This window comes from Limnobacter sp. SAORIC-690 (genome assembly GCF_002954425.1).
Classification (GTDB): Bacteria; Pseudomonadota; Gammaproteobacteria; order Burkholderiales; family Burkholderiaceae_B; genus Limnobacter; species Limnobacter profundi.
Map to the genome: position 1 here is coordinate 3,330,789 of NZ_MQVZ01000001.1, position 57,671 is coordinate 3,388,459.

Below are 57,671 nucleotides of genomic sequence, written 5' to 3' on the forward strand. Positions count from 1 at the left end.
CGCCCAGTACAAAGTTAAAACCATTGTTGTGGGCCAACATGGGATAGGACAAACCTTCCTGGTGAATGTCCAGCGTACCGGCCGCCACTTCATGCAGCGACGGTTTCCAGATGTGGTACATCTTGGCATCGACCAGGGTAACGCGGTCAGGGCCCAGCTTGCGCCCCAGTTTGCAGGCCAGCTCCAGGCCACCTGCACCGCCGCCGACAATCACGATTGATGAAAGGTCCAAATCTTTTCCCCCTGATATAAAACTGATTGATCACATTAGAAGCCCAAGAGGGCTTTTGAGCAAATCTCATTCCTGCCCAGTGGTAAACCCCAATTTGACAGCAAATTTTTTCAATGAAAAAATGAACGTTCATTCAGCATTCTAGTCTACTTACTGTTCCCGCATTGTTAATTTCGAGGTAGTACCATGATTAATAAAAGAAAAATGGCGCTGGGCACCAGCGCCTTGTTGACTGTTGGCACGTTGACCCTGGCCGGTTGCGGCAGTCAAGAAGGCGGTGCAAATGCCGCGGCTGCCCCCGCTTTGCCCAAAGTTCGCGTGTTTGAGGTGGCTACAAAGCCAGTGTCGCTTTACACCGAATTGCCTGGCCGAACCAGCCCTTACCTCATCGCCGAGGTGCGGCCCCAAGTGAATGGCATTATCAAGGCACGCCAGTTTCAGGAGGGTGGCGATGTGAAGGCAGGCACCTCCCTGTATCAAATTGATGCCTCCACTTACCAGGCCGAATATGCCAGTGCCAAAGCCATGCTCGAAAAGGCGGAAGCCAACCTCACCAGTGCAAAAATTCGAAATGATCGCTTCCAGGAACTGGCCAAGCTCAATGCCGTAAGCCAGCAAGAACGCGATGATGCTTATGCCGCCTTGAAACAGGCTGAAGCGGATGTGGCCTCGGGCAAAGCCGCAGTTCAATCGGCACAAATCAACCTGAACTACACGAAAGTGACTGCACCCATCAGCGGTCGAATTGGCCGCTCCAGCATTACACCGGGCGCATTGGTACAGCAGGGGCAAGCCAGCCCGCTGACCACCATTCAACAATTGGATCCCATTTATGTGGACCTGACACAATCGACCAGCGAACTGCTTCAACTCAAGCGCGACCTGGAAAGTGGTGTATTGAAAAGCGCTGGCAAGGACGCGGCAAAAGTCACACTGAAACTTGAAGATGGTTCCAGCTACGCGCAGGAAGGCAAGCTGCAGTTCAGCGATGTAACCGTGGACCAAAACACCGGCACAGTGACACTGCGCGCCGTATTCCCCAACCCGAAACAACAGTTGTTGCCCGGCATGTATGTTCGAGCCTCACTTGAAGAAGGTGTGCGCGAAGACGGTATTCTGGTGCCGCAAAAGGGAATTATGCGCGATGCAACCGGTGCGCCTTCTGCCTTCGTAATAGGCCAGGACAACAAAGTTGAAAAGCGCAGCGTAGAGACAGCCAGGGCCATTGGCGACCAATGGTTGATTGCAGAAGGCCTTCAGGCAGGTGATCGCCTGATTGTCGAAGGTATCCAGAAAGTTCGTCCCGGTCAGGAAGTGGAAATCCTTTCCGACTCTGAGAACAAATAAACAACGCCTGGCAGGAGTAGTACCATGTCTCGATTTTTTATTGATCGCCCCATTTTTGCGTGGGTGATCGCGATAGTTATCATGCTGGCCGGCGCGTTGGCCATTTTCAACTTGCCTGTGGCGCAGTACCCGGCCATTGCACCGCCCGCCGTCACCATTCAAGCCACCTACCCAGGTGCCTCTGCTGAAACCCTGCAAGACTCGGTCACCCAGGTGATTGAGCAACGAATGACTGGCCTGGATGGATTCCGCTACATGAAATCCACCAGTGACTCCACCGGTCGACTGCGAATCGAGCTGACTTTTGAGCCTGGCACCAACCCAGACATTGCACAGGTGCAAGTTCAAAACAAATTGAGCCTGGCTGTGCCCTTGCTGCCCGATGCGGTACAACGCCAGGGTATTCAGGTGACTAAAAGCTCAGCTGGTTACCTGCTGGTGATCGCCTTCACAGCAGTGGATGGTGCATACAGTTCTACCGAACTGGCCGACTTCATCACCACCAATGTGCAAGACACCATGAGCCGCGTGAACGGCGTGGGTGAGGTACAGGTGTTTGGTAGCCCCTATGCCATGCGCATCTGGTTGAACCCCGACAAGATGAATCAGTTCAAGGTGACGCCCGGCGATATTCGCAATGCCGTGCTGGCCCAGAACGCGCAGGTGTCTGCGGGTGAATTGGGCGGTGCACCGGCTGTGAAGGGTCAAACACTGACTGCAACCATCACTGCACAAACCTTGCTTGAAACACCCGAAGACTTCGAGCAAATCATTTTACGAACCACTGGAGATGGCGCCACTGTGCGCCTGAAAGACGTGGCACGTATTGATTACGGCAGTGAGAACTACAATATTTTGCCCCGCTGGAACGGACGCAATGCATCGGGTATTGGTATTCGTTTGGCCTCCGGTGCCAACGCACTGGATACCGCCGAGGGCGTGATCGCCGAGATGGAGCGCATCACTCCCTTGATTCCCGAAGGCATGGAATGGGATGTGGCTTACGACACAACTCCATTTGTAAAAATTTCCATTGAAGGCGTGGTCAAAACCCTGATCGAGGCGATTATTCTCGTGTTCCTCGTGATGTACCTGTTCCTGCAAAATTTCCGAGCAACGCTGATTCCAACCATTGCAGTGCCCGTGGTGTTGCTGGGTACGTTTGCGGTGCTTTCTGCATTTGGTTTTTCAATCAACACACTGACCATGTTTGCCATGGTACTGGCCATTGGCCTGCTGGTGGACGACGCCATTGTGGTGGTTGAGAACGTGGAACGTGTTATGGCCGAGGAAGGTTTGTCGCCTTTGGAAGCCACACGAAAATCGATGGACCAAATTACCGGTGCCTTGGTGGGTATTGGTTTGGTGCTGTCGGCGGTATTTGTGCCCATGGCATTTTTCCCGGGCTCGGCAGGTGTTATTTACAAGCAGTTTTCAATCACCATTGTGTCAGCCATGGCCTTGTCGGTGATTGTTGCACTGGTGCTGACACCGGCCTTGTGCGCCACCATGCTCAAGCCCATTGAGAAAGGCCACAGCCACGAGAAAAAAGGATTCTTCGGCTGGTTCAACCGCAAGTTTGATTCAAGCAATGCACGCTACCAGGGTGCGGTGGGGCGCATGCTGCACAAGTCGGGGCGATACCTGATTATTTACGGTGGCCTGTTGGCTGTTACCGCCTTCATGTTCACCCGCTTGCCCACTTCATTCCTGCCCGATGAAGACCAAGGCGTCTTCTTCACGCAGGTGCAACTACCAGCGGGTGCCACGCAAGAACAAACCTTGCAGGTACTGGCCAAGATGGAAGACTACTTCCTCAATGAGGAAGGTGACAATGTGAAGTCCCTGTTCACCGTGGCAGGTTTCAGTTTCTCGGGCACCGGACAAAACTCAGGCATTGGCTTTGTGAGGCTGCGCGACTGGAGTGAACGCCCCGGCAAAGAAAACTCAGCGGCTGGCATTGTTCAACGTGCCTCGGCTGAATTCGCAAGCTGGCCAGAAGCACAGGCCTTTGCATTTGCACCCCCAGCCATTCGGGAATTGGGCAATGCCTCCGGCTTTAACCTGTTCATTCAAGACCGCACCGGTTTGGGCCGTGATGCGCTGATTCAGGCCCGTAACAGCATGATTGGCGAAGCCGCGAAAAATCCCATATTAACGGGTGTTCGCCCCAATGCGACTGCCGACACTCCGCAATATCAGCTTGATATTGACAATGCAAAAGCGGGGGCTCTGGGTGTGAGTGTTGCAGAAATCAGCGACACGCTCACCTCGGCCTGGGGTGGCAGTTTCATCAATGACTTTCTGGACCGAGGTCGTGTGAAGCGCGTGTACATGCAGGCCGATGCGCCATTCCGCATGTTGCCCGAAGACCTGAACCGGTTCTATGTGCGCAACAGCGACGGCGAAATGGTGCCCTTCTCCAACTTCTCGTCAGCAGAGTGGTCCATGGCCTCTCCACGCCTTGAGCGTTACAACGGCCTTCCCGCTGTTGAAATTCAGGGGCAGGCGGCACCCGGCATGAGTTCAGGCGACGCCATGGACGCCATGGAGGCGATTGCAGAAAACTTGCCTGAGGGCATGGGCATTGAGTGGACGGGTTTGTCGTACGAAGAACGGCAGTCGGGTTCGCAGGCACCACTGCTCTATGCGCTTTCCTTGCTGATCGTGTTTTTGTGTCTGGCAGCGCTATATGAAAGCTGGTCCATTCCTTTCGCAGTCATGCTGATTGTGCCTCTGGGTGTGGTGGGTGCCCTGCTTGCGGCCAGCGGCCGTGGCTTGGCCAACGACGTGTACTTCCAGGTGGCATTGCTGACCACTGTGGGTTTGTCAGCTAAAAACGCAATCCTGATTGTTGAATTTGCCAAGGAGCAATTCGACCAGGGCCGCGATTTGCTGGAAGCCACACTGGATGCGGTACGCATGCGTTTGCGCCCCATCATCATGACCTCGCTGGCCTTTGGTTTGGGCGTTGTGCCCTTGGCTATTTCGACTGGCGCAGGCTCGGGCAGCCAGAACGCGATTGGTACCGGCGTACTGGGCGGCACCATTTCTGCAACCGTGCTGGGCATTTTCTTTGTTCCCATGTTCTTTGTGGTGGTCACCCGCTTGTTTGGCAAAAAACGGGCCGAGAAAAATGCCACCGCGCAAGGAGAATGATATGAATAAAATTCAATTCTGGACATGCACTCCGCTGGTGTTTGCACTGGCCCTGGCCGGTTGCGGCACGCTGGCTCCCACCTATGAACAGCCTGCTGCGCCAGTGGCCAGCAACTGGCCAAAAGGTGAGGCCTACCAGGCCGACAGCCCTACAGCGCAGGCCGCGATTGACCTGGCCTGGCGAGATCTGTTTGTGGACCAGCGCCTGGAGCAACTGCTTGAACTGGCCTTGAAAGAAAATCGGGATCTAAGAATTGCAGCGCTGAATATTGAGCGAGCACGCGCGCTTTACCAAGTGCAACGCAGCGATTTATTCCCCACGATTTCTGCAGATGGTGAAGGCAATCGGCAACGCTTGCCCGCTGACTTAAGCGGAGGTCGCTCTGGCGGTGTCACCCCGAAACAGTACAGCGCAACAGTGGGTTTTGCTGCCTATGAACTCGATCTTTTTGGCCGGGTGCGCAGCCTCAATGAAGAGGCTTTGCAGCGTTTTCTGGCCACAGAAGAAGCACGCAAAAGCACGCAAATCAGTTTGATCGCAGAGGTGGCCTCCAGTTACCTCACCCTGGCCTCTGATCAAGCCTTGCTTGAACTGGCGCAAGACACCCTGAAGAACCAGCGTGACGCCTACAATTTGATCAAGCGCAGTTTTGATTTGGGTGTGGCCTCTCAACTGGATTTGCGCCAGGCTCAAACCAGCGTCGAAGTGTCCCGCGCCGATGTGGCCCGGTTTACACGTGCTGTGGCCCAAGACCGCAACGCGCTCGAGCTGCTGGTGGGCAAAAACATTCCCAAGGAATTGCTGCCCGACAGTAACCTGGAGGGTGCCGCCGCCATGGTTGAACTTCGCGCTGACATTCCTTCCGAGGTATTGCAACGTCGCCCCGATGTGGAGTCGGCCGAACGTCTGCTTCAAGCCAGCAATGCACGCATTGGCGCAGCCCGTGCCGCGTTTTTTCCCAGCATTACCCTGACCGCTGATGCAGGCACTGCCAGCTCCTCGCTGGATGGCCTGTTTGAATCAGGCTCACGCACCTGGAGCTTCATACCCAGAATCAACTTGCCGATATTTGATGCTGGCCGCAACAGTGCCAACCTCGAGGTCGCAAAAACAGATCAGCAAATTGCCTTGGCTGAATATGAAAAAACAGTACAGGGCGCATTCCGTGAAGTGGCTGATGCCTTGGCTGCACGGGGCACACTGGATGCTGAACTGGATGCACAAAATGCCTTGGTGGAGGCCACCTCGGAAAGCTACAAACTGAGCGAGGCCCGGTTTAAACGCGGCATTGACAGCTATTTGAATGTGCTCGATTCGCAACGAGCGCTTTACTCTGCCCAACAAGACCTGATCGCAGTTCGACTGGCGCGCACTGCCAACCTGGTGACCTTGTACAAGGCGCTTGGCGGTGGCTGGACAGAGAGTGACGCCAACCTGGCAAGTGGCTACACATCGGGAGGAAGCAACAATGATCAACGAGGCTAAAACCATGACCAGTAAGGCGGAACTTCGCCGCCAGCAAATTCTGGATGCAGCAGCCGAGTGTTTCAGGAAAAGCGGTTTTCACGGTGCCAGCATGTCCGAGATTGCGAAATCTTTTGGCATGAGTGCCGGGCACATCTACAACTACTTCGAAAGCAAGGAAGCGATTATTGAAGCCATGGTCAAGCGTGACCTGGACCAGGCGCTTGAGCGAATCGCAAAAATTCAAGGTGAGAAAGACATTCTGAAAGCCATGCTGGGCACGGTGGATGAAGGTGTGCAACGGCGCATTGACCGAAGCGAACTGGATACGGAAATTTTGGCAGAGGCCGCACGAAACCCGAAAATTGCCGCCACGGTTCAAGGCACCGACGCGGTAATTCGAGAGAAGGTCACGCATCTGATCAAAGGTATTCAGCCCTTGAAAGACTCGCCACCCTGCGAGCTCAATCTGGCTGCGAAATCCACCATTCTGATGGCTCTGTTCGACGGACTTCAAATTCGCGCCATACGCGACCCGGACATGAAGGCTGACGACATTGCCCGCGTCTTGAAAAGTGTGATTCAGCAGATGCTTCAAAGCTGAGATTGGCGCGGCAGGCCTGGGGTATACTCGGGCTCTACTTCACTGCCGCGCCCCACATGCCACGAGCTGTCCTCCCCTACAGCCTTCCTTTGCTGCTGATCATTTTGATCGGCTTTGCTGCACTGTCGCTTACCTTGGGCGCTTATCCCCTGAGCCTTCTCGATAGCCTGCATGCCTTGCTGGGTACCGGCGAACCGATGGCAGTGCAAGTGGTTCAAGACATTCGACTACCCCGCACGCTGGGTGCCATTTTAGTGGGCGCTGCCTTGGCGGCAGCTGGCGCGGCTTATCAGCTTCTGTTTCGAAACCCGCTGGTGTCGCCCGATATTTTGGGTGTGTCCTCGGGCGCTGGGCTGGGTGCCGTTCTTGGTTTGTTTCTGGGCCTGCCCAGCCTGGGTGTGCAAAGCCTGGCATTTGCAGGTGGCATAGCCGCAGTGGCATTGGTGATTGCACTGGGCAAAGCGATTCAACATGCTGACCGAACCCTGGTGCTGGTGTTGACCGGCGTAGTGCTGGGTGCACTGGCTGGGGCAATCACTTCTTTATTGAAAATTCTCGCCGACCCTTACGATCAATTGCCAGCCATTACCTTCTGGTTGCTGGGCAGTTTAAGCGGCATGCACATGGCACAAGTTTGGGTGGTGGCGCCAGTGGTGCTGGTGGCCTGCTCGGTGCTGTATTTGCTGCGCTGGCGTCTGAATGTGCTGAGCCTGCCCGAAGCTGAGGCGAGCGCTTTGGGAGTGCAAGTCAAACCCCTTCGAATTGCCGTGATTGCGCTTGCCACCATCATGACCAGCGCGGTGGTTGCCGTGGCTGGCGTCATCGGCTGGATCGGTTTGTTGATTCCCCACGCAGCACGCCTGCTGGTGGGTCCAAGCCTTGCTCGTCTGTTGCCCATGTCCATCGTCATGGGTGCGTTGTTTTTGTTGTTGGTGGACATGGCCTCGCGCAGCGCAGGCGATCTTGAAATACCGTTGGGCATTCTCACTGCCTGGTGGGTGCACCTTTCTTTTTAGGACTGCTACTACGGCGTGCGGGAGCCAGTTCATGAGCCTGAAAACCGAAAACCTGTCAGTGGGCCACGGGGGCTGTGCAGTGGTCGAGCACGTTAACCTGGAGTTGAAACAAGGCGAAATACTTTGCCTGCTCGGCCCCAACGGCAGCGGCAAAAGCACACTGATCAAAACGCTGTTGAACCTGATTCCCCCTTGCGCAGGGCGGGTGCTGATCAACAACGCTCCCCTGCAAAACCTGGCGTCACCGGCATTGGCGAAGCACTTGGCTTATGTGCCCCAAAGCCATGCCAACAATCTCGGGTTTTCCGTGTGGGATACCGTGTTGATGGGCCGAACCACGCATTGGGGTTTGTTCGGTGGCCCCACACAGGCCGACCATCAAGCGGTGCACAATGCTCTGGGACAATTGGGCATCAGTGAATTGAAACTACGAGATTTCAATCTGCTCTCAGGCGGGCAACAACAACTGGTGCTGATAGCGCGTGCCCTGTGTCAGGGTGCGCAAACTCTGATTCTCGATGAACCCACCGCCAATCTCGACTTTGCCAATGCGGCCAAGGTAATGCACACGCTGGCATCGCTTGCAGCCGCCGGAAAAAGTGTGGTGCTGAGCACGCACAACCCGCAAGATGCTTTGGGAGTCAATGCCACCGCTTGCTTGCTGAAAGGGCGTGCCGTGCTTGCGCTTGGCCCCGCCCATCAGGTAATCACCTCCGAGACCTTGAGCGCACTGTACGGCGTTCCAGTTACAGTCAGTAAAACAGAGTCGGGCCATATTGCGGTGGTTCCCGACAATCACTGATCTGATTATTCAGCAGCCAGCCCTTCAAGTATCGGGCAGTCGGGCCGAGAATCACCTTTGCAACAGTGAACCAGGCGTTCCAGTTCGGCCTTCATTGCATTCAATTCGCGAATTTTCGCTTCCAGTGCATTCAGGTGTGATTGAGCAAGCTTTTTGACCTCCCGGCTTGGGCGCGTTTTGTCTTGCCACAGGCCAAGCAATTCCTCAATTTGTTTGATCGAAAAACCAAGGTCACGTGAGTGCCGGATAAAACGCAGCAAGTGCAAATCCCGGCTGTTGTACAAACGATAACCAGCCTCGGTGCGGTTGGCCTCGGGCAACAAACCCACCATTTCATAGTGCCGAATCATTTTCGCGGTGATTCCCGATTCCATGGCGGCTTCGCCAATCGTGAACCAATCTTTGCGTGTCCATTCTGCGTACATGTTCACAACTCCACTGTTTCAGGTTTCAATAGTTTGGGTTTCCAGCGAGTCAGCAACAGGGCGTTACTGACCACACTGACTGAACTCAAAGCCATGGCTGCGCCTGCGACCACCGGGTTAAGCAGTCCCATCGCGGCCAAGGGTATTCCCACTGCGTTGTACACAAAAGCCCAGAAAAGATTTTGTTTGATCTTGTTGTAAGTGCGTCTGGAAATATCAATGGTTTGAGCCACCAGGGCGGGGTCGGGTCGCATCAGTGTGATGTCGGCTGCATGCATGGCCACCTCCGTGCCACTGGACATTGCAAAACTGACATCCGCAGCTGCCAGCGCAGGCGCATCGTTGATTCCATCGCCCACCATGGCCACCACCTGGCCCTGCTGGCGATAATGGGCCACAGCCTCGCTCTTGTTGTGCGGCAATTGTTCAGCCTGCACATCTGAAATACCCAGCGCCTGGGCAACGCGTTGGGCACTCGCCCTGGAGTCGCCTGTCAACAACACAGATTTCACCCGCAAATTGGTCAAATTTTGCACAGCTGCAAAAGCGCCTGCTTTCAGGGCATCACCAAAACCCAAGGCCCCCAGCAAGGACACTTCACCTTGCTGGTCTTCAGCAACCCAGGCATGGGTGGGTGCGTTGTCTGGCAAAGCTTGGTTCACCGTGCTCAACGCCGATTCCGGCACACCCAGTTCACGCATCCATCGCGCAGTACCTACATACACACGTGTGCCATTCACCATGCCACTTACACCACGCCCAGGCTGGTCCTGCAATTGGCTTACCCCAGGCCATTGAACGCCCTGCCCTTGCGCATAAGCCAGCACAGCTGCGGCCAGCGGGTGAGCGCTGCCCGCTTCAACAGCTGCTGCCTTGGCAAGAAAACTGTGCAGGCTATTGCTGTCAAACGGCACGGCTGCACCCACAGATGGCTTGCCCTCAGTCAAGGTGCCGGTTTTATCAAACACAACCGTGTTGATGCGATGGGCAAGCTCCAGCGCCTGTGCATCTTTAATCAGAATTCCATGGCGCGCCGCCACGCCCGTGCCTGCCATAATTGCAGTAGGTGTGGCCAAACCAAGGGCGCAAGGGCATGCAATCACCAACACAGCCACCGCATTCACAATGGCCAACTCCAGGTTGCCACCGTCAGCCAAAAACACCCAATACACCAAAGTCAGCGCTGCAATCACCAACACCACGGGTACAAACACGGCGCTCACCTTGTCCACCAGCTTTTGAATGTCAGGTTTGGCGGCTTGCGCGTCTTCGACGAGGCGAATAATTTTGGCCAGCGTGGTTTCAGCACCCACAGCGCTCACTTCAATCAACAAGCGCCCATCCAGGTTCACAGCACCGCCGGTTACCAGGCTTCCGGGAGATTTCTCAACCGCCTGGCTTTCCCCGGTAATCAGGGCCTCATCCACATGGCCTTCGCCTTCCAGTACACGGCCATCCAGCGGAATTCGCTCACCGGGCTTCACCACCACCTGCATGCCCACCGCCACACTGGCAATCGGCAGCACTTTTTCTTGCCCGTTCTGAATCACTTTGGCGGTGTCGGGCCGCAAGGCTTGCAACGCAGCAATGGCTGCAGTGGTTTGCCGCTTGGCGCGTGTTTCCAGCCACTTGCCCAACATCACCAAGGTGATCACAGCGGCAGACGCCTCGAAATACAAATGCGGGTTGCCCTCGCCCAACATGTAAGCCGACAAACCAAATGCCGCAGAAGTACCAATGGCCACCAGAAGGTCCATATTGCCCGTGCGGTTTTGAATTGCTTTCAATGCTCCCCGATAAAAACGGGCCCCCAACCAAAATTGCACCGGGCTGGCCAAAAGCAGTTGTACCCAGCCAGGCAACATGTAGTGCTTGCCAAACAGCATTCCGGCCATGGGCAACACCAAGGGCAAAGTGAGCAATGCCCCCCACAACACCATTTGCCCTTCTGTATCCACTTTTTGGGCGATTGCAGCGGGTTGCTGGCCGCTCTGAACTGTCGGTAAATCGGTTTTGACGGGCTCCGCGTCATAGCCTGCCTTTTGAACCGCCGCAATCGCGTTTTGCAACAGATCGGGTTTGGCCAGTTGCACGCGGGCCTTCTCGGTGGCCAGGTTCACCGTTGCGCTAATGACGCCGGGTGTAGCCAACAATGCTTTTTCGACAGCGCTGGAGCATGAGGCGCAGCTCATGCCTCCCACAGCAATGTCAATGGTATTGGACGGATTGGAATTCATGCTTGCTCTCCATGGTGTGATGGAAGCATTTTCAACCTTAACACCATGTCAAGGTCAATGCCTTGACCTTACCATGATTGGAAGCTTCAGGATACCCATGTGTTCAATTCAATGGGAGAGTCTTCATGACACCGCCATGGCGATTGCCCGGGAAAGTACATGCATTAGAATTGCGTTTAACCCCAACTGGAGTGCAAAACATGATTACCTTGAGTGTAGAAAAAGTGAAATGCGGCGGATGTGCCGCCAATGTGAAACAGGCCGTATTGGCCAAAGACCCGCAGGCACAGGTGCAGGTCGATGTCGCCAACAAACAGGTAGAAATTGATTCTCGTCTGGACGGACACACCTTGGCCACGATTGTCAGCCAGGCCGGTTACCCCGCCACCCTGCAAGCCTGATTCAAAAGATCAAGCAGCTTCGCAGTATGCCTGGCCCCAGTAGTTGTACGTGAACGCCTTGGGGCCCGGCACATACATGGTTTCAATGTCATCCACCAAAAACCCGCCTTCCCTGAGCAAAGCGGGAATGTCCCGGTTCAAGTGACAACCCCCCGCCAGTTTTCCCCACACGGGTTGCAAACGATTCTGCGTGGTGCGCACTTTTTCATCCGGTGCCGCGCCATGCTCGCAAAACAGCAACTTACCGCCCGGCTTTAACACTCTGCGCATTTCCTTCAAGGCTTGCACGGGCTCTGGAATGGTACACAGGGTGTAGGTCATGACGATGGTGTCGATACTTGCATCGGGCAATGGAATTTTCTCGGCGGGCAACCCCATAAGCTCTACGCTCAGGCCGGTTTGATCGATGCGTTTTTTCGCCAGGCGATGCATTTGCATGGCAGGGTCCAGGCCAATGATTTTTTGAACTTTGCCAGCGTCATAGTGGCGCATGTTCAACCCGGTACCGATACCAATTTCAAGCACCAGCCCCGTGGCTTTGGGTACCACTTTCTGGCGTTGCCTGTTGATGGCTTTCATGCCGCAGGCGAAATCAAGCAAAGTAGGCAATACGTGTCGGTCGTATAATTTGGCTAACAATCCCAATTTTTTGTCCTTTTGTATTCAGGAAACGTCGCCACCATGCAAAACAACCCAGATCAGTTCTCATCCAAGATCGGCTTTGTGCTGGCCGCAGCCGGTTCAGCCGTGGGCATTGGTAATTTGGTGGGCTTTCCTGTGGCCGCAGCCAAAAATGGTGGCGGTGCATTCTTGTTACTGTACATTTTTTTCGTCATTGCCATTTGCCTGCCGCTGATTCTCGCCGAGCTTAGTTTGGGCCGCGCCACCAACCAAAACCCTTTGGGAGCATTCAGGCAGGTTTCCAGAAACAACAAAGCCTGGGTGCTGGCTGGTGCTTTGTCGTTGATCACACCTTTCATGATTGCCGTGTTTTACAGCGTACTCACAGTGTGGTTGCTGGGCTATTTCCTGCTGGTACTGATGGGCAAACTGGACCAATTGGCCACCCCTGTCTATTTTGGCGGCTTCATCACCAGCCCATGGATATTTGCCTGCCTTGCGGCGGTCATTGGCATGGTCATTGTTGTGCTCAAAGGTGGGGTGCGCGATGGTATTGAAAAAGCGTCGCGTGTGCTCATGCCCATGCTATTCATCATGCTGATTGGCCTGGCGGTATTTGTACTCACCTTGCCCAACGCCACTGCCGGTTTGAAGTTTTATTTCACACCGCAACTGGACCGCATTACCTGGAGTGTGGTCAACGGTGCCTTGTCACAAGCATTCTTTTCGCTGTCGCTGGGCATGGGCATTTTGATTACTTATGGTTCGTATTTGCGCAAACAAGACAACCTGGTGCAGTCGGCCAAAATGCTGGCCTGCACCGACACTGGCGTGGCGCTGGTGGCGGGCCTCATGACCCTGCCCGCAATTTTCGCCATTTACCCCAACACCAACCCCAGCGAACTGAGCGATTCTTCGGTGGGCTTAATCTTCTCGTTTTTCCCGAATATTTTCATGGCCATGGTGCCGAAATTCGGTTATGCCATGTCCAGCCTGATTGCAGCCACATTCTTCCTGTTGGCGTTTGTAGCCGCCATTACCTCGCTAGTGTCGATTATTGAGGTGCCAGTGGCGGCCCTGAAAGCCGAGGGCAAGAAAACCCGCAATGCAGCACTTGGGATTGTTATTGCCGCTGTGTCGATAGGTGCCATGTTCAGCGCCTTGTCTTTTGGGCAAGTGAAATGGCTCAGCGATTTCGCTTTTTATTCCGGTGCCAACAAATCGCTTTTTGACGTGTTGGTTGACGTGTTTTACGACACCATTTTGCCTTTCAACGGTTTGCTGATTTGCCTGCTGGTGGTGTGGCAATGGAAACGCCACAACATGACTGCTGAAATGCTGACCAGCAATAAAAATGCTGCCAGCGGTTGGCTTGAGCGCTACACCCACTTTGCGATTGCGTTCTGGATCCCGTTGATTCTGGCCACTGTGTTTGTTGTCACGGTAATCAACAAGTTTTTCAGTTGATCGTCACCACCGGCGATCCACTGAATTACTGACACGCTTAATGCCACTTTTGTGCTGTAATAAGGAAAATCAAAAAATATTCCGGAGACAGCATGAAAACAAACCTGGTCTTGGCTGCCCTTTTCATGGGCACGTCTGCCTTGATGGCAGCCTGTTCAAAAACCCCCACCTCAGTCGATCCCAACAGTGCGGCAAGCCCTTTCACACAGGCTTTTCACGCTGAAGTGGCCAAAAACACCGACCTTGCAGACCCAGCCAACAACGCCGATGCGCGCAAAGGTTTAATCGCAAAGCCCACAGGCAAAGTACTCAACGATGCCGGCGAAGTCATTTGGGATTACGACGAATTCAATTTCATTGAAGGCAATGCCCCCAGCACGGTGAACCCCAGCCTGTGGCGGCAAGCCAGCCTGAACAATCAAATTGGCCTGTACAAGGTGGCTGACCGCATTTATCAGTTGCGCGGCTTTGACCTGTCGAACATGACCTTGATTGAAGGCGATACCGGCTGGATTGTGGTGGACGTGCTGACCAGCGAGGAAACAGCGCGCGCCGCCATGGCTTTTGCACGCAAACACCTGGGCGACAAGCCAGTAACCGCCATTGTATTTACCCACAGCCACGTGGACCATTTTGGGGGTGCACTGGGTGTGCTCAGTGCCGAAGAAGTGGCTGCACGCAACATACCTGTTGTGGCCCCGATTGGCTTTATGGAGGAAGCCACCAGTGAAAACCTGCTGGTGGGCATGGCCATGGCACGAAGGTCAATCTACATGTACGGCAAACGCCTGCCCCGCAGCCCGGAAGGTTTGATTGACAACGGCTTGGGCAAAGCCGTGGCCTACGGCAAGGTGGGCATACTACAGCCTACGCTGGTGGTGAAAGAAGCCAAAGAAACCCACGTGCTCGACGGCCTTGAATTCATGTTCCACAACGTGCCAGGCAGTGAAGCGCCCTCCGAATTCGTGTTTTACCTGCCTACACTGAAAGCCTTTGGCAGTGCAGAACTGTTTGGCCACACCTTGCACAACCTGTACACCCCGCGTGGCGCCAAAGTGCGCGATGCCCTGAAGTGGGCCAGTTACATGGATGAAGCCATTGCCTACGCAGGCGATGCCGAAGTGATGTTTCACCAGCACAACTGGCCGGTGTGGGGAGCCGACAATGTGCGCAGCTTCATGGAAAAACAACGCGATGTGTACCGATTCATTCATGACCAGACTGTGCGGCACATGAATGCGGGCTACACCTCCATGGAAATTGCAGAGAAGGTTCAAATGCCACCGGCCTTGAACAACTTTCTGAGTGGGCGCGGCTACTACGGCACCGTGTCACACAATGTGAAAGCGGTGTACCAGTTTTACATGGGCTGGTTTGATGCAAACCCCGCCAACCTGAACCCCTTGCCCCCGGTTGAAGCGGCAAAGCGGTATGTGGATGTGGCAGGCGGAATGGATGCTTTGCTGAACAAAGCAGAAGACGCTGTGAACAAAGGTGAATACCGCTGGGCTGCTGAATTGCTGAAACATGCAGTGTATGCCGACCCTGAGAACGCACGCGCCAAGGCCTTGCTGGCAACAAGTTTCGACCAGATGGGCTACATGGCAGAATCTGCGCCGTGGCGTAACTTTTACCTGACCGGTGCACTGGAGTTGCGCCAAGGTGGCTACGCCGAAGGGTTTCAACGCACAGCCTTTCTCGACATGCTGAAACACACCCCCACCGAGCGCTTTCTGGAAGCCATGGCCGCTGCGCTGAACAGCGACAAAGCGGAAGGGGAAGACATTCAAATCAACCTGGTGTTTTCCGACACGCAGGAAAGCTATGTGCTTCGAATCAACAACAGCGTATTGCATCACCGTGCCGGCAAGCCGGAAGACAATTCAGTAGCAACGCTTACACTCAGCAAACCCTTCTTTTTGAACATGATGACCGGTGAGGCGGGTGCGACTGATTTGCTGTTTTCCGATCAAACCAAGATTGATGGCAGCACAATCAAGCTGGGGCAATTTTTTGGAATGCTGGAGAAAGCAACGGGTAACTTCAACATTGTGACGCCTTAACCAACCCATGGCATGTCAGTAATATTCGGGTTTCCACGATTGGCCGGGAAACCCGAACAACCCTATAGTGTGTAAATGATCAACCGCACATTTATTGGTAATTCACATGGCCGCAACACATTCAACCCTTCAGCCCTTCCACCTTGCATTCCCGGTCACCGACATTGAGGTAGCCCGCAAATTTTATGGCGAGGTGATTGGCTGTGAAGAAGGCCGCAGCGCCCCACACTGGGTGGACTTCAACTTTTATGGTCACCAACTTGTGGCGCATTTGGCACCGGAAGAAGTGGGCTGCAAAGCCAACAGCAGTGTGGACGGCCATGCCGTGCCTGCCAAACATTTCGGCGTGATTTTAACCATGGATCAGTGGAATGAACTGGCCGACCGGCTGAAAGCTGCGGGCACCAAGTTCGTGATCGAACCCTACATTCGATTCAAAGGCCAGGTGGGCGAACAAGCCACCATGTTCTTCATGGACCCATGCGGCAACGCGCTTGAATTCAAGGCATTCGCCAACATGGATCAAATATTCGCCAAATAAATCAGCTTTTTGCGTTTTTCCAGACGGTGTAGGGCTCGTCATTCTTGGTGCGCACCACGCTGTCAACTTCGTCCATGTACACCTCGCGGTCTTTGGAGTTGAACGCCTCAGTGAGGCTGACCATGCCCAGTGAAAATCCCGTACCCACGGTGACGTAACCAAAAGCCCAGTCCTGCACGACACCTTTCTTGTCCACCAGGAAATAAGTGGCCATGCGCTTCTTGCTGTCAAATCCAATTCCTTCACGGGAGTTGTCAAGAATGGCGTTGTTGTCCATGCGATCAGTGAAATGCTTTTTTACTACCATGCCATTGGGCAGTTTTTCCTCGCCAATAAACTTTCCATAAGTTGCATCATTTTGAATTGGCGCGTAGGGCTGGCCAACATGCTTGGCCAGCATGCGCGAAGCAATGCCATGGCCCACGGCATCGCCCATGCTGTTTAAGGCACCGCATCCACCCACACTCATGCTCACTGCCAAAATTCCGGCCACCGCCAATGATGTACAAAACCCCCGAAGTATTGTCGCCATCGCTTGTTCTCCCCCAATGTCTTTGAACTTGTTGAAGCAATTTAAACCCTTCGCCTTACGGGATATATCCTATAAACAGAGTAGTCAATTTGATTACAACATTCAGCAGATTGGCGTAGAGCAATAACATGCCTAGCATGGTGTCCAATCAATAACACCATGCGAGGGGACTATGGGGATTCGTCAATTCGGTTTGATGGCTGCCGTTCTTTGTACGGGCTGCGCTTCGATTACTCAAGGCACCAGTCAAACGCTTATTTTTAAAATGGAGCCCCAGCAAACCGTGTGTACCTTGAGCAGGGACGGCGAAGGCGAGCTTGGCGTGGTAACCGGAAAAGAAAACAGCATCACGGTGGGCAAAGACAGGGACGACATCATTGTGGCCTGCAAGGCGCCCGGCTATGAAGACAAAACAATTCGCCTGGTCAGCAGTGCCAGCACAGCAGGGGTGGCCGGTGGTGCATTGATTGATTTGGGCATCACCGACATGATCACTGGCGCCATGTGGCAATACCAAAACGAGATCCGCGTGGCTTTGAACAAGCCAGGCCAGGCGCCCGCCAACACTGACTTTGCCAAACCTCTCTAAAACGATTGCTCCATTTCACGGCGAAACTTCACCGCCGTGGAATTGGCATCAAACGCCACATCACTCCAGCTCACGGCTTGCCCGGCCTTCACGGGTTTGAGCAATTTCACACCATGTGCCAAGCCCAAAGGCAATCCACCCAAGGCCAGCGATTCCTGTGCAGGCATCAGCTTGCCGTACACGGTGTAACCACCCTCACCGTCCAGCAATTCACCCGCCTTTAAATCACGCTTGGCAGTGGCCACCACATCGCCATGCCAGCAAATGGGTGCGCCCGTGGCTTCGCCGCGAATACCGATGGACGCCACCGAAATTCCCAATTCCAGACCAATCAGGTGAAAGGGTTTGTACATGCTGGAGTACTGTCCACTGGGGTCAGTGATCAAGCCGTATTCCTTGAAGCAGCGGGCCACGTATTCACTGTCGGCAGCGAAGGTCACATACACGCCCCAACGCAGATCGCGAAACACGGGGCGTGTGTCACGCTCAACACTGGAAATTACCTCCACCTGCCCGCGTTGGTCCAGAATGCCGCCGTGTTCACGTGGCTTCAAGATTCGCGCCAAATCATCCACACCCACTGCCGGAAACTTCAGGCCACTGGGGGCTGCAAGGCCTGTGGCATTGGCCACGGCTGCCATTTCAATCGCGCTTTTGGTGCCATCCAGAAAGCTGTTGAACATTTGCGCGTTCATGCCGCCTTTGGCTGCGTCTTCCGCCGTTAAACCATAGTGGTTCCACACGGTGTCAGGCGTGCTTTCATGGTAGGTGGGTAAGTACTTGGTGCCTTTGCCCGCGGCCACGACAGAAAAACCAGCGGCCCGCGCCCAATCCACCATTTCAAAAATCAGTGCAGGCTGGTCGCCATAAGCCAGTGAGTACACAATGCCAGCTTCATCGGCCTTGCGTTTCAGCAAGGGGCCTGCCAGTGCATCGGCTTCCACATTCACCATCACAATGTGTTTTTTAAATTCACAACAGGCCAGCACATGGGCAATGCCCACAGCCGGGTTACCCGTGGAGTCGATGATGATGTCGACAAAGGGCGATTCAATCAGCTTCATGCCGTCGTCAATAATCGCAGTGTTGCCCTGTTTGGCGGCTTGTTCCAAGGAGTTGGCTGCATAGCTTTCTTCTTTCCAGCCCACATTTTGAAGTGCAGCTTTCGCCCGTGCCGGGGACAAGTCAGCAATGCCCACCATGTGAATGCCGGGTGTACGCGGTACCTGAGAAAGGTACATGGAGCCAAACTTGCCCGCGCCAATCATGCCGACACGCAGGGGTTTGCCCTCAGTAGCACGCTGCTGAAGCTTGGAGAATAAATTCATGAAAGCCTTTTAGGTGGATGCAGTATTTGCCCACAGAATAACCCGTGCACACAGGCACGGAAAACCCGCAGTATCCCTAGGACAGGCAATTACCTCTCGCGCTGAATTGCATCCCGCAAGGCCTGCACACTGGGCACACCCGAGAAAAACTGTTTGCCTACCGCCAGCGACGGCACCGCTTGAATGCCAAGCTGTTTTGTATATTGCAAATCAGCATCGTGCTGCGCGTTGGCTAGAGGCGAGTTGACAAACTCATCGAGTCCCGCCGGGTTCAATCCCAGATTTGCAAGAATGTTTTTCAGTACCTGATCCTCACCAATGTTCAGGTTTTGCTGAAAAACGCCTTCATCACGGCGGTCGTGTATTCGTTGCCCTTTCCCTGTTGCTTTGCATATTGCAGCCCCAAGAATGCTTTGCGTGTGTAGGGTTGCGGGGAAACCGTGGGCAGTTGAATGGGCGCACCCAGGCGTTCGGCCATGGGGTACACCGACGCCTTCCACACGCGTGGCAGGTATTCATCCTCGGGCTTCAAGGTGGGTGTTGGGTAGGGTCGAAGCTCGAACGGCATCCACTCAATTTCGACTTCTAAACCCTCAATGGCTTTTTCGATGATCGCTTCACCAAGCAGGCAGAACGGGCACACGAAATCGGTCCAGACCTGAATTTTGATGGGTGTAGTCGACATGGGGGTACTCCTGGTTTGAATGCTGAAAACTGCTGGCGTTAGTTTGCCATTTTGCAAGTTTGAACTCTGCTCATCGGATTGCAAGCAATACCTGTTTCTCAGTCAATATTACCTTAGAGTAGTGATGGCACATTAACGTTACAACGTTATAATGTTATAGCGCGTTAAAAGGAGTGTAACCGTGAGCAACCTGTCAAAAAGGTCGACAGTTTATTTTGACCCAACCATACACCAAGCCCTTCGAGTCAAGGCAGCCAGCTCTCAACAATCGTTGTCGGAGCTGGTTGACGAGGCAGTGCGTCTTTTCATGAAAGAAGATCAAGAAGATCTTCAGACTTACTCAAATCGTTTGTCTGAGCCTGAAATCAGCTATGAAGCCTTGCTTAACGACTTAAAGAAGCATGGCAAAATTTAAAATCGTCTTCAAAAATCTGTTGCCAAAGACTTGCGTAGTATTCCGAACCAAGACGTGCGAAAAATCCTTTCAAAAATTGATGGCCTCGCCATCAATCCCAGAGGAGAAGAATGCAAAAAACTCAATGGATCAGACCTGTATCGAGTGCGCTGTGGCGATTACCGAATTATTTATGAGATTAAAAACTCTGAATTGATTGTTACGGTAATCAAGGTCGGACATCGATCGGGGGTTTACAACACCAACTGAATCTTTGCACCTTAAGGCCCCTGCCGCGAGCCTCACTCACGCTCGTCTCTTGCACGGTCGATTCTCCCGGCTTTTCGCTTACAGGCGAAAAGCTTCGAATCCCCCACGCAAAGTCCGCAGGGACTTTGCTTCTCTCCAGCGCGGAAATGAAAAAAGCCCTGAACTCGGTTCAGGGCTTTTTGTAATTTCTGGCGGAGAGAGGGGATTCGAACCCCCGATAGGCTATTAACCTATACACGCTTTCCAGGCGTGCGACTTAAACCACTCATCCATCTCTCCGCGGTAAGCGCGAGAGTATAGCAAAGAATCGCCTTGGGTATCCAGTGCATTCTCTCGGCATCACACTTTTCCTTCCGATTCGGGCAGCCGCAACACACGCATTACAGCGGGTGCTTCGTCTTTGCGCCCACCCAACAGGGAGGCAACCACCATGGCCAATGCGCTTAAAGGAATGGTAAACACACCACTGGCCACGCCGCTCAAACCCCCAATTTGCACAGCATCCAGATTAAACAAAGCCATGAACGATGAATTGGTCAGTGCAAGGCAAAGGCTTGAACTGAGAAACCCTGTGCCCATGGCCCACAAGGCCCCACGGCGGGTAGCACCGCTCCAGAAAATACCAGCCACCAGTGGCACAAACAGGCTTGAGGCTGCCAAAGCAAATGCAGAGCCCACCAACACCACAATATTGCCTGGCTGCAAACTGGTAATCCAGGCGGCCATCAGCGCCGCGCTCAGCAACGCAATTTTTGACATGGTCACCCTGCGCTGTGCGGTGGCCTCGGGGTCGAGCACCCGGTAATACAGGTCATGCGACAAACTGCCTGCAATCGCCAGCAACAGGCCATCGGCGGTCGACAATGCGGCAGCAAGGCCACCCGCAGCAATCAAGCCTGATAGAAAAAACGGCATGCCCGCAATTTCAGGCGTAATCAACACCAAAATATCGGGGCTCAAACCGATTTCTGCAAACTGAACCACACCATCCTGGTTCACGTCCTGCAAGGTGGCCAGCCCGGGAGTTACCCGCGACCACGCTGCAATCCAGTTAGGAATCTCGTTGTAACTCAATCCCACCAGGTTTTCGTACACCACCACCTTGGCGATCACACTTAACCAGGCGAAGCCAGATAAATCACCAAAATACAACCCAAGGCAAACACCACCGACCACCGGGTTTGTGACGCATTCGGTGTGGTGTAAAACCGCATAATGATGTGGGGCAATGCAACGGTCCCACACATCAGGGTAAAAGCCACTGCCAGAAAACTGATCAAGGCCCGGGAATTCGACAAGCCGGAATCGTCTTTGACCGATCCAAAATGCGGCACGCTGGCTTTCACCTTGTCCAGGTAACGCTGCTTTTCCTGACTCCATTTGCGTTTGGCATCTTGGGGGTCTTTGGGGTAGCTGGTCAGCACCCGCTCGGCTGCTTTGATTTCTTGAAACGTCGAGCCGTCGTAACGCGCCAGTTCCAGGTTTTTACGGCGTGCCTCATAGCCTTCCGCCCAAGATGAAGGCAGGGTATCAATCAACAACTGGTAACGATCCGCTTCCCGCAGGTACACACTGCGCACCTCGGCTTCCGCAGGGTCGGCAAAAAATTTACGTTCCTGCGCCCGCACATACTCGGGAAAACTGGTGGGGCCACCATCCACAAAACGCTCGGTGTCGCCTTTGCCGGTAAACCCGATCAAGGCCACCACGCTCACCATCATGGCGACGATCATTACAATGTATTGCGCAACTGCGGTCCAGGTTACCGCCCGCATGCCACCCAAGAAAGAGCACACCAAAATACCGGCAAGTCCGAAGAACACACCGATACCAAACTCGACACCGGCAAAGCGCGACGTAATCAAACCCACCGCGTAAATTTGCGCAATCACGTACACGAAAGAAATACTCACGGTGATCAATACACAAATCAGGCGCACTGCCCTGCCCTTGTCAGGTCCGGCATAGCGGGTGGCCAAAAAATCGCCCACGGAGAAAAAAGCGAATTTGCGCAGGTAGGGCGCAATCAGCAAGGCGATCAGCACAAAACCGCCAGTCCAACCCACCAGCAAGGCCAAGGCTTCAAAACCGCTGTAGAACAAGGTGCCCGCCACCCCCAGAAAGGAGGCCGCACTCATCCAGTCTGCAGCTGTGGCCATGCCGTTGTACACCGAGGGTACGGTACGCGAGGCCACAAAGTACTCGTGCATGTCCGAGGTGCGGCTGAGCAGGCCGATCACCGCATAAGCACCCAGCGTGACGAAAATGAAAAAGTAACCAATCCACTGCCGGCCTATGCCGTAGTCCTCCATAATGGCGGCGCCAGCAATGCACACCAAAAAGCCGAAGGTAAGCACCGAGAAAAACCGGGTCAGGCTGAGCGTGAAACTCATAAATTTACTCCCGGTGACTTGATTGTTTCAAACGAAAAAAACCAGTCCACCGAAGTGGAACTGGTTTTCAGGATTGCCAACACTTCCCGGTTCAAGGAAGGGGCCGGTTCAATTAAAGCGGCTTGCCCAATTGATCCAGAATGGCCGGGTTCTCCAGGGTGGAGGTGTCTTGCGTAATTTGCTCACCTTTGGCCAGGCTGCGCAACAAACGACGCATGATTTTGCCTGACCGTGTTTTGGGCAGGTTGTCGCCGAAACGAATTTCCTTGGGCTTGGCGATCGGGCCAATGTCTTTTCCAACCCAGTTGCGCAAGTCCATGGCCAGTTTCTGCCCGGCTTCACCCGTAGGGCGATCACCCTTCAACACCACAAAAGCCACAATCGCTTCACCGGTCAATTCGTCAGGGCGACCCACCACTGCGGCCTCGGCCACCAATTCGTTGGCCACCAGAGAGCTTTCAATTTCCATGGTGCCCATGCGGTGTCCCGAGACGTTCAGCACATCGTCGATTCGACCCATGATGGTGAAATTGCCGCTGTCCTTGTCGCGCACAGCGCCGTCACCGGCCAGGTACAACTTGCCGCCCAATTCTTCAGGGAAGTAGCTCTTCTTGAAACGCTCGGGATCGCCCCAAATGGTACGGATCATCGAAGGCCATGGTCGCTTCACCACCAAAATGCCGCCCTGGCCGTTGGGCAAATCACCACCCACTTCGTCCACCACCGCCGCCATGATGCCGGGCAGTGGCAATGTGCATGAACCAGGCACCAGGGGTGTGGCACCGGGCAGTGGCGTGATCATGTGGCCACCGGTTTCGGTTTGCCAGAAGGTATCAACGATAGGGCACTTTTCGCCACCCACATTCTTGTAGTACCACATCCAGGCTTCGGGGTTGATCGGCTCGCCCACGGAGCCCATCAAACGAAGGCTCGACAGGTCGTAGCTCTTTGGGTGCACTTTCTCATCAGCCTCGGAGGCTTTGATCAATGAACGAATCGCTGTGGGTGCGGTGTAAAAAATGGTAGCGCTGTGGCGCTGAATCATTTCCCAGAAACGACCGGCATTCGGATATGTGGGCACGCCCTCAAACACGATTTGAGTAGCGCCTACGGCCAACGGGCCATAGGTAATGTAGGTGTGGCCGGTAATCCAGCCAATGTCGGCCGTACACCAAAACACATCATTGGGCTTGATGTCGAATGTCCACTTCATGGTGAGCATGGCCCACAGCAAATAACCAGCTGAACTGTGCTGCACACCCTTGGGCTTACCGGTAGAGCCTGAGGTGTAGAGAATAAACAGTGGGTGCTCGGAATCCACCACTTCAGGCGCACACACATCACTTTGCTTGTCAGCCAACTCGTGCATGTACACATCCCGGCCAGCCTGCATGCCCACATCTGCACCTGTGCGTTTGTACACAATTACATTCTTCACAGCGTCGCAGCCACCCAGGCTTAGCGCTTCATCCACAATCGCTTTCAGGGGCAACTGCTTGCCACCGCGCACTTGTTGATCGGCAGTGAACACCGCCACCGCACCTGTATCCACAATACGGTCCTGCAAGGCCTTGGCAGAGAAACCACCAAACACCACGGAGTGGGTTGCACCAATACGCGCACAGGCTTGCATGGCCGCAACACCTTCCACGCTCATGGGCATGTAAATAACAACGCGGTCTCCCTTCTTCACGCCCAGGCTTTTCAGACCATTGGCAATGCGGCTTACCTTGGCCAGCAATTCCTTGTAAGTCACCTTGGTCACTTCGCCGCCATCGGCTTCAAAAATCAAGGCAACCTTGTCACCCAAGCCAGCATCCACGTTCTTGTCCAAACAGTTGGCAGAAACATTCAATTCGCCACCAGTAAACCATTTGTAGAATGGGGGGTTGGATTCATCCAATACCTGGTTGTAGGCCTTTGCAAACTGCAGGTTTTCTTTGGCCAAACGAGCCCAAAAACCTTCGAAATCCGTTTCAGCTTCTTTGCACAAGGCTTTGTAAGCCTCCATACCGCCAATTGCGGCGCTGCGCTGCCAGTCGGCACTGGGCTGAAACACTCGCGTTTCGTGTGACACTGATTCGATCGATGACATCCTGTCCTCCAAGGGTTACTTAGTTTTCTATTAATTTAGTTTGCATAAACAATAGGCAAAAGCTCTTACTCTCACCTTACACCATGGCGCACCACAGCAATTCGCGTTCCAGCTGAGCACAAGTAGCACCGGTGTAGCTTGGTTCTGCTATAGTTTCCGCCATTACCCGATTAACCATTGCTGCACCGCACACCTGTCACAAAATGGAACAACACACCAAACAACCCATTCCGCTTCTGGCCCGAATCATTTTCTCAAGTCGCTGGCTGCAGTTGCCCCTTTACCTCGGTTTGATCGTTGCCCAAATCGTTTACGTGTATCACTTTTTGATCGAACTTTGGCACTTGGTGGGTGGCACTGCCAGCCATCAACTCGACGAAACCGGCATCATGCTGATCGTTTTGGCGCTCATCGATGTGGTCATGATATCGAACCTGCTGATCATGGTCACGGTGGGCGGTTATGAAACCTTTGTCAGCCGCATGCGGCTTGAAACCCACCCAGATCAACCCGAGTGGCTGGATCACGTCAACGCCTCGGTGTTGAAAGTAAAACTGGCCATGGCCATCATCGGCATTTCCTCCATTCACTTGCTGAAAACTTTCATCAACGCTGAGCAGTACGACACCAAAACTATCGTGGCCCAGTCCGCCATTCACGTTATTTTCCTGCTGTCTGCGGTTGCAATTGCCTGGTGTGACCGACTCATCTCGCAACCAGCCCACGGCAAAGCACATTAAAATAAGGGGCTAAGCACCCAATTTGATCAGGAGCAGTTCATGACCACCATCAAGCAAGAAGACTTCATCAGCTCGATCGCCGATGCCTTCCAATATATTTCTTATTACCACCCGCTTGATTACATTCAAGCCTTGGGCAAGGCCTATGAGCGCGAGGAAAGTGCTGCTGCCAAAGATGCGATTGCGCAAATCCTGACCAACAGCCGCATGTGCGCCGAAGGCAAACGCCCTATTTGTCAAGACACCGGTATTTCAGTGGTGTTCCTGAAAGTGGGCATGAATGTGCGTTGGGAATCGACCATGAGCGTAACCGACATGGTGAATGAGGGTGTGCGCCGTGCTTACCTGCACCCCGACAACAAACTGCGCGCCTCGGTGCTGCTCGACCCGGCCGGTGCCCGCAAAAACAGCAAAGACAACACCCCCGCCGTTATTCACTATGAAATAGTGCCCGGCGACGATGTTGAGGTAATTTGCGCAGCCAAAGGTGGCGGCTCCGAGAACAAATCAAAAATGGTCATGCTCAACCCCTCTGACTCCATCGTGGACTGGGTACTGAAAACTGTACCCACCATGGGCGCGGGCTGGTGCCCCCCGGGTATTTTGGGCATTGGTATTGGTGGCACGCCCGAAAAAGCGATGCTGCTGGCCAAAGAAAGCCTGATGGCCCCTTGCGACATTCATGAACTGCTGGAGCGCGGCCCCAGCAACCGAATTGAAGAATTGCGCCTGGAGCTTTACGACAAAGTGAATTCACTGGGTATTGGTGCGCAAGGCCTGGGTGGCCTGACCACCGTGCTGGACGTAAAAATTCTCGACTACCCCACACATGCCGCGTCTTTGCCAATCGCAATGATCCCGAATTGTGCCGCCACACGTCACGTGCATTTCCATTTGCATGGCGATGGCCCAGCCAAGCTGGAAGTGCCAAACCTGGCTGACTGGCCACAGGTAAGCTGGACTGCCGACACCGAGAAAAGCAAGCGCGTGAACCTGGATACGCTAACCCCGGAAGAAGTGGCCAGCTGGAAACCCGGTCAAACCTTGCTGTTGAACGGCAAAATGCTGACCGGCCGCGACGCTGCCCACAAACGCATCGCCGACATGTTGACCAAAGGTGAAAAATTGCCGGTGGACTTCACCAACCGCGTGATTTACTACGTGGGCCCTGTCGACCCGGTGCGCGACGAAGCTGTGGGCCCAGCCGGCCCCACCACCGCTACGCGCATGGACAAGTTCACTCGCATGATGCTGGAAAAAACAGGTTTGATCGCGATGATCGGCAAAGCCGAGCGCGGCCCGGTTGCGATTGAGGCAATTCGTGACAACAAATCAGCCTATCTGATGGCTGTGGGTGGCGCGGCATACCTCGTGTCCAAAGCGATTACCAATGCGAAGGTGGTCGGCTTCGAAGACCTGGGCATGGAGGCCATTTACGAGTTCGAGATCAAGGACATGCCGGTCACAGTGGCCGTGGACAGCACCGGTATTTCCGTGCACAACACCGGCCCGAAAGAGTGGCAAGCCAAGATCGGAAAAATTCCAGTCAGCGTGGCTTAACCATCCACCACAGCTAACCGACGCTGGTCTTGCGCCACCATCTTGGCATGGCGCAGGCCAGCACCGCAATTGTCAGCAAAACCGACACCTCAAATCCATACAAGGTGTCGCCGGCATAGCTGCCAGCACCGGATGCTGGCCAGCTTTCTACCGCCGCTTTTACCGTCGAATCAATAGAATCGATAGGCTGGGTGTAGCTAGGCACCAAGGCTGCCAATACTTCCGCATCGCTCAACTGCATGGCCAAATTATTGAAGGTGCCCGAGAAATCCTCGGCCACCAGGCTTTGCTCACCGGCCTTGATTTTTGCGACCCGCAAGGTGCCCTCGGGGTGTTGAATGCTTTTGGTTTCGCCAAGTAAAAATGAAGCGCCCGACACAGGGTCGTGCCCCAAGCCCAACACCAACTGCGCGCCGAACAAATCTGCCTGCAGTTCCATCTCGCGCATCAGCCTGGAATAATCGCGTTTCATGTCCGGGGACAACATGAATTCATCGAACGTGGAAACAATCCCGTACTGCTGTTGAATCTCAATGGTCTTATCAGGATGTTTCAACACAAGGTGACCGTACTCATGCGCGATCAAAAAAACCAACTGATCACTGTTCATGAACTTGATTCGATCTAGCCCAATGCTTAAATTTGCGGCACCTTGTTCGTCTATCCAGGTACCCACCATGGTGCTGTTCTGAATAAAGTGAACCTGCGTGGGCACACCATTGAAAAAATGGTTGTCGAACAACACGCTGAGCTTGAGTACTTCCAGCGAATGATTTGCCATTCAGTAGCCCTCCCTGAAACGGCCAGTGACAAACCATTAAAACACGTTTTAAAACACACCACAAAACTGAAACAAGCCCGAATTTCCTGGTCTGTTTTCAAGCTTCCCTGGTGTGCTTCGTTCACGCCATTGCGTTCTTGATTTGCGCAAGTGCGGTGGGGTCTTCAATGGTGGTCATGTCGCCTGGGTCCCGGCCTTCGCACACCGCCTGAATTGACCTGCGCAGCAATTTGCCGGAACGGGTCTTGGGCAACACATTCACAAAGTAAACGCGCGCGGGCCTGGCCACTGCGCCCAACTGGGAATCCACCACCTTCATGATCTCGGCCTCCAGTGTTTTGGCTTGTGCCGCGTTGACTGCGTCAGCCGACTTCAAAATGGCAAACGCCACAGCCACCTGCCCCTTCACCTGATCGGCCACACCCACCACGGCCACTTCCGCCACCGCGGAGTGAGAAGAAATACTCTCCTCAATTTCCCGTGTACCCAGGCGGTGACCCGCCACGTTGATCACATCGTCTGTGCGGCCGAGAATAAAGAAGTACCCGTCCTCGTCGCGAATGCCCCAATCGAAAGTGGAATAAACTTGCCGGGTTTTAAAGCTTGACCAGTAGGTTTTTACAAACCGCTCATCATCGCCCCACACGGTTTGCATGCAACCGGGCGGCAGTGGCCCTTCAATGGCCACCACCCCTTTTTCGTTGGCCTTGCAGGGTTGCGCGGTGTCTTCATTCAACACATTCACGTTGAAACCAAACACTGGCACACCGGGGCTGCCCAACTTACCGGGCATTTCCTCAACGCCACGCTGTATCGCCAAAATTGGCCAGCCAGTTTCAGTTTGCCAATAGTTATCAACGATCGGCTTTCCAATAGCCCCTGAAATCCAGTCTGAAGTGGTTTCATCCAAAGGCTCGCCCGCCAGAAACAATGCTTTCAGCGAACTTAAATCGTATTTGCTCAAATAGGCGGGATCCTGTTTTTTCAGCACGCGCACAGCCGTTGGTGCCGAGAACAACACCGACACCTTGTGATCCTGAACGATCTTCCACCAAATGCCGGCGTCAGGCCGAATGGGTAAGCCCTCGTACATCACCGTAGCCATGCCTGCGATCAAAGGGCCGTAAATAATGTAGCTGTGCCCCACAACCCAGCCAATGTCGCTGGTCGCAAAAAACGTTTTTCCCTTCTCGCCCATGAAAATGTATTTCATGGAAGCCGCAAGAGCCACGGCGTACCCGCCTACGTCGCGCTGCACACCCTTCGGTTTGCCGGTGGTACCGCTGGTGTACAAAATGTAACTGGTGTCTGTCGCCTCAAGCCAGGTTACTGGCACTTTGGCCGTGGCCAGTTCTTTGCGCAATGCAGCGTAGTCGTGGTCTCGCCCCTCCACTGTGTCAAATGGCACCAAACCCCGGTTCACCATCAACACATGGCCAGGCTTGTAGCTTGAACGGGCAATCGCTTCGTCCAAAAGTGGTTTGTAAGCGACTGCCTTGCCAGCGCGTGAACCTGCATCGGCCGAAACAATCACCTTCGGTTTTGCGTCTTCAATTCGTGAAGCAAGGCTGTGTGATGCAAAACCGCCAAACACCACCGAATGAATTGCACCGATTCGCGCACAAGCCAGCATTGCAAAGGTCGCTTCTGGAATCATGGGCATGTAGATCAACACACGGTCGCCTTTTTTCACACCCATTTTTTGCAGCATCGCAGCAGCAATTTGCACTTCTTGGTGCAATTGGCGGAATGTGTAAACCTTTTCTTGATCTACTTCTGTGGACACATAAATCAAAGCTGGCTTGTCGCCCAATTGGTCTAAGTGTCGGTCCACCGCGTTGTAACACAGGTTGGTTTCTCCACCCACGTACCAAGCGGCAAAAGGGGGTTTGCTGTCATCCAGCACTTTCTCAAACGGCTTTTGCCAATGAATCAAATCCGCCTGACGGGCCCAAAAACCCTTGGGATTGCGGATGGATTCATCGTACAAATTCTGATAAGTCCCATTGGACTGGTGCTTCGCTTGCTCAACCACAGCGCTGTCTCCTCGTTCTTGTTGCAACCAATGTAGAAACTCGCGCTTACGACACTCTGACTACTACAAAAATTATTGTTAAACGATAACACTTCTTGTTACATGAATGATTACTATTTGCTAGACTAGAGCGATTCAATTTCAACCAACCACATTCAGGAAAGTCCTTATCACCATGAATAACACTTTCAAAAAACTGATTTCAGTTTCCATCGCTGGCTTGATTGGCGTAAGCGCTGCCGCTCAGGCTGACGAGAAAGTCATCAACCTGTACTCAGCCCGCCATTACTCGACAGATGAAAAAATGTACGAGGACTTTACCAAGCAAACTGGCATTGCCATCAAGCGCCTCGAATTGGGCGATGAGGCTCTGCTTGAGCGCATGCGCAGCGAAGGCGCGCGTAGCCCTGCCGACGTGGTATTGCTGGTGGATGCTGCACGCCTTGCAACAGCCCAACAAGATGGCCTGTTTCAGCCCGTGAAGTCCAAAGTGCTCAGCGACAAAATCCCGGCGCAATTTACTGGTGAAAATGGCCTGTGGTATGCATTCTCAGCACGCAGCCGTGTGATTGTGTACAACAAAGCAAACGTCGACCCCAAGCTTGCCCAAAACTATGAAGACTTGGCCAAGCCCGCATTGAAGGGCAAGGTTTGCACCCGCACGGGCTCACATCCCTACATGCTTTCTTTGATGAGCAGCATGATCAATCACCTGGGTGAAAAAGGCGCCGAAACCTGGGCACAAGGTGTGGTCGCCAATATGGCCCGCAGCCCCAAGGGCGGTGATACTGATCAAATTCGTGCAGTGGCGTCTGGCGAGTGTGGCGTGGCCCTGACCAACAGCTACTACTGGGTTCGCTTGTTAAACTCATCAAAACCTGAAGACAAGGAAGTGGTGTCCAAGGTTGGTTTCATTTGGCCCAACCAAAGCAGCTATGGCGTGCACATGAACGTGTCTGGTGGTGCGGTGGCCAAAAACGCACCCAATCGCGATGGTGCAATCAAGTTTCTGGAATATCTGGCCAGCGACTCCGCCCAAAAATACTTCGCAAATGGCAACAATGAATGGCCAACAGTGCCTGGCGTGAAAGTAGATAATCCTGCTTTGGAGTCTTTGGGGGCTTACAAGCAAGACGTAACACCTTCCAAAACACTGGCGGCGAACACAGCCTTGTCCCAGCAAATTATGGATCGCGTGGGTTACAAGTAAGAAAAAGCAGTAACTTACCGACCGCTCACCCGTAAAAAAGCCTCACATTTTTTGTGGGGCTTTTTTTATTCACAAAACTGAAAGAAGCTTGCTACACTTCAAAACATCCATGTAACCGGCTAGTAAATTGGTGAAAAAAGCGAACCACAACAACAAAAACGCGGCGCCTACCCTCGAGACAAAACGCCTGGGCACACGAAAGGTGCCCAAAGAACAACGCATGAGTCAAATTCTCGATGTGGCTGGTTCAGTATTTTCCAGGCATGGTTTTCATTCCACCAGCATGGAACAAATTGCCGAAGGCGCCGGTGTGACCAAACCCTTGCTTTATCGTTACTTCGGCTCCAAAGACGCACTGTATCTGGCCACCATCACGCAGGTCGGTAACCACCTGATGTCTGGCCTTTCCCTGTTGATGGCCAACCCAAACCCCAAAGAGCGGCTGAAGTTGATCATGCTCAGCTTTTTGACGTTTGTGGAACGTCACAGGGAAGGTTGGTCAGTGCTTTACAACGAGGCGCTCACCAGTGTGGGGCCAGTCGGCGAGAAGGTTGCTTTCTTCAGAAACAGCTTTATTGAGGCCTCGGCCAAAACCATTGAAGAACTCAACGATCCATCAAAAGCCAAAAGTAGCGACAAGGCCGGCATACAAGCCGTGGCTTTGGCCAACATCATGGTTGGCGCTGTTGAAGCGGGCGCACGTTGGTGGATTCAACACCCGGAAATTCCGATTCGCGACATGCAGAAAATGATCGAAACCAGTTTGATGCCCGGACTGTCGGAACGATAGTCGCCAGCGCTTTTGCATTCGCGAAGTCGCATGAACCGAGCCAGAATCAAAAAGGGGAATTCGACTTGAATCAAGGCGAAATGAGTGACGCGCTGCAAACTACACCAAGCTACTCAGTCACTAAACTCATCAAGCTTCAATACTTCCCACCATCAACACTTTCGAATCACGCTCGGCCAGCACTTCAAACTTCGAAGCGCCATCGGCTGTCACATGCTTCACCGAAATACCAGAAGGCAAAAACACCGGCTGCTTGAACGACAAATCGAACTTGCTGGCACGCGCACCCAAACCGGCTTCAACAATGCTCAATGTTTTTGCTGCGGTCCACATACCGTGCACGATGGCCTGCTTGAAACCAAACATTTTCGCGGTTTGCGCATACAGGTGAATCGGGTTGTAGTCATTTGAAACCTTGGCGTACTTGCGGCCCTGGTTTTCAGCACTTTCACGGCGGCGTATTGCGCACCCAGGGCACTCAATGGCTCAACTGGCGCAGGCTTTGTCAATGGCTTGGGCATGCCCTTTACGCGGCACAAAATGGTCATCACACTGCTCCAGTGCACTTCCTCACCAATCAAAAACTGTGTGTGCACATCAAATTCCAGACCCAGCGAAATGCTCCGGGTGTCGCCCACAGTCACAAGCACGTCGTAGGGCACACCATATTCCAACGGTTTGGCGCACTCAATCGAGTTGTGCAAGTGAACCATGCCCAACATGGGCATTGGGTGCTCAGGGCGGCTCAGCAAATACATGTGCAGGGGTGAAGCCACCACCTGTGGCGCGGTCAGGGAAATTTCATCTTCCTTGAAACCGCACACGGCGTTGTACTGGCGCACCCACTCACGGTCGATGAACACTTTCTTTACCCGGGCACCCAGGCGTGCAGCCTGAGTGTCGGGTTTTGGTTTTTGTTGGACGTGGTGGCAGCCTTCAGCAGCAGCGCCTTGCCATTTGGAAATTCAGACAGCTCGAAAAATTTCGCCGCTGCTTTCAGGGTGTCATTCACGCTCATGATTTCACTTCTCGATAATTGCAGTTACACCAATACCACCGGCTGCACAGATAGAGATCAAGCCCTTACCGCTGCCTTTTTCATTCAGCAACTTGGCCAATGTGGCAATAATACGGCCACCAGTGGCTGCAAATGGGTGGCCAACGGCCAGTGATCCGCCTTTGACGTTCAACTTGCTGCGGTCAATTGAACCCAAAGCAGAATCGAGGCCCAGTTTTTCCTTGCAGAACTTGGGATCTTCCCAAGACTTCAAGGTACACAGAACCTGTGCAGCAAATGCTTCGTGAATTTCATAGAAATCGAAGTCTTGCAGCTTCATGTTGGCTTTTTTCAGCATGCGTGGCACTGCGTAGGCTGGCGCCATCAAAAGGCCTTCTTTGCCCGACACGAAATCAACACCGATTGTTTCGCTGAAAGTGAGGTAAGCCAGAGGCTGAATGCCACGTGCCTTGGCCCAGTCTTCAGAAGCCAGCAACACAGCAGAAGCGCCGTCAGTCAGGGGTGTAGAGTTACCAGCAGTCATCGTGCCCTTGCCGCTCTTGCGGTCAAATGCGGGCTTCAAACCTTGCAGGCGTTCAACTGAAGAATCAGCACGCAGATTATTGTCGCGGGTCAAACCGTTGAATGGCACCACCAGGTCATCGAAGAAGCCTTCTTCGTAAGCCTTGGCAGCTTTCAAATGGCTGCTTACAGCCAACTCATCTTGATCTTCACGAGTGATGCCCCAGGTTTGCGCCATCACTTCACAGTGCGCACCCATGCTCATTTTTGTGCGGGGTTCGGCGTTTGCAGGTGGCAGTGGTGCCAGGTGCTTGGGGCGAATTTTCAACAGTGCGGCCAGCTTGCCTTTGGTGTCGCGGGCACGGTTGGCTTCCAGCAAAATTTTACGCAGGCCTTCGCTGACTGCAATCGGTGCATCGGTGGTGGTGTCTACACCGCCAGCCATGCCCACTTCAATTTGACCCAATGCAATTTTGTTGGCCACCACAATGGCAGCTTCCAGACCAGTACCGCAAGCCTGCTGAATGTCGAATGCCGGGGTCATCGGACTAAGGCCTGAACCCAATACTGATTCACGGCAAAGGGAAAAATCGCGGCTGTGCTTCACCACTGCACCAGCCACCACATCGCCCAGTTCTTCACCATGCAACTGGAACTTGTCAACAACACCGCGAAATGCTGCTGTCAACATGTCCTGGTTGGATTTGCCAATGTAGGCTGTGTTTGAACGTGCAAATGGAATGCGTGAACCGCCAATAATGGCAACGCGACGACCGTGTTTCATAGTTTTCTCCAGATAATTTTTTAGTTGCAGACAGCGTATTCAGTGAATGAAAGAATTACGCGCCCACCAGGTTTTGTCCGCACACACGCAGCGTGGCGCCGTTTACACCAGCGGCCAGCGGGCTGGCCATGAAAGTGACTGCCTCAGCAATGTCCACTGGCAATCCACCTTGCGACAGGCTGGACAAACGACGTGCCACTTCCCGGGTTACCACAGGAATGGCCGCAGTCATTTGAGTTTCAATAAAGCCAGGTGCAATCGCGTTAATCGAAATGCCCTTGCCTTCCAGTTGCTTGGCCATGGCATCCACATAACCAATCACGGCGCTCTTGGTGGCTGCATAGTTGGTTTGGCCTGCATTACCGGCAATACCACCAATCGATGAAATACACACGATACGGGCGTTGAAACCAAATGCATCTCCTGCTAACAACTGGTCGTTACAACGAACAATCGCACCCAGGTTCACGTCCAGCACCATGTCCCACAAGTGGGCCGCCATGTTGCGCATCATCTTGTCGCGCGTAATACCTGCGTTGTGCACAATAATGTCAATCTTGCCACCCTTCTGTGCAGCCACAGCTGCCAGCTTCTTGCCCGCGTCGGCATCAGTAATGTCCAGCGGGCAGGCAATGCCGCCAATGCTGCTCATGGTTGTACCCAACACGCTTTCGTCTGCGGGTCGATCAACACCAATCACGGTAGCACCTTCGCGGGCCAGCACTTCAGCAATGGCTGCGCCAATACCGCGTGCTGCACCGGTTACCACCGCCAACTTGCCTGTCAATGGTTTTTCAGAAAATGCAGCAACCTTTACACCTTTGGGTGCACCAACCACTGGCAATACCTGGCCGGTAACGAAGGCAGAATGCGGGCTCAGGAAAAAGCGCAGTGCGCCTTCAATACCGTTTTCAGCGCCGGTTTTTACCTGAATCAGATTGGCGGTTGTACCGTTCTTGCCACTTTCTTTCGCAAGACTGCGAATAAAACCGGGCAATGAGGACTGTGCTGTTTCAGCCAGGGCGTCTTTGCAATCACCACGTGGGCGACCAATCACCACAATGCGGCTGTTCGATGGCACTTTGCGCAAGCGTGGGTTGAAAAAGTCGTACAACAAACGCAGGTCTGCCACATTGGCGGCTGCTGTAACGTCCAACACGTACACGTTTTCAGGTACGCCATTGTCGGCTTGAGAAATGCTCACGTCTACTTTGGCTTTGGCCGCGGCTTGCTTGATACCATCCAGGCCCGCCAAATCGGCGGATACCTTGATGGATGCACCCATGGCATTCAATGCCTTCACCACCGCAGTGGCCACTGGGCCAAATGCACTGGCACCCACCAAGGCATTTGAATTGGCCAATGATTTTTCGGCGTATCCAGCTTTGGCGCGCTTCAAGAGGGGGGGCACGGGCAGGCCCAGTGCGGCGGCAATTTGTTTACCTGTGGAGGTGTGAACAAATTCAAGAATTTTGTCGGCCATGAGTCTCGTCCTTCTTATAGGGGGAATGTCTTTTTTCAGGGCTTAGCATAGCCCAGCAAGACAATGTTACTGTTGCGTAACTTGCGAGTGTATAGAAACTTGACCAGAAAATCGTAGAGGGTCGTCTCTAACCCGGAAAGGTTAAAGGTGTGTCGCCAGGTTGCCAAGGGGTGTACTTCACCATGGCTTGTTCCAGCAAAGGCGATGCCAAAAAAGAATGGAGCCACAACTTCAGTGCACCGTAGCCAGGTACCGCATCGAACCAAGCCTCATCGGCGATCCTGAATTGGCGCACAAAAGGCAAAATTGCGAAGTCGGCAAAGCTGGGGTTAGCGCCAAACAGCCAAGGACCATTCTGAACCAGCACCGCATTCCATTGTGCCAAAATTTCTTCACACACCGCGCGGTGTTCGAGCGGGTCGCAGGTGTAGGCGTCAGTGTCGGTTTTTACGTGATAGCGGTGTGGATATTTGTAACGATCCAGGTTTCGCTTGAATTCGCCATCAAGCAGCGCAATCCATTCATCACACTGTTGTTGCTGTTCGGCGTTCGGCACCAACCAGTCTGCCGGAAAATTCTGGCCCACCGCCCAACGCATCACATCCAGGCTTTCGTCAATCACGGTGCCATCCGGCAACCACAACACGGGTACCGTGCCTTTGGGTGAAATTTCAAGCATGTGTGCGGGTTTGGCGCGCAGCACCAGTTCACGCACTTCAACCTTTAAACCGGCGGCAACAATCGCCAGCCGCGCACGCATGGCATAGGGGCAACGGCGAAAGGTGTATAACACGGGTAAACCAAGCTGGTGCCCATGATCGGCTTGCTGCTCCACCCTGCTCACTCCGTGTGCGTTTCTTTGGCCAACATCTTGCGGCCAATGTGCTTCTCATTGCGCTGCTTGGCCAGTTGAATCTGTTTTTGGCGTTCGCCAAAGCGCTTCTTCTGATCGTCGGTCAGCGAATCATAGCAATGCGGGCAACCCACGCCCTGAATGTATTTTTCGCTTTGCTTTTCTTCCTCTGTGATCGGCATGCGGCAAGCGTGGCACAGGTCGTAATGCCCAACCTGCAAACCATGGGTGACCGACACCCGCTGATCAAACACAAAGCACTCGCCCTTCCACAAACTTTGTTCTTCGGGAATCTCTTCGAGGTACTTCAGGATACCGCCTTCAAGGTGGTACACCTCCTCAAAGCCCTGCTCCAGCATGTAGGCCGTGGATTTCTCGCAGCGAATACCACCGGTACAAAACATGGCAATTTTCTTGGGGCGTTTGTCCGCAGGCAGGCTTTTCAAGTTCTTTTCAACCCATTGCGGAAATTCGCGGAATGTCGTGGTGGCAGGATCCACGGCCCCTTCAAAAGTACCAATCGCGTACTCATAGTTGTTGCGAGTGTCGATTACCAAGGTATCGGGATCTTGAATCAATGCATTCCAGTTGGCTGGTTTCACATAGCGGCCCACCAGGCGATTGGGGTCGATCCCGTCTTTGCCCATGGTCACAATTTCACGCTTTAACTTCACCTTCATCCGCGTAAACGCCTGTTCTGGCGCAATTGAATACTTGGGCGCCAAATCGGCAAACCGGGAATCGGCCCACAAAAAATTCATCAAGGCCACAATGCCCGCGCGTGGCGCGCTGACCGTGCCATTGATGCCTTCCCTGGCCAACAACAAGGTGCCCAGCACCGAGTTTTCAGTACACACAGTCTCAAGTCTGGGCTTGATCTCCTCGAAATCGGGCAGGCTGACAAATTTGTACAGGGCCGCGACTACAATTTGATCGGACTTGGGAATGGAGCTTCGCTCATGGACATGGCAATTCTTTCAAAAAATCATCTGACAAAACAACTTAGCCCGTTATTGTAACCGAGCCCCCGGTTTTACCCAATCAAGCAAAAAGCCAAAGCAGCATGGGCTTTGGTAAACTGGGCGTGAGCAATACCGTGCAGCCGCAACACCCACTACAAGAACACACATCATGAATGCCTTCTGGATCTTGGTCCTTTTGATATTGATTTCCGGCTTTTTTGCCCTCTCGGAAATGGCACTGGCCTCCAGTCGACGCTCCAAACTTCAAGCCATGGCCGACTCAGGGAATCCAAAAGCCCGAATCGCCATTCAAATCATGGACAACCCCAGCCGCCTGCTTGCGGCCACTCAAACCGGCATTACCGCAGCCGCTTTGCTCATGGGTATTTATGGCGAATCGGCCCTTACCGCCACGTTTCAACAAACCATCGACCAGCACTTTCCGGCACTGAGCGATTGGGCCAGTGTCATCTCATTCGCAGTCACGATTGCCTTGGTCACAGGTTTTTCAATTGTTTTTGGCGAAATCGTGCCCAAGCGCCTGGCCATCGCAACCCGGAAAAGGTTGCTGCGTTTTGCGCACCTTTCATGTCGATATTCCTGAAAGTGCTCAGCCCCGCCATCACCTTGCTGTCCAAGGGCTCCGACCTGGTGCTCAGCTTCATCCCGTTCAAAGCTGCACCTGCGGTTAGCACCATCGAAGAAATTCAAGCCTTTCTTGATGAAGGCGCCAAAACAGGCATGCTGGCCCCCGAAGAACGCCACCTGATGAGCAATGTGTTGCGCCTTGAAGACCGTCGCCTGGCCTCGGTCATGACACCGGTCAGCGACATTGCCTACCTTGATTTACATGCACCGCGTGAAGACAACCTGCGCTTGTTGCGCGAGGCCCCACACTCCATGCTGCCAATTTGTAAAGGCAGTTTGCAGCAAGTAATCGGCGTGGCAGAAAGCCACGATATTCTTCAAGCCGCCATGGAGGGCGACATCGACTTCGCTGAAATACCTCTGCAAAACCCGCTGTTCGTACCCGCCTCGCTCACGCTGGTCGATCTGCTTCGCACTTTTCGCCAGCAGAAAAAAACCTTTGCATTCGTGGTTAGCGAATTTGGCATGACCGAAGGCATTGTCACCATCGATGATGTGCTGTCCAGCGTGGTGGGTGACATGATGCCCATGATGGACACCCCCGAAGAAGCACTGGCTGTAAAACGCGAGGACGGATCATGGTTGCTCGATGGACTTTTACCCATCGACGAAATGAAAATCAAACTGGGCATTCGCGGCTTGCCCCAGGAAGACTTGGGCAACTTCCACACCGTCGGTGGGTTCGTATTGGCCTCGTTGGGTCGAATCCCGAAAAAAACCGAGAAATTCGACTGGAACAACTGGCGATTTGAAGTGGTGGACGTAGACAGAAATCGGGTAGACCAAGTACTGGCCACTCCCAACAAATGAACTTTCCCGGGTTTGGCGGCACTCAGATTTCACATTTGCTTCGCCCCGCCCCTCAATGCCGCAGTTGTCGCCAACATCAAACAGCCATTTTTTTTCACCATCAGGTTCAGTCACAGAAAGCCAAACAAGTCATCGTGATGCAGCTGTAGTTAAAGCGGGGTCCAGCTGCTGGATTCCTCTCAAAGAATCTACATTGGGCTTAAAGTACCCCCAGCTGAACGGCGCATCTGAAACACCCCATGGAGAATGGGGCTGTGATGGTGGCGCTGGCCTGTGCATGCTCAAGCCCGATGATTCGGGCAGGTGTTCGATCCTGCTTCTGAAAAATGCGCAGGGCACACACGATGAAGGGCTGTGGAGCGTCCCCGGGGGCGCCATAGAAAGAATTGCGCACACCAACAAACCCGAAGACCCATTGCACTGTGCACTGCGCGAAACTCTGGAGGAAGTTCATCGACTGCCCAGCGGCCAAGTGTGGACTAACCCGATTGTGCTGCGCAACGCGCACACTGGTTTTACTTATCGTCTATTCTTGTGCCTCTTGCCGACAAACAGTCAATGGAACCCGAGCATTCGTGCTGAACACAATGCCTATTCATGGCAAGCCCTTGAACAGGCTGCGCATACGTCCGAATTGCATCCGGGTGTTCGATGTGCGCTTGATCACATGGCGCAGCAGTGGGCCACGGCAATCCAGAACCAGCCCCTCTCATTTGCGGTCAATGCCACACCCAACACAAACCCGCTTTACATTACAGAGGCACAGTTTGCCTTGCGCAATCTCGAAACTCCTGTGTCGTCGTCCGTCGAAGCCAGCCTCGCGCAAGCCCTACCTTCTGAAACTCAGGCTTTAATTGAACATGCGGAAGCTCCGACCAGGGTTTGGTTAAGTCAACATCCAGATCAGCTTCCACCCGGATGGGATCAGGACACCATCGACAAGCTGCCGGTAAGTATCCCGGAAATAATCCGCATCGAGGATGAACATTCGAAAACCCATGTAGTGGCCTACCACGCATTTGCGGACAGTCTTTTGCCAGGGCACTGGACCGGCGAAGTGCTGATGAAAGCGCTTTGCGAACACGAAAGCGCAGGAATACGAGAAAACCTGAACCACTTAAGCTGGCACCGAAACCCGTTTGAAATCAACAAAAATCGAGGCCGCGACGTTCACAACCTGATGGAACACACCACCAACCACCCCTCCAGAGACAATGGCGATGTGGGGCGCTTTTCCTTGTTGTCCTGTAATCCAAGCCTGTTTCAGAATACGGATGTCGACGCCATGGAGAGCACCGCAGATTACTTGCACGACGCGATCAACGTGGCTCCACCCAATCTGAAGGAATGGATTTCTGGCATGTTGCATACCCGCTTCCCCGCCTGCGAAAACGCCCGCATCAACAAAGCCAGCGATGACATTCTCCACCTGTGTACCCAAGCGAGCAATGCCTTGCCAACCACAAAAAAAGCAAGCGTCCTGATGCAGGTTTTAATTCCACATGCACTGGTGAACAAGCTTGCTTACATATCAGCGAGCAACGGCATCCCCGATTCCGCCAATCCAGATACCCTGAACACCCTTGTAAAGCTGAAAACACCGCACACCAACCAAGAAGTGTCCAATGCCCGCAGTCTGCAAATTCGCCTGCTTGCATCCACCCTACAAGATCCCAAGGTCGCCCCTCATTTGAAGGTCAATTTGTTCAGCCGGTACACCTCGTCGCAACAAGGGGCAATTAAGTCCAGGATTAATGACATCATCCAGGGCTTGCACAGTGATTCATGAAGTACGTCCCAATCTGTGGATTGGTTCACTGCAGGGCGCCAGCGAAGCACTTCAAAAACCACACTCGTCATTTACTCATGCGGTCAGCTGCATCGAAATTTGCCCCAGGCTTCGGCAGGGAATTGTTCAGTTGCACATTCCAGTGAGCGACAACCCTGACGAGTCACTGCTTGCTCACTTCCAAACCGTGTGTGAATTTATCAACCAGGCACACCAAAAACAAGGCAAGGTAATCGTGCACTGCGAACAGGGAATCAGCAGATCAGCTGCCCTGATTGCAGCACACCTTATTCAGCACGAAGACATGAATGTCAAACAGGCCCTGCTTGCGGTTTACTCAGCCAAACCGGCCGCAAAGGTCAACCCATGGTTTGTTCGAGACCTGGTCGATTGGCACCAGCACCATGTGTTGAACAGTTAAGCAAGTCCGCTCATACTTCAGAGCGGACCAAACCCTTGGGCATTGGAAAGGCAATATTTTCTTCCACACCTTCCATGTTTCGAACCGACAAAGCACCCCATTCTTTCAGGCGCTTCACCACACCCTGCACAAGGTGCTCTGGCGCTGAAGCACCCGCCGTCAAGCCTATGTGTTTCACACCGTCGAACCAGTCTCGCTCCAGGCTGTCCGCATTTTCAATCAGCTTGGCCGGCACACCCAACTTCTCGGCCACTTCGCGCAAGCGATTGGAATTGGAGCTGCTTGGGCTGCCCACCACCAACACCAAATCAACCTGGCGCGCCATAAACTTGACAGCATCCTGGCGGTTTTGCGTGGCATAGCAAATGTCTGCTTTCTTCGGCTCGCGAATATCAGGAAATTTTGCTTTTAGCGCCGTGATTACCTTGGAAGCATCGTCCACGCTTAACGTGGTTTGGGTCACCAAAGCCAGTTGTGTACCCGCTGCAATATTCAGCTTGGCCACGTCCTCCTCGGTTTCCACCAGGTAAATGCCGTCTTTCACCTGTCCCATCGTGCCTTCCACCTCGGGGTGGCCTTCGTGACCAATCATGATGATCTCGCAACCCTGTGCGCGCATTTTGCTGACTTCTACATGCACTTTCGTAACCAGTGGGCATGTGGCATCAAACACTTTCAAACCCAGGCTTTCTGCTTGTGCGCGTACATCTTGCGACACACCATGGGCGGAAAACACAACTGTGGAGCCGGTGGGCACATCTTCCAGTTCATCAACAAATATTGCGCCCTTGCCGCGCAAATCTTCGACCACCGTTTTGTTGTGAACAATTTCATGCTTCACATAAATGGGTGAACCGAATTGCTGCAACGCGCGTTCCACAATTTCAATGGCGCGGTCTACACCAGCGCAAAAACCGCGTGGTTGGGCCAGGCTAATTTCCATACTCACCTCACAGCACCCCGATCAATTGCACTTCAAAGGTCAGTGCCTTGCCTGCCAAGGGGTGGTTAAAATCAAACAAAATATCGTCTTCACGCTCTTCCACCACGGTGCCAGCAAACTGACCACCATCGGGTGCAGGAAAATGCACAAATTCGCCTGGCTCAAACGTAGTGCCCTCTTCGGCGTATTTTGACAGCAACGCTTTGCTGACCGGTCGGTACAAATCGGGATTGATGTCACCATAACCGCTGCCTGCGGGCAAAGTGAATATGTCACGCTGCCCCGCCTGCATACCAAACAGGCAACGCTCCAAACCCTCAGCCAACTGGCCTGCGCCAATCGACAATGTGGCGGGCTTGTCCTCAAAGGTGGACACAATCACCTGCTGGCTGTCAGCCAAGCGAATGCGGTAATGCAGTGTCACGAATGAAGATTCGTTTACTACGGGCTTGGGTTGTACTGCATCAGTCATTTCAACATCCTGAATTCATTTCAAAAACGGCTCTATTCTACGCCTTTGGAAGCAGTCAGGCATCCAGAAGCGGGCGTGAATGGTTCGAGTCCGGCCTCACATTGTGGTAGTAACATGTAGGTGAACACGCGACATTTGCATTAAAAAACGTATTAAGGAGTTTGAAAGCCATGGCATTTAACACAGAGAATCACCCCGGAGTCAGCCCAACAGTGCCGAAGGCCACGCAAGGTTTCGTGCTGAATCACAGCATGTTGCGGGTGAAAGACCCTGCCGTCTCACTCGATTTTTACACCCGGGTGTTGGGTATGCGGGTGCTTCGGAAGCTGGACTTTGCCGAAATGAAGTTTTCGCTGTACTTCCTCGCTCGAGTCACCAAGACCGACGAAATACCCGAAGATGAAGGCACCCGCACCGCATGGACATTCAGCCAGACTGGCATTCTTGAATTAACCCACAACTGGGGCACTGAAAACGACCCGGATTTCAAATATCACGATGGCAATCAGCAGCCACAGGGATTTGGACACATTTGCTTCTCCGTACCCGATCTGGCGGCCGCTGTTCACTGGTTTGACGAAAATCAGGTTTCCTATGTGAAACGTCCCGAACAAGGCAAGATGAAAAACGTGGCCTTCATCAAAGATCCCGACGGCTACTGGATCGAAATTGTGCAGTCCTCGCTGTTAAACAAACTGGGAACTTGACCTGGTCGAAAGCCACTCAGTGGCTTTCAGGTTCAATTTTTCATGAGCATTCAAAGCTGGCCCAAACACGACCGCCCACGAGAGCGGCTGATCAAACAAGGGGCTCAGGCGCTTTCTGATGCCGAATTGCTTGCCATTTTCCTGCGCACAGGCCTCCCGGGAAAAAGCGCCGTGGATCTGGCCCGCGAAATGATCAGCCAGTTCGGTGGCCTGCAAAACCTGAACCGTGTTTCCCTGGCTGAATGGGTCCAAATTCGCGGCCTCGGCGAAGCAAAATACGCCCAACTGCGCGCCTGTCTTGAAATGGCCAAGCGATGTTTAAGCCATGAATTGCAGGAAACACCACACGGCATGCTTGCCTCTCCCGATCTGTTTGAACAGTTTGTGCGTGCACAAATCGGCTTAAGCGAAATTGAACATTTTCTGGTGATTGCCCTGGACAGCCAATTGAAAGTACTAGACCACAAAATACTTTCCAGCGGCACCGTGAACAAAACTGTGGTTTTTCCGCGTGAGGTGCTTAAATTTGCCATACAAACCAATGCACCCCGCATCATGATGGCGCACAATCACCCCAGCGACTGCTGCACCCCAAGCAGCGCGGACGACCGGCTAACCCGCGAGCTTTCATCGGCCTTGGCATTGGTTGACATTGAATTGGTAGACCATTTGGTGGTTGGCCCCAACTGTGGTTACTCCTACCGACTGCACAATCGCCCACCTTTTTAAGTTTTTCCGCAAAAAAGGCTGGGCAAAAGAATAGTAATTGGTTACAATCTTGGACTTCGCCGCAAATCCATGGCTTTTCAATTCATGCCGTGTGGTTTTGCAGATACACTAATTTGCTGAATTTTTTGGGGTCATCATGGCTCGCGTATGTCAAGTAACGGGTAAGCGCCCGATGGTTGGAAACAAAGTTTCCCATGCCAACAACAAAACAAAACGTCGTTTTCTGCCCAACTTGCAGTCACGCAAGTTCTGGGTTGAAAGCGAAAACCGCTGGGTTCGCCTGCGTCTAACTAATAACGCCCTGCGCACTATCGACAAAAACGGCATTGATGCTGTTTTGGCCGATCTTCGTGCACGTGGCGAAATCTAAGCAGGAGTAAATCATGGCTAAAGGTGGTCGCGAAAAAATCAAACTCGAATCTTCTGCTGGTACTGGTCACTTCTACACCACGACCAAGAACAAGCGCACGAAGCCCGAGAAAATTGAAATCATGAAATACGATCCAGTGGTTCGTAAGCATGTGTCATACAAAGAAACCAAGCTGAAGTAACTCAACCTACTTCGCTGTTTCTACAGAGACCCGCTACTGAAATTCAGAGCGGGTTTTTTGTTGGCCACTGCTTCGGCGAGGCTTAATAGTTGATGTAGAAGTGGCTTGGGTGATTTGCAGCAGCGTTGCATCATCCTGCCGATTCAAGATCAAGTCGCCCGGCTTGATTCGCAGCGAGGGGCGACCGCAGGTCGATGCGAAGACGCTTTGGCGTTTCGCATACACCGAGCCAGAATCAAAAGCGGGGAATTCGACTTGGATCTTGGCAGGATGGGTAGCGCTGCTGCAAATCACCACCTGCAAACTAAGCATAAAAAAAGCCGCTGATTCTCACCAGCGGCTTTCATCCATCAAACAACTTTCAAATTACGCCGCGTAGCGACGAATCCGAATCGACATGTCTTCCAGCCAGCGAATACCACTTTGCTCGGCACGCTCACACCAGGCTTGCAACTGAACCAGCATTTGTTCACGGCTCAAATTGGTTTTTTCCCAGATCTGCCGAAGCTCAGCACGCATTTCAACCAAAGTGTTGATCATCTTGGACTGGGCACACAATTGGGCCAGCTCGGCGCGCTGAACATCGCACAGCTTGCTTTCATCAATCGACAACAGCTTGGTGCCTTTGGCCAACACCTTGCGCTCTTGCGCGTTCGCAGCTTTCTGCCTCAGTGCAGCCACCTCAGAACGGAAAGCCTTGCGCATGGAACTGGCATAGCGAGCCATCACATCGTAACGGTGGTTCACAACCGCCTGGACTGTCACCAAGCTAAGCACTGGCTTGCTTTCCGACGAAAACTTGGGGGATTCAGCCACCTTTTTGACCTTGGCCAAACCAAGGAAGCTGAAAATCTTGATGTACATCCAGCCAATGTCAAATTCGTACCACTTGTTGCTCAATTTGGCAGAAGTGGCGTGGGTATGGTGGTTGTTGTGCAGCTCTTCGCCACCGATCAAGATGCCAAACGGAGAAATGTTGCGGCTTGCATCGGGGCAATCGAAGTTGCGGTAACCCCAATAGTGACCAATACCGTTAATCACGCCTGCGGCCAGTACCGGAATCCACAACATCTGGATCGCCCAAATGCTTACACCAGGGAAACCAAACAAAATAAAACTAAGAACCAGGGTAAAACCCACGCCTTGCCACGGAAAACGCTCGTATACCTGAAATTCCAGCCAGTCACTGGGGGTGCCATGGCTGTATTTGGCCAGGGTTTCCTTGTTTTTGGATTCCTCACGGTACAACTCGGCACCGCGCCAGAATACGGTTTTCAAGCCACGGGTTTGCGGGCTGTGGGGATCATCGGGGGTTTCGCACTTGGCATGGTGCTTGCGGTGAATGGCCGCCCATGCACGGGTGCTCATGCCGGTGGTCAACCACAACCATGCACGGAAGAAATGCGCCAGCGCTGGGTGCACTTCCAAAGCACGGTGAGCCTGGCAGCGGTGCAGGTACACGGTCACGGCCACAATGGTGATGTGGGTTACGATCAAGGTGTAAATCACCATCTGGCCGATACTTGCACCGGTGATACCCGAGGTCAAAAATTCAATCATATTCACTAACTCTCAACAGGTCGTATTTCAAAGGTTACGGCCATCTCAATTTGCTTCTGAAGGAGCCGTATCATATTTTCAGTGTACAAGTGTACTTTTAAAGCCGGAACACATTTGGAATTTATATTCAGTTCAGGCCTTGGAACGTTGTAACACTGCTGCAAAGAAGCCATCAGATTCACCATCTTCTGGCCACAATCGAAGCATGTCGTCAGTCGTGTTCGCCTTGACAGGCCGTTCTCCGGGGTTCAGCACTTCAGTCCAGCGGCGAAGCCGGAATTCCGGATGACTTTCCAGGAACGCATTGACAATGTCTTCGTTCTCGTCGCGAAGAACACTGCATGTGATGTAAACGAGCCGACCATCGGGCTTTACCAACTTGGCTGCATGCTCGATGATGGATTTTTGCTTCGCGGTCAATTCTGACAGACTCTGCAAGTTCTGTCTAAATTTAAGATCCGGGTTACGCCGTAAGGTTCCCATGCCGCTGCAAGGTACATCGGTCACGACCCGGTCAGCCTTGCCGAAATACTTGTTCAGGCGTGGATCGGCTTCATCGTTAATTACCATCGTGTAGAAGTTGCTCAACCCTGAACGGGCCGCACGGGGCTTGAACTTCACCAGGCGTTTTTCCGAAGTATCCAGCGCCACAATGCGGCCTGTGTTCTTCATCTGCGCGCCAATGGCCAGGGTTTTGCCGCCAGCACCTGCACAAAAATCGATTACAAGGTCACCCCGGCGCGGGGCCACAAGGCGGCTAACCCACTGACTGCCTGCGTCTTGTACTTCAAAGTAACCTTCCTGAAACACTTCAGTTTTTCCCACGATTGGTTTGCCCACGGCGCGCAAACCCTCGGGCAGGCCTTCAATCGGGTTCACTTGAATACCCATATTGGTGAGCGCGGTCAACAAATCTACCGTACTGGCTTTCACTGTGTTCACACGCAAGTCCAGCGGCGCGGCACTCAGCACGGCCTGAGAAAAAGACTCCGCGCGATCTTGCCCAAATTGCTCAGCCAGTTTGGTGTAAAACCACTCAGGCAAACAGGTACGCGCCTCAACACCCAGGTCATCGGCTGAAATATTAATAACCCGGCTTAACCATTCATTGTCAGCCTGCTTGCCTGCAGACCAAATTTGCTCGGGCGCACCCGACCACAACAAAGCCAGCTTGGCTTGGCGAACCACAGAGGGGCCTTCGCCCGACTGCGCCAAGTGGTTGATTCGATAACGATAACGCAACCAGCAATACACAGCCTCGGCCACCATAGGGCGGTCGCGACCACCCAACTCGGGATGGTCTTTAAAAAACCGGGAAATGGCAGCATCTGCGGGGCCTTCAAACTGGGCCAGAAGATCAATCAACTGCGCAACCGTGCTCACCAGGCCATAGCGAGACTGGGCGCCTTGCCGCTCCACTTTGCTATCGCGCCGTGTGCTGGGTTTGCGAAATGGGGTTTTTTTTGTAGACCCGACCATATTGAATGTCCTGTTTTATTGAATTGCGTGAACCAGGGCAGTGGCCAAAGTGCCTTCCAGCTTCCCGTTCACCATTTTAATTTGCCCGCCAGCCAATGCCGCCAGTGCACGGGGATATATTTGATGCTCCAATTCCAACACACGCACAGCTAGTGTTTCTGGGGTATCACCGGGCAACACCTGCAACAAGGCCTGATCCAGAATCGGGCCATGGTCTAGTTCTGGCGTCACCAGGTGAACAGTGACACCGTGCACCCGCACCCCGGCATCCAGCGCCTGCTGGTGGGTTTTCAAACCCGGAAAAGCGGGCAACAGAGATGGGTGAATATTCACCAAGCGCCCCAAATACCGGTTCACAAAACCCTCGGTGAGCACGCGCATAAAACCAGCCAGCACAACCCAGTCGGGCTGATATTGATCGATCAGGCTAGCCAAGGCTTCGTCAAAGGCCTCGCGGCTTTCATATTCAGTGTGGTCAAGAATTGCAGTATCGAGCCCTGCCGACTGCGCCAAGGCCAATCCAGCCGCGGCTGGGCGGTTGGAAATGACTGCACGAATTTGGTAGGCCCCGGTCTGTTTGGCATGATCGATCAGGGCATTCAAATTTGAACCCCGCCCCGAGATCAAAATGACGACGGAAGGTGTGGAATTTTGCATGGCGCGAGTTTATCACTGTGCGGGCGAAAAAGCCCTATTTTTCACCATTCAGGCCTTATAATAACCGGTTGTTTTGCAACCACTAAAGAGCCGACACACTCGGTATGAAAATCATTCGCCGCCCCCGGCCACACACATTTGCCAAGGGCACTGCGCTCACCATTGGAAACTTCGACGGCGTTCACTCTGGCCATGCCGAGTTGTTCCGCCGTGTCGTGTCTGCGGCACACGCGCAAGGTTTGGTACCCACTGTGGTTACGCTGCACCCACACCCGAAAGAATTTTTCAATCCTGATTTCAAGCTCGACCGAATTTCCACGCTTCGCGACCGAATTATTGAAATGAAGCGCTGCGGCATTGAGCAAGTGTGTATTCTGCCCTTCAACCGGCGCATGGCAAGCCTTGCCCCCGAAGCTTTGTGCAGGAAGTGTTGCTAAACCAATTGAATGCCAAGCAGGTGTGGGTAGGCGATGATTTCCGCTTTGGTGCCAAGCGCGCCGGCGATTTCGCGTTGCTGAGGGGTCTCGGGGAATCAAGCGGCTTCGAAGTGAACGACCTTGCCGAGGTTCAGACAGACGGTAGCCGGGTATCGAGTTCGAATATTCGGGAAGCCCTGAAAGCTGGCGATGTTGCAAAAGCCACCCACATGTTGGGGCATCCGCTGGTGTACTCCGGGCACATTGTGCATGGCAAAAAGCTGGGCCGTACCCTGGGCTTCCCCACCATGAACTTGCGCATTGCCGGGCGGGCCAGCGCACTCACTGGTATTTTGGCGGTGTGGGTGCATGGGCTGGAGCCCCAGCCACTTCCTGCAGTCGCCAGCATGGGTGTGCGCCCCACCGTTGAACAATCCGATCAAATTTTGCTTGAAACATTCATTCCAGACTGGCAAGGCAATGCTTACGGCAAGCTGCTGCGCATCGAGGTGTTGGCGCACATTCGCCCAGAACAACACTTTGATTCGCTCGATACGATGGTTGAGCAAATGCACAAAGACACGGCAAAAGCCATGGCAATGCTTGATGCCAACCAACCCAAGATTTCAAATACAGGCTGTTAACCCAACATGGATTACAAGAACACACTGAACCTGCCAGACACGCCCTTCCCAATGCGCGGCAACCTGCCGCAACGGGAACCGAACTGGGTTGAACAATGGTGCAAGGAAGACTTGTACAAGGCGATTCGCCAGTTCAAGGCAGGCAAGCCAAAATTTGTGCTGCACGACGGCCCACCCTATGCCAATGGTGACATTCACATTGGCCATGCGGTCAACAAAATCCTGAAAGACATCATCGTGAAATGCCGTTGCCTGGCCGGCTATGATGCCCGTTACGTACCCGGCTGGGATTGCCATGGCATGCCCATTGAAATCCAGATCGAAAAAACAATCGGCAAGGGAAAGCCAACCCTGGAAGTCCAGGAAAAAAGCCGTGCGTACGCCGCCGAGCAAATTGAACGACAGAAAAAAGACTTTATTCGACTGGGTGTGCTGGCCGACTGGGACAACCCCTACAAAACCATGAACTTTGGCAACGAAGCAGACGAGCTTCGCGCCTTGGGTAAAATCATGGAAAAGGGTTATGTGTTCCGCGGCTTGAAGCCAGTGAACTGGTGCTTCGATTGCGGATCAGCCTTGGCCGAAGCCGAGGTGGAGTACAAGGACAAACAAGACATTGCCGTGGATGTGGGCTTTGCTTTCAACGAAGCCAACCTCGAGCAACTGGCCACCGCCTTCAATGTGCCCTTGCCCACACTGCAAGCCAAGCCAGGTCAGCTGGTCATTTGGACCACCACCCCATGGACCCTGCCTGCCAACCAGGCGCTGAACATGCACCCTGAATTGGTGTACAGCCTGGTGGATGTGGGCAGCAAGTTTTTGCTGCTGGCCCAGGAACGCGTGAAACCCTGCCTTGAAAGCTATGAGCTACAGGGTTCAGAAGTGGCCACCGCCAAGGGTGCCGCGCTGGAAGGCATTTCATTCAGACACCCTTTCTATGAGCGCTTCAGCCCTGTTTACCTGGCTGAGTATGTGAGCACCGACACGGGTACAGGCATTGTGCACTGCTCGCCAGCCTACGGCGTAGACGACTTTTTGACCAGCAAAGCCTATGGCTTAAAAGACGCTGACATCATCAACCCGGTAACGGGCAATGGTGTGTATGCCGACTCCCTTCCATTTTTTGGTGGCCTGCACATCTGGAAAGCCAACCCGCTCATTGTTGAAAAAATGATCGAAGTGGGTTCGCTCATCAAACAAGTGAAATTTGGCCACAGCTACATGCACTGCTGGCGCCACAAAACCCCGATCATCTACCGTGCCACTTCACAGTGGTTCGCGGGCATGGATGTAAAACCCAACGATGGCAGCGCAAGCCTGCGCGAAAAGGCCTTGGCTGGTGTTGAAGCCACCGAGTTTTTCCCGGCTTGGGGCAAGGCGCGATTGCACGCCATGATCGCCAATCGCCCAGACTGGACCCTGTCGCGTCAACGCCAATGGGGTGTGCCCATGGCATTTCTGGTTCACCGCGAAACTGGCGAACTGCACCCACGCACTCCTGAACTGACTGAGACCATCGCGCAGCTGATCGAAAAGAAAGGCATTGAAGCTTGGCAGCACGTATCGGTTGAAGAATTGATTGGCAATGAAGCCAAAGACTACGTAAAAAACCCCGACACGCTCGATGTTTGGTTCGACTCTGGCACCACGCACGAAACAGTGCTGCGCGGCAGCCATGCCGATGAAAGCCATTTCCCAGCCGACTTGTACCTCGAGGGCTCTGACCAGCATCGGGGATGGTTCCATTCTTCATTGCTCACCAGTTGCATGATCAACGGTGTGCCGCCCTACAAAGCCCTGCTCACCCATGGTTTTGTAGTGGACGGTCAGGGCCGCAAAATGAGCAAGTCGGTCGGCAACGTGATTGCGCCTCAACAGGTGTCCGACAAAATGGGCGCCGAAATTCTGCGCCTTTGGGTGGCCAGCACCGACTATTCCGGCGAACTCACCATTTCCGATGAAATCCTGAAGCGTGTGGTCGAAAGCTATCGCCGCATTCGCAACACCCTGCGCTTTTTGCTGGCCAATATTTCTGATTTCGACTTTGCCACCGAAGCGGTTCCCGCCGAGGAACTGGCTGAAGTAGACCAGTACGCACTTACCCTGCTGGGCAAGCTGCAAAGCGAGTGCGAAATGCATTACATGAAGTACGAGTTCCACCCGATTGTCAGCAAGCTGCAAATTTTCTGCTCCGAAGACTTGGGTGCCTTCTATCTGGATGTACTGAAAGACCGCTTGTACACCACTGGCGAGAATTCGCAGGCACGTCGCAGTGCGCAAACCACGCTCTACCACATCACACATGCCCTGCTTCGCCTCATGGCACCAGTTCTCAGCTTTACTGCTGAAGAGGCCCGTGAGGTGATGGGCAATGTTGAGCCTTCCATTTTCTGCAATGAATTCTACAAGGTGCCACAGGTAGCTGACGCAGATACGTTGGGCAGAAAGTGGGCCGAGTTGCTCGCGCTGCGCGCGCGCGTGGTGAAGGAACTGGAAAACCTGCGAACGGACGGCAAAATTGGTTCATCCCTGCAAGGCACAGCCACACTGCATTTGCCAGGCGACTTGTACAAGGCCGCAGCAAGTTTGGGCGATGATCTGAAATTTCTGTTCATTGTTTCCAATATTGAAATAGCCCCAGCGGCCGAGGAGAAAATTGAAGTGGGTATTGCAGAAGGTGAAAAGTGCGAACGTTGTTGGCATGTGCGCTCCGACACAGGCGCAAACCCCGAACACCCAGGTATTTGTGGCCGCTGTGTAAGCAATCTGTTTGGTCAAGGCGAGGTGCGTGATCATGTCTAAACCCATGCCGAGAAAACCAGCCTCAACCACCAAACCAGTCAATGCAACCGGCGCGTTGAGGGCACCCAAAAAATCCATCCTCCCCTGGATCGGTTTTTCCCTGCTACTTATCCTGGTTGATCAAATCAGCAAACTGTGGGTTCAATCACGCCTTGATCTGGGTGCGGTGGTTGAAATCACCCCTTTCTTCAACCTGGTGTACGTGCTCAACCCGGGTGCTGCATTCAGCTTCCTCGCCGATCAGGCGGGTTGGCAAAAACATTTTCTTTCCGCGGTAGCGGTCATTGCGTCCATTGTCATTCTGTTCATGATGCGTTCCTCCAGCCACCGCAAATTCGCGATGTTCTGCCTGGCCTGTATTTTGGGTGGTGCGATCGGCAATTTGATTGACCGTGTTGCTCACGGCGCAGTCATCGACTTTCTCGATTTTTATGTGGGAAATTATCACTGGCCGGCATTCAATGTGGCCGACATTGCAATTACCATGGGAGCAGTCGGTCTAATCATCGACGAACTGTTCTTCAACAAAGAACACAAAGCCGCCAAACCTGCAAAAAGCGAATAAGGTTTATTGCCCATGCGCCCAGTCGAATTGCCACCGCTTCCTGGTTTGAACCAACTGCGTGTAGTGTTGGGCGTGTGCGGCGGCATTGCCGCGTACAAATCGGCCGAGCTGGTGCGCCTGTTAATGAAACAGGGCTGCTCGGTGCAAGTGGTCATGACTGAATCGGCCACACAATTCATTGCACCGCTCACCTTCCAAGCCCTTTCGGGCAAGGCTGTGCATGTGTCGCAATGGCCAGCTGGGCACAGTGACAAAAATATTGACCGCGGCATGCCTCACATCGACATCAGCCGCAATGCCGATTTTTTGTTGATTGCCCCTTGCACGGCCAATTCAATGGCGAAATACGCACACGGGTTCGCTGACAATTTGCTTGATAACCTTGTATTGGCCCGCAATTGTCCCATGGCGATTGCCCCGGCCATGAATGTGGAAATGTGGAACAATCCGGCCACCCAGCGCAATGTCAATCAACTCAAAAACGATGGCGTGCATGTGTTTGGCCCTGCTGCTGGCGAACAGGCCTGCGGTGAGGTGGGCAGTGGCCGCATGCTGGAACCCTTTGAGATCGTATTGGAACTGGCACGGGCAGTGAATCACAAACCTCTGGCTGGTAAAAAAGTGTTGTTGACGGCCGGGCCAACCTTTGAAGCCATTGACCCGGTGCGCGGCATCACGAATCGATCCAGCGGAAAAATGGGCTACGCCTTGGCACAAGCAGCATGGTTAATGGGTGCCGACGTGAGTTTGGTGAGTGGCCCTACCGCTTTGCCAACACCGTACGGTGTGCGCATGGTGAGTGTTCAATCTGCCAGGCAAATGCATGCTGCAGTATTCGGTCAAATCGAAAAACAAGACCTGTTCATTGGTGTCGCCGCTGTGGCCGATTACGGGATCAAGAACCCGAGCGCGCAAAAACAAAAAAAACAGAATGAACAGCCGCCAGGCTTGCACATGGAATTCGAACTGAACCCGGATATTCTTGCAGATGTCGGCGAATTTGCCAGCGATCAGAAAAAATCACTGACTGTAGTCGGTTTTGCTGCCGAAACAGAAAATCTGGATGAATACGCAAACCGCAAACTGGACAGCAAGAAAGCGCATTTCATTGTTGGCAACCTGGCGCAACAAGCATTGGGCTCCGACCAAACCGAGTTAACCATTTACAGTAAAAAACTGCCCCCTGAATACCTGGCCTCTTTGGACAAACTGCAAGCTGCACGGGCAGTTTGTCTTTCATTTCCAAACACTCCTGAAAACACAAATACCCCCATGAAAATTCAAGTTGAACTGAAAGTACTCGACCCGCGCATGCAAGAGCAATTGCCTGCCTATGGCACACCGGGCAGTGCAGGCATCGACCTGCGCGCTTGCCTGACTGAGCCACTGACTTTGCAACCTGGCCAGGCTGAACTGGTGCCAACCGGTCTTTCCATGTATATCGGCGACCCCAATTACTGTGCAACAATTTTGCCCCGTTCAGGCTTGGGTCACAAAAAAGGCTTGGTACTTGGCAATTTGGTGGGTTTAATCGATTCCGACTACCAGGGCCCGCTGATGGTCTCGGCCTGGAACCGCAGCCAAGTGCCAGTGACCATTGAACCCATGGAGCGCATCGCTCAACTGGTCATCTTGCCGGTGGCACACGCCGACTTCAAGGTGGTCAGCGATTTCACCCCCAGCGAACGCGGTGAAGGCGGATTCGGAAGCACCGGGACACGCTAGAGAAAACCAAGCGAAAGGAACCACCCCAAGCAGATTTGCCACTGAGTGTCATTGTGAATCATCAGGAAAACAATGGACTCAGGGGGCAACGGGCCAGCCACAACGACAGGACGTACATGGTTGGTTCACGCAATCCGGCAGCTGCGTCCCTGTTCTGAAAAAACCATTCGGTATTTTTGGTTGGCACTCTGCGTCATTCTGGCGGCAGTGGCTGTATTCAATTACGGCAAAGCACATCAAATTCAAGGTGACCTGGCCAAGAGACGGCTACTTGAAGTGTCCCTGCAAGACCTGATCGTACAAAGCACTGCCCTGCATCACCTGGGCAATCAGCATGCTTATGAAACCAAACTTGGTCTGGAAACGCGTGGCTACAGCTCACCCCAGGAGTTACTCAATCAACTGGCTGCGAGATTGGCTGTCATCGAAACGATCAACACCCACAGCGGGCTGACTGAATCGGCTGCAAGCCTTCGAGAACACCTGATCGCGATGGACCAGCAACTTGAAAAATTCGGAAAACCCGACCCTCAACGCATCGAGTTTTGGTTGATCGAGCTTGGGATATTCAACACCACCTTGAAGAAACATGCACAATCGGCCGATGAAAAGGTTAATGCATTGCAACGCAACAACCTGATACTCACATTGATTGTCTTGGTTCACTCGGTAAGTTTTGTCAGCCTCACTCTGTGGCGACAATCAAACTTGCGAAAGCGCTTCGCAGTTGAACTGCTTCACCTGAGCAATCAGGCTCGCAGCGATCCACTCACTGGTTTGCTCAATCGCCGGGGCTGGCAAGACCTGAGCAGCGCCTATCTGCGAAAAATGCAAAGAGAAAATCAGCGTCAAGGCAGTGTGGCAATTATCGACATTGACTACTTCAAACAATACAACGACACCTATGGTCACGAGGCCGGGGATATGCGACTTCGGGAGTTTGCCGAAACGCTTCGAACCAACTTCAGGCCTGGTGATCTGATCGCACGTGTCGGGGGCGAAGAGTTTGCAGTGCTTCTACCGAACTGCACCGCCGACGACACCCAAAGAATCGTGGACAGAATTCGGCTGAACGGCAATTGCAAAGTTGGGTTTTCGGCAGGAATTTGCGACATCACCCACGCTGACAGCATTGACCGCACCATGGCGCAAGCTGACCACGCGCTTTACCAAGCCAAGAACAAAGGTAGAAACCGCAGTTGCCTGGGCCAAGTGAGTGGTTAATCTGGCAAGCAAGGCCTAGTCCAAAAACAAAACGCCTGAGTAACCACAAGGGATACTCAGGCGAGTGAACTTACAGGCACGACAGTGGGCTTTTTTACCCCGCTCGTGATATGGCGTAACTTTTAGTCAACCGCCACCTCAGTGCCGCTCTCCGACTCTTGACCCGATGAACCTTCATCAAAAGTCAGTGACACCTGGTCATTTTCCAAATCATGGTCCACAGTCACCTTGCCGCCGTTCAGCAATTTGCCAAACAGCAACTCATCGGCCAAGGCCTTGCGGATGGTGTCTTGAATCAAGCGCTGCATTGGGCGAGCACCCATCAATGGATCAAAACCTTTCTTGGCCAAGTGCTTGCGCAATTCGTCTGTGAACACCGCATCCACTTTCTTCTGGTGCAGCTGTTCTTCCAGCTCCATCAAGAACTTGTCGACCACGCGAAGAATGATTTCTTCATCCAGCGCACGGAAGGAAATGACAGAATCCAGACGGTTGCGGAACTCGGGGCTGAACATGCGCTTGATGTCTTCCATCTCATCGCCCTGCACCTTGGATTCCATGAAGCCGATACCGCGCTTGGTCAGGGCTTCTGCACCCGCGTTGGTGGTCATGATGATGATCACATTGCGGAAGTCAGCCTTGCGACCGTTGTTGTCGGTCAAAGTACCGTTGTCCATGACCTGAAGCAAAATATTGAACACATCGGGGTGCGCTTTCTCGATTTCGTCGAGCAACAACACGCAATGTGGCTTCTTGGTAATGGCCTCGGTCAACAAGCCGCCTTGGTCAAAGCCAACGTAACCTGGGGGCGCACCAATCAAACGAGAAACCGCGTGGCGTTCCATGTATTCCGACATGTCGAAACGCAGCATTTCAATGCCGAGAATAAAGGCCAGCTGTTTGGCCACCTCGGTTTTACCCACACCCGTGGGGCCGCTGAACAAGAACGAACCAATCGGCTTGTCGGCCTTGCCCAAACCAGCACGCGACATTTTGATGGCGTTTGCCAAAGCCTCAATGGCGGGGTCTTGCCCAAACACAGTGGCTTTCAAATCGCGATCGAGCGTTGCCAGCTTGTTGCGGTCATCGGTATTAACCGACTGTGGCGGAATACGGGCAATTTTCGAGACAATGTCTTCTATATCACCTTTGGTAATTGTTTTGCGCTGTTTGCTTTTTGGCAAAATACGCTGAGCCGCACCGGCTTCATCAATCACGTCAATGGCCTTGTCTGGCAAATGACGATCATTGATAAACTTGGCCGACAACTCAGCGGCTGCCGAAATGGCCGCGCTGGAGTACTTCACGCCATGGTGGTCTTCAAACCTGCTCTTCAAACCGCGCAAAATTTCAATGGTCTGTTCCACGGTGGGTTCAGACACATCGATTTTCTGGAAGCGGCGTGAAAGCGCGTGGTCTTTCTCGAAAATGCCACGGTACTCGGTAAAGGTAGTTGCGCCAATGCACTTCAGCTGCCCTGACGACAAGGCAGGTTTCAGCAAATTGGACGCATCCAGCGTGCCGCCAGAAGCGGAGCCTGCGCCAATCAAGGTGTGGATTTCATCAATGAACAACACGGAATCCGGGTTGGCCTTCAGCTGTTTCAACACCGCTTTCAAACGCTGTTCGAAATCGCCACGGTATTTGGTACCCGCCAGCAACGCGCCCATGTCCAGTGAATGCACCTGCGCTGTTGCCAAAATTTCCGGCACGTCACCCTGCACAATTCGCCAAGCCAAGCCCTCGGCAATCGCGGTTTTACCCACACCAGCCTCACCCACCAAGAGCGGGTTGTTTTTGCGACGGCGGCACAGCACCTGAATAACACGCTCCACTTCCTGCTCACGGCCGATCAGCGGATCAATTTTCCCTTCCTTGGCCAATGCATTCAAATTCTGGGTGTACTGGTCAAGCGGCGACTGCTTGTCACCCACGTTTTGGGTGGCCTCGGCTTCCTGCTCCTGATTCTCGTTCTGGGAATTCTCGGGCTTCGGCGCGGGCGCCTGCGGCGTTTTGGTAATGCCGTGTGAAATGTAATTCACCACATCCAGACGGGTAATACCCTGCTGATGAAGGTAATACACCGCATGGGAGTCTTTCTCACCAAAAATCGCAACCAGCACATTCGCGCCAGTCACCTCTTTCT

53 protein-coding genes, 1 tRNA gene and 3 pseudogenes (2 of these 57 cut by a window edge) are annotated in these 57,671 nt (G+C 53.3%); 30 read left to right on the forward strand and 27 right to left on the reverse strand.

Features of this window, described 5'->3' with window-relative positions; translation table 11 throughout:
• Positions 1–232, reverse strand: partial view of an NAD(P)/FAD-dependent oxidoreductase gene (locus BSZ31_RS15835; RefSeq protein ID WP_105029560.1) — the 5' portion only. The gene continues 1,073 nt to the left of window position 1, outside the view; 232 of the gene's 1,305 nt are visible here — the first part of the coding sequence; the start codon lies at positions 230–232; its stop codon lies beyond the left edge, outside the window.
• Positions 233–418: 186 nt separating this feature from the next.
• On the opposite strand from BSZ31_RS15835, the gene BSZ31_RS15840 reads away from it, so the two are divergent.
• Genes BSZ31_RS15840 through BSZ31_RS15865 form a run of 6 tightly spaced genes read left to right on the forward strand, consistent with a single transcriptional unit; the run spans position 419 to position 8,625 of the window.
• Positions 419–1,579, forward strand: coding sequence for an efflux RND transporter periplasmic adaptor subunit (locus BSZ31_RS15840; RefSeq protein WP_168427019.1), 1,161 nt, complete (start codon positions 419–421; stop codon positions 1,577–1,579).
• A 24-nt stretch (positions 1,580–1,603) separates the two neighbouring features.
• Positions 1,604–4,738 carry an efflux RND transporter permease subunit gene (locus BSZ31_RS15845; RefSeq protein ID WP_105029562.1) on the forward strand — a complete coding sequence of 1,045 codons (3,135 nt, stop codon included), beginning with the start codon at positions 1,604–1,606 and terminating at the stop codon, positions 4,736–4,738.
• A gap of 1 nt (position 4,739) precedes the next feature.
• Positions 4,740–6,224, forward strand: coding sequence for an AdeC/AdeK/OprM family multidrug efflux complex outer membrane factor (gene adeC / locus BSZ31_RS15850; protein ID WP_105029563.1), 1,485 nt, complete (start codon positions 4,740–4,742; stop codon positions 6,222–6,224).
• Positions 6,208–6,807: a TetR/AcrR family transcriptional regulator gene (locus tag BSZ31_RS15855; RefSeq protein ID WP_105029564.1), complete on the forward strand. Its 600-nt coding sequence runs from the start codon at positions 6,208–6,210 to the stop codon at positions 6,805–6,807. Before adeC ends, BSZ31_RS15855 begins: the two co-directional genes overlap by 17 nt.
• Before the next feature lie 56 nt (positions 6,808–6,863).
• Positions 6,864–7,823: an iron ABC transporter permease gene (locus tag BSZ31_RS15860; RefSeq protein ID WP_240605733.1), complete on the forward strand. Its 960-nt coding sequence runs from the start codon at positions 6,864–6,866 to the stop codon at positions 7,821–7,823.
• A gap of 31 nt (positions 7,824–7,854) precedes the next feature.
• Complete coding sequence (locus BSZ31_RS15865; protein WP_105029565.1) at positions 7,855–8,625, forward strand: ABC transporter ATP-binding protein; 771 nt, start codon at positions 7,855–7,857, stop codon at positions 8,623–8,625.
• 5 nt (positions 8,626–8,630) lie between these two features.
• Here the strand turns inward: BSZ31_RS15865 and cueR are convergent, their stop codons facing one another.
• Positions 8,631–9,050, reverse strand: a complete 420-nt coding sequence (gene cueR / locus BSZ31_RS15870) for a Cu(I)-responsive transcriptional regulator (protein ID WP_105029566.1) — start codon at positions 9,048–9,050, stop codon at positions 8,631–8,633.
• Between the two features lie 2 nt (positions 9,051–9,052).
• On the reverse strand, positions 9,053–11,287 hold the full coding sequence (locus tag BSZ31_RS15875) for a cation-translocating P-type ATPase (protein ID WP_240605734.1): 2,235 nt from the start codon (positions 11,285–11,287) through the stop codon (positions 9,053–9,055).
• A 200-nt stretch (positions 11,288–11,487) separates the two neighbouring features.
• Between BSZ31_RS15875 and BSZ31_RS15880 the strand changes: the two genes are divergently transcribed.
• Positions 11,488–11,688 (forward strand): heavy-metal-associated domain-containing protein, encoded by a 201-nt coding sequence (locus tag BSZ31_RS15880; RefSeq protein ID WP_105029916.1) that lies wholly within the window; start codon positions 11,488–11,490, stop codon positions 11,686–11,688.
• Positions 11,689–11,697: 9 nt separating this feature from the next.
• Here the strand turns inward: BSZ31_RS15880 and BSZ31_RS15885 are convergent, their stop codons facing one another.
• The gene (locus BSZ31_RS15885; RefSeq protein WP_240605735.1) at positions 11,698–12,327 is read right to left on the reverse strand and encodes a class I SAM-dependent methyltransferase; all 630 of its coding nucleotides are present in this window, start codon (positions 12,325–12,327) and stop codon (positions 11,698–11,700) included.
• A gap of 42 nt (positions 12,328–12,369) precedes the next feature.
• On the opposite strand from BSZ31_RS15885, the gene BSZ31_RS15890 reads away from it, so the two are divergent.
• The 3 genes from BSZ31_RS15890 (at position 12,370) to BSZ31_RS15900 (ending at position 16,380) form a co-directional block, all read left to right on the forward strand.
• Positions 12,370–13,776 (forward strand): sodium-dependent transporter, encoded by a 1,407-nt coding sequence (locus tag BSZ31_RS15890; RefSeq protein ID WP_105029567.1) that lies wholly within the window; start codon positions 12,370–12,372, stop codon positions 13,774–13,776.
• Between the two features lie 92 nt (positions 13,777–13,868).
• Positions 13,869–15,839, forward strand: coding sequence for an alkyl/aryl-sulfatase (locus BSZ31_RS15895; protein WP_105029568.1), 1,971 nt, complete (start codon positions 13,869–13,871; stop codon positions 15,837–15,839).
• Positions 15,840–15,945: 106 nt separating this feature from the next.
• Positions 15,946–16,380, forward strand: a complete 435-nt coding sequence (locus BSZ31_RS15900) for a VOC family protein (protein WP_105029569.1) — start codon at positions 15,946–15,948, stop codon at positions 16,378–16,380.
• Between the two features lies 1 nt (position 16,381).
• Here BSZ31_RS15900 and BSZ31_RS15905 read toward each other — a convergent pair whose 3' ends face one another.
• Entirely contained in the window at positions 16,382–16,912 is a 531-nt protein-coding gene (locus BSZ31_RS15905; RefSeq protein WP_146106729.1) for a hypothetical protein, read from the reverse strand.
• Between the two features lie 172 nt (positions 16,913–17,084).
• Here BSZ31_RS15905 and BSZ31_RS15910 point away from each other — a divergent pair, with 172 nt between their 5' ends.
• Positions 17,085–17,501: a hypothetical protein gene (locus tag BSZ31_RS15910; RefSeq protein WP_105029571.1), complete on the forward strand. Its 417-nt coding sequence runs from the start codon at positions 17,085–17,087 to the stop codon at positions 17,499–17,501.
• Here the strand turns inward: BSZ31_RS15910 and BSZ31_RS15915 are convergent.
• Together BSZ31_RS15915 and BSZ31_RS17865 are read right to left on the reverse strand one after the other, a co-directional pair.
• Entirely contained in the window at positions 17,498–18,829 is a 1,332-nt protein-coding gene (locus BSZ31_RS15915) for an NAD(P)H-dependent oxidoreductase (RefSeq protein WP_105029572.1), read from the reverse strand. The genes BSZ31_RS15910 and BSZ31_RS15915 overlap by 4 nt on opposite strands.
• 89 nt (positions 18,830–18,918) lie before the next feature.
• Positions 18,919–19,514 (reverse strand): annotated as a pseudogene (locus BSZ31_RS17865) (DsbA family protein).
• Positions 19,515–19,695: 181 nt separating this feature from the next.
• On the opposite strand from BSZ31_RS17865, the gene BSZ31_RS15925 reads away from it, so the two are divergent.
• Together BSZ31_RS15925 and BSZ31_RS17870 are read left to right on the forward strand one after the other, a co-directional pair.
• Complete coding sequence (locus BSZ31_RS15925; protein WP_105029573.1) at positions 19,696–19,929, forward strand: CopG family transcriptional regulator; 234 nt, start codon at positions 19,696–19,698, stop codon at positions 19,927–19,929.
• A 54-nt stretch (positions 19,930–19,983) separates the two neighbouring features.
• Positions 19,984–20,178, forward strand: coding sequence for a type II toxin-antitoxin system RelE/ParE family toxin (locus BSZ31_RS17870; RefSeq protein WP_369907275.1), 195 nt, complete (start codon positions 19,984–19,986; stop codon positions 20,176–20,178).
• A 189-nt stretch (positions 20,179–20,367) separates the two neighbouring features.
• Here the strand turns inward: BSZ31_RS17870 and BSZ31_RS15935 are convergent.
• The 4 genes from BSZ31_RS15935 to acs all read right to left on the reverse strand — a co-directional run bounded on the left by BSZ31_RS15935 (position 20,368) and on the right by acs (position 24,666).
• Positions 20,368–20,457, reverse strand: a tRNA-Ser gene (locus tag BSZ31_RS15935).
• 60 nt (positions 20,458–20,517) lie between these two features.
• Complete coding sequence (locus BSZ31_RS15940) at positions 20,518–21,291, reverse strand: hypothetical protein (RefSeq protein WP_105029575.1); 774 nt, start codon at positions 21,289–21,291, stop codon at positions 20,518–20,520.
• 2 nt (positions 21,292–21,293) lie between these two features.
• The gene (locus BSZ31_RS15945) at positions 21,294–22,571 is read right to left on the reverse strand and encodes a VC_2705 family sodium/solute symporter (RefSeq protein ID WP_105029576.1); all 1,278 of its coding nucleotides are present in this window, start codon (positions 22,569–22,571) and stop codon (positions 21,294–21,296) included.
• Between the two features lie 112 nt (positions 22,572–22,683).
• Positions 22,684–24,666: an acetate--CoA ligase gene (acs, locus tag BSZ31_RS15950; protein WP_105029577.1), complete on the reverse strand. Its 1,983-nt coding sequence runs from the start codon at positions 24,664–24,666 to the stop codon at positions 22,684–22,686.
• Positions 24,667–24,869: 203 nt separating this feature from the next.
• Here acs and BSZ31_RS15955 point away from each other — a divergent pair, with 203 nt between their 5' ends.
• Together BSZ31_RS15955 and BSZ31_RS15960 are read left to right on the forward strand one after the other, a co-directional pair.
• Positions 24,870–25,406 carry a TIGR00645 family protein gene (locus BSZ31_RS15955; RefSeq protein ID WP_105029578.1) on the forward strand — a complete coding sequence of 179 codons (537 nt, stop codon included), beginning with the start codon at positions 24,870–24,872 and terminating at the stop codon, positions 25,404–25,406.
• Between the two features lie 39 nt (positions 25,407–25,445).
• A complete protein-coding gene (locus BSZ31_RS15960) occupies positions 25,446–26,966 on the forward strand; it encodes a fumarate hydratase (protein WP_105029579.1) in 1,521 nt (506 codons plus the stop codon).
• Positions 26,967–26,979: 13 nt separating this feature from the next.
• Here BSZ31_RS15960 and BSZ31_RS15965 read toward each other — a convergent pair whose 3' ends face one another.
• Entirely contained in the window at positions 26,980–27,747 is a 768-nt protein-coding gene (locus tag BSZ31_RS15965; RefSeq protein WP_105029580.1) for a M48 family metalloprotease, read from the reverse strand.
• A 121-nt stretch (positions 27,748–27,868) separates the two neighbouring features.
• Positions 27,869–29,782: a propionate--CoA ligase gene (locus tag BSZ31_RS15970; RefSeq protein WP_105029918.1), complete on the reverse strand. Its 1,914-nt coding sequence runs from the start codon at positions 29,780–29,782 to the stop codon at positions 27,869–27,871.
• A 175-nt stretch (positions 29,783–29,957) separates the two neighbouring features.
• On the opposite strand from BSZ31_RS15970, the gene BSZ31_RS15975 reads away from it, so the two are divergent.
• Both BSZ31_RS15975 and BSZ31_RS15980 read left to right on the forward strand, forming a co-directional pair.
• Positions 29,958–30,992, forward strand: a complete 1,035-nt coding sequence (locus tag BSZ31_RS15975) for an extracellular solute-binding protein (protein ID WP_105029581.1) — start codon at positions 29,958–29,960, stop codon at positions 30,990–30,992.
• A 220-nt stretch (positions 30,993–31,212) separates the two neighbouring features.
• Positions 31,213–31,782: a TetR/AcrR family transcriptional regulator gene (locus BSZ31_RS15980; RefSeq protein ID WP_168427020.1), complete on the forward strand. Its 570-nt coding sequence runs from the start codon at positions 31,213–31,215 to the stop codon at positions 31,780–31,782.
• Positions 31,783–31,911: 129 nt separating this feature from the next.
• On the opposite strand, the gene BSZ31_RS15985 is transcribed toward BSZ31_RS15980, so the two are convergent.
• From BSZ31_RS15985 to BSZ31_RS16005, 7 genes are all read right to left on the reverse strand, one after another.
• On the reverse strand, positions 31,912–32,175 hold the full coding sequence (locus BSZ31_RS15985; protein WP_240605794.1) for a MaoC/PaaZ C-terminal domain-containing protein: 264 nt from the start codon (positions 32,173–32,175) through the stop codon (positions 31,912–31,914).
• Entirely contained in the window at positions 32,091–32,645 is a 555-nt protein-coding gene (locus BSZ31_RS17475) for a hypothetical protein (protein ID WP_240605737.1), read from the reverse strand. The genes BSZ31_RS15985 and BSZ31_RS17475 overlap by 85 nt, the downstream gene beginning before the upstream one ends.
• A 5-nt stretch (positions 32,646–32,650) precedes the next feature.
• Positions 32,651–32,800 carry a hypothetical protein gene (locus tag BSZ31_RS16970; RefSeq protein ID WP_168427021.1) on the reverse strand — a complete coding sequence of 50 codons (150 nt, stop codon included), beginning with the start codon at positions 32,798–32,800 and terminating at the stop codon, positions 32,651–32,653.
• Positions 32,801–32,804: 4 nt separating this feature from the next.
• Positions 32,805–34,085 carry an acetyl-CoA C-acetyltransferase gene (locus BSZ31_RS15990; RefSeq protein ID WP_105029584.1) on the reverse strand — a complete coding sequence of 427 codons (1,281 nt, stop codon included), beginning with the start codon at positions 34,083–34,085 and terminating at the stop codon, positions 32,805–32,807.
• Positions 34,086–34,140: 55 nt separating this feature from the next.
• Positions 34,141–35,568 (reverse strand): 3-oxoacyl-ACP reductase, encoded by a 1,428-nt coding sequence (locus BSZ31_RS15995; protein ID WP_105029585.1) that lies wholly within the window; start codon positions 35,566–35,568, stop codon positions 34,141–34,143.
• Positions 35,569–35,695: 127 nt separating this feature from the next.
• Entirely contained in the window at positions 35,696–36,403 is a 708-nt protein-coding gene (locus tag BSZ31_RS16000; protein ID WP_240605738.1) for a glutathione S-transferase, read from the reverse strand.
• Between the two features lie 5 nt (positions 36,404–36,408).
• The gene (locus BSZ31_RS16005) at positions 36,409–37,350 is read right to left on the reverse strand and encodes a rhodanese-related sulfurtransferase (RefSeq protein ID WP_206018662.1); all 942 of its coding nucleotides are present in this window, start codon (positions 37,348–37,350) and stop codon (positions 36,409–36,411) included.
• Between the two features lie 265 nt (positions 37,351–37,615).
• On the opposite strand from BSZ31_RS16005, the pseudogene BSZ31_RS16010 reads away from it, so the two are divergent.
• The 4 genes and pseudogenes from BSZ31_RS16010 to BSZ31_RS16020 form a co-directional block, all read left to right on the forward strand.
• A pseudogene (locus BSZ31_RS16010) lies at positions 37,616–38,481 on the forward strand (hemolysin family protein); the annotation flags it as partial.
• Between the two features lie 72 nt (positions 38,482–38,553).
• Positions 38,554–38,841 carry a transporter associated domain-containing protein gene (locus BSZ31_RS17480; protein WP_369907294.1) on the forward strand — a complete coding sequence of 96 codons (288 nt, stop codon included), beginning with the start codon at positions 38,554–38,556 and terminating at the stop codon, positions 38,839–38,841.
• Positions 38,842–39,034: 193 nt separating this feature from the next.
• Positions 39,035–40,630, forward strand: a complete 1,596-nt coding sequence (locus tag BSZ31_RS16015; RefSeq protein WP_168427022.1) for an NUDIX domain-containing protein — start codon at positions 39,035–39,037, stop codon at positions 40,628–40,630.
• Positions 40,620–41,051 (forward strand): dual specificity protein phosphatase, encoded by a 432-nt coding sequence (locus BSZ31_RS16020; RefSeq protein ID WP_168427023.1) that lies wholly within the window; start codon positions 40,620–40,622, stop codon positions 41,049–41,051. Before BSZ31_RS16015 ends, BSZ31_RS16020 begins: the two co-directional genes overlap by 11 nt.
• 10 nt (positions 41,052–41,061) lie before the next feature.
• Here the strand turns inward: BSZ31_RS16020 and ispH are convergent, their stop codons facing one another.
• Positions 41,062–41,994: a 4-hydroxy-3-methylbut-2-enyl diphosphate reductase gene (gene ispH / locus BSZ31_RS16025; protein WP_105029589.1), complete on the reverse strand. Its 933-nt coding sequence runs from the start codon at positions 41,992–41,994 to the stop codon at positions 41,062–41,064.
• 7 nt (positions 41,995–42,001) lie between these two features.
• Entirely contained in the window at positions 42,002–42,466 is a 465-nt protein-coding gene (locus BSZ31_RS16030; RefSeq protein ID WP_105029590.1) for a peptidylprolyl isomerase, read from the reverse strand.
• A gap of 170 nt (positions 42,467–42,636) precedes the next feature.
• Between BSZ31_RS16030 and gloA the strand changes: the two genes are divergently transcribed.
• From gloA to rpmG, 4 genes are all read left to right on the forward strand, one after another.
• On the forward strand, positions 42,637–43,173 hold the full coding sequence (gene gloA / locus BSZ31_RS16035) for a lactoylglutathione lyase (RefSeq protein WP_105029591.1): 537 nt from the start codon (positions 42,637–42,639) through the stop codon (positions 43,171–43,173).
• A 42-nt stretch (positions 43,174–43,215) separates the two neighbouring features.
• Complete coding sequence (radC, locus tag BSZ31_RS16040) at positions 43,216–43,902, forward strand: DNA repair protein RadC (RefSeq protein WP_105029592.1); 687 nt, start codon at positions 43,216–43,218, stop codon at positions 43,900–43,902.
• Between the two features lie 136 nt (positions 43,903–44,038).
• A complete protein-coding gene (gene rpmB, locus BSZ31_RS16045; RefSeq protein WP_008253404.1) occupies positions 44,039–44,272 on the forward strand; it encodes a 50S ribosomal protein L28 in 234 nt (77 codons plus the stop codon).
• Positions 44,273–44,285: 13 nt separating this feature from the next.
• Positions 44,286–44,453, forward strand: coding sequence for a 50S ribosomal protein L33 (gene rpmG / locus BSZ31_RS16050; RefSeq protein WP_008253405.1), 168 nt, complete (start codon positions 44,286–44,288; stop codon positions 44,451–44,453).
• 33 nt (positions 44,454–44,486) lie between these two features.
• Here rpmG and BSZ31_RS16055 read toward each other — a convergent pair whose 3' ends face one another.
• From BSZ31_RS16055 to purN, 4 genes are all read right to left on the reverse strand, one after another.
• Positions 44,487–44,765, reverse strand: a complete 279-nt coding sequence (locus BSZ31_RS16055) for a hypothetical protein (protein WP_105029593.1) — start codon at positions 44,763–44,765, stop codon at positions 44,487–44,489.
• Between the two features lie 54 nt (positions 44,766–44,819).
• A complete protein-coding gene (locus tag BSZ31_RS16060) occupies positions 44,820–46,013 on the reverse strand; it encodes a fatty acid desaturase (RefSeq protein ID WP_105029594.1) in 1,194 nt (397 codons plus the stop codon).
• 132 nt (positions 46,014–46,145) lie between these two features.
• Positions 46,146–47,492 carry an RsmB/NOP family class I SAM-dependent RNA methyltransferase gene (locus BSZ31_RS16065; RefSeq protein WP_105029595.1) on the reverse strand — a complete coding sequence of 449 codons (1,347 nt, stop codon included), beginning with the start codon at positions 47,490–47,492 and terminating at the stop codon, positions 46,146–46,148.
• Between the two features lie 15 nt (positions 47,493–47,507).
• Complete coding sequence (gene purN, locus BSZ31_RS16070) at positions 47,508–48,149, reverse strand: phosphoribosylglycinamide formyltransferase (protein WP_105029596.1); 642 nt, start codon at positions 48,147–48,149, stop codon at positions 47,508–47,510.
• Between the two features lie 104 nt (positions 48,150–48,253).
• Between purN and BSZ31_RS16075 the strand changes: the two are divergent.
• The 5 genes and pseudogenes from BSZ31_RS16075 to BSZ31_RS16095 all read left to right on the forward strand — a co-directional run bounded on the left by BSZ31_RS16075 (position 48,254) and on the right by BSZ31_RS16095 (position 55,525).
• Positions 48,254–49,209 (forward strand): annotated as a pseudogene (locus BSZ31_RS16075) (bifunctional riboflavin kinase/FAD synthetase).
• 6 nt (positions 49,210–49,215) lie between these two features.
• Complete coding sequence (gene ileS, locus BSZ31_RS16080) at positions 49,216–52,011, forward strand: isoleucine--tRNA ligase (protein WP_105029597.1); 2,796 nt, start codon at positions 49,216–49,218, stop codon at positions 52,009–52,011.
• Complete coding sequence (lspA, locus tag BSZ31_RS16085) at positions 52,004–52,576, forward strand: signal peptidase II (RefSeq protein ID WP_240605739.1); 573 nt, start codon at positions 52,004–52,006, stop codon at positions 52,574–52,576. The genes ileS and lspA overlap by 8 nt, the downstream gene beginning before the upstream one ends.
• A gap of 12 nt (positions 52,577–52,588) precedes the next feature.
• On the forward strand, positions 52,589–54,301 hold the full coding sequence (gene coaBC / locus BSZ31_RS16090) for a bifunctional phosphopantothenoylcysteine decarboxylase/phosphopantothenate--cysteine ligase CoaBC (RefSeq protein ID WP_105029598.1): 1,713 nt from the start codon (positions 52,589–52,591) through the stop codon (positions 54,299–54,301).
• A gap of 120 nt (positions 54,302–54,421) precedes the next feature.
• Positions 54,422–55,525: a diguanylate cyclase gene (locus tag BSZ31_RS16095; RefSeq protein WP_168427024.1), complete on the forward strand. Its 1,104-nt coding sequence runs from the start codon at positions 54,422–54,424 to the stop codon at positions 55,523–55,525.
• A gap of 122 nt (positions 55,526–55,647) precedes the next feature.
• Here BSZ31_RS16095 and clpA read toward each other — a convergent pair whose 3' ends face one another.
• Positions 55,648–57,671, reverse strand: the 3' portion of a protein-coding gene (gene clpA, locus BSZ31_RS16100; RefSeq protein WP_369907276.1) for an ATP-dependent Clp protease ATP-binding subunit ClpA. It continues 355 nt past the right edge of the window; only the last 2,024 of its 2,379 coding nucleotides appear in the window; its start codon lies beyond the right edge, outside the window; the stop codon is at positions 55,648–55,650.

What these genes read in the sequence shown, in the direction of transcription:
- BSZ31_RS15840 (WP_168427019.1), top strand. Translation starts at nt 419, where the DNA reads ATGATTAATAAAAGAAAAATGGCGCTGGGCACCAGCGCCTTGTTGACT.
- BSZ31_RS15845 (WP_105029562.1), top strand. Translation starts at nt 1,604, where the DNA reads ATGTCTCGATTTTTTATTGATCGCCCCATTTTTGCGTGGGTGATCGCG.
- adeC (WP_105029563.1), top strand. Translation starts at nt 4,740, where the DNA reads ATGAATAAAATTCAATTCTGGACATGCACTCCGCTGGTGTTTGCACTG.
- BSZ31_RS15855 (WP_105029564.1), top strand. Translation starts at nt 6,208, where the DNA reads ATGATCAACGAGGCTAAAACCATGACCAGTAAGGCGGAACTTCGCCGC.
- BSZ31_RS15860 (WP_240605733.1), top strand. Translation starts at nt 6,864, where the DNA reads ATGCCACGAGCTGTCCTCCCCTACAGCCTTCCTTTGCTGCTGATCATT.
- BSZ31_RS15865 (WP_105029565.1), top strand. Translation starts at nt 7,855, where the DNA reads ATGAGCCTGAAAACCGAAAACCTGTCAGTGGGCCACGGGGGCTGTGCA.
- cueR (WP_105029566.1), bottom strand. Translation starts at nt 9,050, where the DNA reads ATGTACGCAGAATGGACACGCAAAGATTGGTTCACGATTGGCGAAGCC.
- BSZ31_RS15875 (WP_240605734.1), bottom strand. Translation starts at nt 11,287, where the DNA reads ATGAATTCCAATCCGTCCAATACCATTGACATTGCTGTGGGAGGCATG.
- BSZ31_RS15880 (WP_105029916.1), top strand. Translation starts at nt 11,488, where the DNA reads ATGATTACCTTGAGTGTAGAAAAAGTGAAATGCGGCGGATGTGCCGCC.
- BSZ31_RS15890 (WP_105029567.1), top strand. Translation starts at nt 12,370, where the DNA reads ATGCAAAACAACCCAGATCAGTTCTCATCCAAGATCGGCTTTGTGCTG.
- BSZ31_RS15895 (WP_105029568.1), top strand. Translation starts at nt 13,869, where the DNA reads ATGAAAACAAACCTGGTCTTGGCTGCCCTTTTCATGGGCACGTCTGCC.
- BSZ31_RS15900 (WP_105029569.1), top strand. Translation starts at nt 15,946, where the DNA reads ATGGCCGCAACACATTCAACCCTTCAGCCCTTCCACCTTGCATTCCCG.
- BSZ31_RS15905 (WP_146106729.1), bottom strand. Translation starts at nt 16,912, where the DNA reads ATGGCGACAATACTTCGGGGGTTTTGTACATCATTGGCGGTGGCCGGA.
- BSZ31_RS15910 (WP_105029571.1), top strand. Translation starts at nt 17,085, where the DNA reads ATGGGGATTCGTCAATTCGGTTTGATGGCTGCCGTTCTTTGTACGGGC.
- BSZ31_RS15915 (WP_105029572.1), bottom strand. Translation starts at nt 18,829, where the DNA reads ATGAATTTATTCTCCAAGCTTCAGCAGCGTGCTACTGAGGGCAAACCC.
- BSZ31_RS15945 (WP_105029576.1), bottom strand. Translation starts at nt 22,571, where the DNA reads ATGAGTTTCACGCTCAGCCTGACCCGGTTTTTCTCGGTGCTTACCTTC.
- acs (WP_105029577.1), bottom strand. Translation starts at nt 24,666, where the DNA reads ATGTCATCGATCGAATCAGTGTCACACGAAACGCGAGTGTTTCAGCCC.
- BSZ31_RS15955 (WP_105029578.1), top strand. Translation starts at nt 24,870, where the DNA reads ATGGAACAACACACCAAACAACCCATTCCGCTTCTGGCCCGAATCATT.
- BSZ31_RS15960 (WP_105029579.1), top strand. Translation starts at nt 25,446, where the DNA reads ATGACCACCATCAAGCAAGAAGACTTCATCAGCTCGATCGCCGATGCC.
- BSZ31_RS15965 (WP_105029580.1), bottom strand. Translation starts at nt 27,747, where the DNA reads ATGGCAAATCATTCGCTGGAAGTACTCAAGCTCAGCGTGTTGTTCGAC.
- BSZ31_RS15975 (WP_105029581.1), top strand. Translation starts at nt 29,958, where the DNA reads ATGAATAACACTTTCAAAAAACTGATTTCAGTTTCCATCGCTGGCTTG.
- BSZ31_RS15980 (WP_168427020.1), top strand. Translation starts at nt 31,213, where the DNA reads ATGAGTCAAATTCTCGATGTGGCTGGTTCAGTATTTTCCAGGCATGGT.
- BSZ31_RS16970 (WP_168427021.1), bottom strand. Translation starts at nt 32,800, where the DNA reads ATGAGCGTGAATGACACCCTGAAAGCAGCGGCGAAATTTTTCGAGCTG.
- BSZ31_RS15990 (WP_105029584.1), bottom strand. Translation starts at nt 34,085, where the DNA reads ATGAAACACGGTCGTCGCGTTGCCATTATTGGCGGTTCACGCATTCCA.
- BSZ31_RS15995 (WP_105029585.1), bottom strand. Translation starts at nt 35,568, where the DNA reads ATGGCCGACAAAATTCTTGAATTTGTTCACACCTCCACAGGTAAACAA.
- BSZ31_RS17480 (WP_369907294.1), top strand. Translation starts at nt 38,554, where the DNA reads ATGCCCATGATGGACACCCCCGAAGAAGCACTGGCTGTAAAACGCGAG.
- ispH (WP_105029589.1), bottom strand. Translation starts at nt 41,994, where the DNA reads ATGGAAATTAGCCTGGCCCAACCACGCGGTTTTTGCGCTGGTGTAGAC.
- BSZ31_RS16030 (WP_105029590.1), bottom strand. Translation starts at nt 42,466, where the DNA reads ATGACTGATGCAGTACAACCCAAGCCCGTAGTAAACGAATCTTCATTC.
- gloA (WP_105029591.1), top strand. Translation starts at nt 42,637, where the DNA reads ATGGCATTTAACACAGAGAATCACCCCGGAGTCAGCCCAACAGTGCCG.
- radC (WP_105029592.1), top strand. Translation starts at nt 43,216, where the DNA reads ATGAGCATTCAAAGCTGGCCCAAACACGACCGCCCACGAGAGCGGCTG.
- rpmB (WP_008253404.1), top strand. Translation starts at nt 44,039, where the DNA reads ATGGCTCGCGTATGTCAAGTAACGGGTAAGCGCCCGATGGTTGGAAAC.
- rpmG (WP_008253405.1), top strand. Translation starts at nt 44,286, where the DNA reads ATGGCTAAAGGTGGTCGCGAAAAAATCAAACTCGAATCTTCTGCTGGT.
- BSZ31_RS16055 (WP_105029593.1), bottom strand. Translation starts at nt 44,765, where the DNA reads ATGCTTAGTTTGCAGGTGGTGATTTGCAGCAGCGCTACCCATCCTGCC.
- BSZ31_RS16060 (WP_105029594.1), bottom strand. Translation starts at nt 46,013, where the DNA reads ATGATTGAATTTTTGACCTCGGGTATCACCGGTGCAAGTATCGGCCAG.
- BSZ31_RS16065 (WP_105029595.1), bottom strand. Translation starts at nt 47,492, where the DNA reads ATGGTCGGGTCTACAAAAAAAACCCCATTTCGCAAACCCAGCACACGG.
- purN (WP_105029596.1), bottom strand. Translation starts at nt 48,149, where the DNA reads ATGCAAAATTCCACACCTTCCGTCGTCATTTTGATCTCGGGGCGGGGT.
- ileS (WP_105029597.1), top strand. Translation starts at nt 49,216, where the DNA reads ATGGATTACAAGAACACACTGAACCTGCCAGACACGCCCTTCCCAATG.
- lspA (WP_240605739.1), top strand. Translation starts at nt 52,004, where the DNA reads ATGTCTAAACCCATGCCGAGAAAACCAGCCTCAACCACCAAACCAGTC.
- coaBC (WP_105029598.1), top strand. Translation starts at nt 52,589, where the DNA reads ATGCGCCCAGTCGAATTGCCACCGCTTCCTGGTTTGAACCAACTGCGT.